The organism is Streptomyces sp. NPDC001868 (genome assembly GCF_040297125.1).
Classification (GTDB): domain Bacteria; phylum Actinomycetota; class Actinomycetes; order Streptomycetales; family Streptomycetaceae; genus Streptomyces.
This window is the reverse complement of the sequence record NZ_JBEOYO010000069.1, coordinates 1-44,391: the sequence shown is the minus strand read 5'-3', so window position 1 is coordinate 44,391 and position 44,391 is coordinate 1. Positions and strand designations below refer to the sequence as shown.

The 44,391-nt window shown below is 70.9% G+C and carries 37 protein-coding genes; 17 read left to right on the top strand and 20 right to left on the bottom strand.

Features of this window, described 5'->3' with window-relative positions:
- Window positions 1–508 precede the first annotated feature (508 nt).
- A complete protein-coding gene (gene trpS / locus ABT147_RS42100; RefSeq protein WP_351416657.1) occupies window positions 509–1,504 on the top strand; it encodes a tryptophan--tRNA ligase in 996 nt (331 codons plus the stop codon).
- Between the two features lie 47 nt (window positions 1,505–1,551).
- On the opposite strand, the gene proC is transcribed toward trpS, so the two are convergent.
- From proC to ABT147_RS42085, 3 genes are all read right to left on the bottom strand, one after another.
- Entirely contained in the window at window positions 1,552–2,361 is an 810-nt protein-coding gene (gene proC / locus ABT147_RS42095; RefSeq protein WP_351416654.1) for a pyrroline-5-carboxylate reductase, read from the bottom strand.
- Window positions 2,362–2,524: 163 nt separating this feature from the next.
- Window positions 2,525–3,352, bottom strand: coding sequence for an ABC transporter permease (locus ABT147_RS42090; RefSeq protein WP_351416652.1), 828 nt, complete (start codon window positions 3,350–3,352; stop codon window positions 2,525–2,527).
- Entirely contained in the window at window positions 3,349–4,200 is an 852-nt protein-coding gene (locus ABT147_RS42085) for an ABC transporter ATP-binding protein (protein ID WP_351416649.1), read from the bottom strand. The genes ABT147_RS42090 and ABT147_RS42085 overlap by 4 nt, the downstream gene beginning before the upstream one ends.
- Window positions 4,201–4,765: 565 nt before the next feature.
- Here ABT147_RS42085 and ABT147_RS42080 point away from each other — a divergent pair.
- Complete coding sequence (locus ABT147_RS42080) at window positions 4,766–6,331, top strand: SulP family inorganic anion transporter (RefSeq protein WP_351416647.1); 1,566 nt, start codon at window positions 4,766–4,768, stop codon at window positions 6,329–6,331.
- Here ABT147_RS42080 and ABT147_RS42075 read toward each other — a convergent pair.
- The 3 genes from ABT147_RS42075 to ABT147_RS42065 form a co-directional block, all read right to left on the bottom strand.
- Window positions 6,295–7,083 carry a class I SAM-dependent methyltransferase gene (locus tag ABT147_RS42075; protein WP_351416645.1) on the bottom strand — a complete coding sequence of 263 codons (789 nt, stop codon included), beginning with the start codon at window positions 7,081–7,083 and terminating at the stop codon, window positions 6,295–6,297. The two genes, ABT147_RS42080 and ABT147_RS42075, sit on opposite strands and share 37 nt — an antisense overlap.
- A gap of 207 nt (window positions 7,084–7,290) precedes the next feature.
- Window positions 7,291–7,806, bottom strand: coding sequence for an EamA/RhaT family transporter (locus ABT147_RS42070; protein WP_351416668.1), 516 nt, complete (start codon window positions 7,804–7,806; stop codon window positions 7,291–7,293).
- A gap of 363 nt (window positions 7,807–8,169) precedes the next feature.
- A complete protein-coding gene (locus ABT147_RS42065) occupies window positions 8,170–8,499 on the bottom strand; it encodes an SH3 domain-containing protein (RefSeq protein WP_351416643.1) in 330 nt (109 codons plus the stop codon).
- 196 nt (window positions 8,500–8,695) lie between these two features.
- Between ABT147_RS42065 and ABT147_RS42060 the strand changes: the two genes are divergently transcribed.
- Entirely contained in the window at window positions 8,696–11,008 is a 2,313-nt protein-coding gene (locus ABT147_RS42060) for a serine/threonine-protein kinase (protein ID WP_351416641.1), read from the top strand.
- 152 nt (window positions 11,009–11,160) lie between these two features.
- Here the strand turns inward: ABT147_RS42060 and ilvD are convergent, their stop codons facing one another.
- The 4 genes from ilvD to ABT147_RS42040 form a co-directional block, all read right to left on the bottom strand.
- Entirely contained in the window at window positions 11,161–13,014 is a 1,854-nt protein-coding gene (gene ilvD / locus ABT147_RS42055) for a dihydroxy-acid dehydratase (protein WP_351416639.1), read from the bottom strand.
- 155 nt (window positions 13,015–13,169) lie between these two features.
- Window positions 13,170–13,790: a TetR/AcrR family transcriptional regulator gene (locus ABT147_RS42050; RefSeq protein WP_351416637.1), complete on the bottom strand. Its 621-nt coding sequence runs from the start codon at window positions 13,788–13,790 to the stop codon at window positions 13,170–13,172.
- Complete coding sequence (locus ABT147_RS42045; protein WP_351416665.1) at window positions 13,787–14,596, bottom strand: sugar phosphate isomerase/epimerase family protein; 810 nt, start codon at window positions 14,594–14,596, stop codon at window positions 13,787–13,789. The genes ABT147_RS42050 and ABT147_RS42045 overlap by 4 nt, the downstream gene beginning before the upstream one ends.
- A gap of 299 nt (window positions 14,597–14,895) precedes the next feature.
- A complete protein-coding gene (locus ABT147_RS42040) occupies window positions 14,896–15,828 on the bottom strand; it encodes a Ppx/GppA family phosphatase (RefSeq protein WP_351416635.1) in 933 nt (310 codons plus the stop codon).
- 71 nt (window positions 15,829–15,899) lie between these two features.
- Here ABT147_RS42040 and ABT147_RS42035 point away from each other — a divergent pair, with 71 nt between their 5' ends.
- On the top strand, window positions 15,900–16,802 hold the full coding sequence (locus ABT147_RS42035) for a DUF3109 family protein (RefSeq protein ID WP_351416633.1): 903 nt from the start codon (window positions 15,900–15,902) through the stop codon (window positions 16,800–16,802).
- A 60-nt stretch (window positions 16,803–16,862) separates the two neighbouring features.
- On the opposite strand, the gene ABT147_RS42030 is transcribed toward ABT147_RS42035, so the two are convergent.
- The gene (locus tag ABT147_RS42030) at window positions 16,863–18,602 is read right to left on the bottom strand and encodes a BACON domain-containing protein (RefSeq protein WP_351416632.1); all 1,740 of its coding nucleotides are present in this window, start codon (window positions 18,600–18,602) and stop codon (window positions 16,863–16,865) included.
- A 215-nt stretch (window positions 18,603–18,817) separates the two neighbouring features.
- Between ABT147_RS42030 and ABT147_RS42025 the strand changes: the two genes are divergently transcribed.
- The 3 genes from ABT147_RS42025 (at window position 18,818) to disA (ending at window position 23,098) form a co-directional block, all read left to right on the top strand.
- The gene (locus tag ABT147_RS42025) at window positions 18,818–20,203 is read left to right on the top strand and encodes a DUF6351 family protein (RefSeq protein WP_351416630.1); all 1,386 of its coding nucleotides are present in this window, start codon (window positions 18,818–18,820) and stop codon (window positions 20,201–20,203) included.
- A 279-nt stretch (window positions 20,204–20,482) separates the two neighbouring features.
- Window positions 20,483–21,892 (top strand): DNA repair protein RadA, encoded by a 1,410-nt coding sequence (radA, locus tag ABT147_RS42020; protein WP_351416628.1) that lies wholly within the window; start codon window positions 20,483–20,485, stop codon window positions 21,890–21,892.
- Between the two features lie 81 nt (window positions 21,893–21,973).
- A complete protein-coding gene (gene disA / locus ABT147_RS42015; protein ID WP_351416626.1) occupies window positions 21,974–23,098 on the top strand; it encodes a DNA integrity scanning diadenylate cyclase DisA in 1,125 nt (374 codons plus the stop codon).
- A 233-nt stretch (window positions 23,099–23,331) separates the two neighbouring features.
- Here the strand turns inward: disA and ABT147_RS42010 are convergent, their stop codons facing one another.
- Entirely contained in the window at window positions 23,332–24,171 is an 840-nt protein-coding gene (locus ABT147_RS42010) for a hypothetical protein (RefSeq protein ID WP_351416624.1), read from the bottom strand.
- Window positions 24,172–24,507: 336 nt separating this feature from the next.
- Here ABT147_RS42010 and ABT147_RS42005 point away from each other — a divergent pair, with 336 nt between their 5' ends.
- The 6 genes from ABT147_RS42005 (at window position 24,508) to cseC (ending at window position 30,557) form a co-directional block, all read left to right on the top strand.
- Window positions 24,508–25,563, top strand: coding sequence for an LLM class flavin-dependent oxidoreductase (locus ABT147_RS42005; RefSeq protein WP_351416622.1), 1,056 nt, complete (start codon window positions 24,508–24,510; stop codon window positions 25,561–25,563).
- Between the two features lie 280 nt (window positions 25,564–25,843).
- Complete coding sequence (locus ABT147_RS42000; protein ID WP_351416620.1) at window positions 25,844–26,761, top strand: HhH-GPD family protein; 918 nt, start codon at window positions 25,844–25,846, stop codon at window positions 26,759–26,761.
- 325 nt (window positions 26,762–27,086) lie between these two features.
- Window positions 27,087–27,638, top strand: coding sequence for a SigE family RNA polymerase sigma factor (locus tag ABT147_RS41995; protein WP_351416618.1), 552 nt, complete (start codon window positions 27,087–27,089; stop codon window positions 27,636–27,638).
- A complete protein-coding gene (locus ABT147_RS41990) occupies window positions 27,626–28,333 on the top strand; it encodes a hypothetical protein (protein WP_351416616.1) in 708 nt (235 codons plus the stop codon). Before ABT147_RS41995 ends, ABT147_RS41990 begins: the two co-directional genes overlap by 13 nt.
- 49 nt (window positions 28,334–28,382) lie before the next feature.
- Complete coding sequence (gene cseB / locus ABT147_RS41985; protein ID WP_351416614.1) at window positions 28,383–29,090, top strand: two-component system response regulator CseB; 708 nt, start codon at window positions 28,383–28,385, stop codon at window positions 29,088–29,090.
- Between the two features lie 15 nt (window positions 29,091–29,105).
- Entirely contained in the window at window positions 29,106–30,557 is a 1,452-nt protein-coding gene (gene cseC, locus ABT147_RS41980) for a two-component system sensor histidine kinase CseC (RefSeq protein ID WP_351416612.1), read from the top strand.
- 312 nt (window positions 30,558–30,869) lie between these two features.
- On the opposite strand, the gene ABT147_RS41975 is transcribed toward cseC, so the two are convergent.
- Complete coding sequence (locus tag ABT147_RS41975) at window positions 30,870–32,489, bottom strand: MDR family MFS transporter (protein WP_351416663.1); 1,620 nt, start codon at window positions 32,487–32,489, stop codon at window positions 30,870–30,872.
- A gap of 190 nt (window positions 32,490–32,679) precedes the next feature.
- On the opposite strand from ABT147_RS41975, the gene ABT147_RS41970 reads away from it, so the two are divergent.
- Both ABT147_RS41970 and ABT147_RS41965 read left to right on the top strand, forming a co-directional pair.
- Window positions 32,680–33,318 carry a TetR/AcrR family transcriptional regulator gene (locus ABT147_RS41970; protein ID WP_351416610.1) on the top strand — a complete coding sequence of 213 codons (639 nt, stop codon included), beginning with the start codon at window positions 32,680–32,682 and terminating at the stop codon, window positions 33,316–33,318.
- A 183-nt stretch (window positions 33,319–33,501) separates the two neighbouring features.
- Complete coding sequence (locus tag ABT147_RS41965; RefSeq protein ID WP_351416608.1) at window positions 33,502–33,690, top strand: hypothetical protein; 189 nt, start codon at window positions 33,502–33,504, stop codon at window positions 33,688–33,690.
- A 16-nt stretch (window positions 33,691–33,706) separates the two neighbouring features.
- On the opposite strand, the gene ABT147_RS41960 is transcribed toward ABT147_RS41965, so the two are convergent.
- Window positions 33,707–34,321 carry a M23 family metallopeptidase gene (locus ABT147_RS41960; RefSeq protein ID WP_351416606.1) on the bottom strand — a complete coding sequence of 205 codons (615 nt, stop codon included), beginning with the start codon at window positions 34,319–34,321 and terminating at the stop codon, window positions 33,707–33,709.
- Between the two features lie 428 nt (window positions 34,322–34,749).
- Between ABT147_RS41960 and ABT147_RS41955 the strand changes: the two genes are divergently transcribed.
- The gene (locus ABT147_RS41955; protein WP_351416604.1) at window positions 34,750–37,830 is read left to right on the top strand and encodes an NACHT domain-containing protein; all 3,081 of its coding nucleotides are present in this window, start codon (window positions 34,750–34,752) and stop codon (window positions 37,828–37,830) included.
- 80 nt (window positions 37,831–37,910) lie between these two features.
- Here ABT147_RS41955 and ABT147_RS41950 read toward each other — a convergent pair whose 3' ends face one another.
- Window positions 37,911–40,436 carry an ATP-dependent Clp protease ATP-binding subunit gene (locus tag ABT147_RS41950; protein ID WP_351416603.1) on the bottom strand — a complete coding sequence of 842 codons (2,526 nt, stop codon included), beginning with the start codon at window positions 40,434–40,436 and terminating at the stop codon, window positions 37,911–37,913.
- A gap of 430 nt (window positions 40,437–40,866) precedes the next feature.
- On the opposite strand from ABT147_RS41950, the gene ABT147_RS41945 reads away from it, so the two are divergent.
- Entirely contained in the window at window positions 40,867–41,535 is a 669-nt protein-coding gene (locus tag ABT147_RS41945; protein WP_351416601.1) for an SCO3374 family protein, read from the top strand.
- On the opposite strand, the gene ABT147_RS41940 is transcribed toward ABT147_RS41945, so the two are convergent.
- The 5 genes from ABT147_RS41940 to ABT147_RS41920 all read right to left on the bottom strand — a co-directional run bounded on the left by ABT147_RS41940 (window position 41,514) and on the right by ABT147_RS41920 (window position 44,181).
- Window positions 41,514–41,849 carry a histone-like nucleoid-structuring protein Lsr2 gene (locus ABT147_RS41940; protein WP_033524724.1) on the bottom strand — a complete coding sequence of 112 codons (336 nt, stop codon included), beginning with the start codon at window positions 41,847–41,849 and terminating at the stop codon, window positions 41,514–41,516. The two genes, ABT147_RS41945 and ABT147_RS41940, sit on opposite strands and share 22 nt — an antisense overlap.
- Before the next feature lie 272 nt (window positions 41,850–42,121).
- Entirely contained in the window at window positions 42,122–42,655 is a 534-nt protein-coding gene (locus tag ABT147_RS41935; RefSeq protein ID WP_351416598.1) for an amino-acid N-acetyltransferase, read from the bottom strand.
- Window positions 42,656–42,664: 9 nt separating this feature from the next.
- On the bottom strand, window positions 42,665–43,141 hold the full coding sequence (locus tag ABT147_RS41930; protein ID WP_502983257.1) for a BlaI/MecI/CopY family transcriptional regulator: 477 nt from the start codon (window positions 43,139–43,141) through the stop codon (window positions 42,665–42,667).
- 133 nt (window positions 43,142–43,274) lie between these two features.
- A complete protein-coding gene (locus tag ABT147_RS41925) occupies window positions 43,275–43,466 on the bottom strand; it encodes a hypothetical protein (protein ID WP_351416596.1) in 192 nt (63 codons plus the stop codon).
- A gap of 19 nt (window positions 43,467–43,485) precedes the next feature.
- Window positions 43,486–44,181 carry a hypothetical protein gene (locus ABT147_RS41920; protein ID WP_351416659.1) on the bottom strand — a complete coding sequence of 232 codons (696 nt, stop codon included), beginning with the start codon at window positions 44,179–44,181 and terminating at the stop codon, window positions 43,486–43,488.
- Window positions 44,182–44,391: the final 210 nt, after the last annotated feature.

The following is a 44,391-nucleotide window of genomic DNA, read 5'->3' as shown; positions in this document are numbered from 1 at the left end:
TTTCCCTTTCCGGCGGTTCCGACTCTATCAGATCCTTTCGGGCCTGATTCCCAGTCAGCGGGGCTTGTCTTTGCGGCTGTTGGGCCGTTCCGACGAGTGAGACTTTAGCGGATTCCCGGCTCCCGAGCTAATCGGGGGCCGTGTCCTTTCGAACGCGGATTCCTCATTCGCAAATACACATGCCAAGGGCACGACGACAGGTCGTCGATTGTTGGTGGTTACCTGCGGAATGGCTGTCCGGGGACCGACCGGAGTCGGCGCTCACGTCGGACAACCCGGAGAACACTACGTACGGGCTCGGGGTGTGTCAACTCGCTGTCGGCCGACCCCCTGGAGTCGTAGCCTGACCCCCATGACTACGCGTACGTGTCACCAGCAGTGGTGGGCCGCCTGAAGGCGGCCGTACTCACGTATGTACACAACGGCCGCCGCCTCGGCGGCCGTTCTCGTTTCTCCCTCCTGAGGGTCGGCCGGCCGGTGGCGGCGGCTCTGATCAGGAGGTGGAGAGATGACACGGGTCTTCAGCGGGGTCAAGCCGACCGGGCATCTGACGCTGGGGAACTACCTGGGAGCCGTGCGCCGGTGGGCCGAGGTCGACCAGCACCGGACCGATGCGTTGTTCTGCGTCGTGGATCTGCACGCGCTGACCGTGGACCACGATCCCGCGCGGGTGCGCAGGCTCACTCGGCAGGCGGCGAGCCTGTTGCTGGCGTCGGGGCTCGATCCGGAGCTGTGCACGCTCTTCGTACAGAGTCATGTGGATGAGCACGCGCGGTTGTCGTACCTGCTGGAGTGCGTGGCCACGGACGGCGAGATGCGGCGGATGATCCAGTACAAGGAGAAGGCGGCGCGGGAGCGGGAGCGGGGTGGGAGCGTCCGGCTGTCGCTGCTGACGTATCCCGTGCTGATGGCGGCGGACATCCTGGCCTACGGGACCGACGAGGTTCCGGTGGGGGACGACCAGACGCAGCATGTGGAGCTGACCCGGGATCTGGCGGTGCGGTTCAACCAGCGGTACGGGCACACGTTCGTGGTGCCTCGGGCCACCTCTGCGAAGGTCGGGGCCCGGGTGATGAACCTGCAGGAGCCGACTTCGAAGATGGGGAAGACGGACGACGTCGGGCCGGGGATCGTCTATCTGCTGGACGAACCGGATGTGGTGCGGAAGAAGGTCATGCGGGCCGTGACCGACAGCGGGCGGGACGTCGTCTACGACCGGGACGAGCGGCCGGGGCTCGCGAATCTGCTGGAGATCCTCGCGGCGTGTGAGGGTGGGAACCCCGAGGACCTGAGCGGTGTATATGAATCGTACGGAGCACTGAAGAAGGACACCGCAGAGGCCGTGGTCGAGCTCCTCAGGCCCGTACAGGAGAGGCACAAGGAGTTGTGCGCGGATCCTGCGTATGTGGAGGGGGTGCTGCGGTTGGGTGCGGAGAAGGCCAGACGGATGGCTCGGCCGAGGGTGGATGAGGCGTATCGGGCAATCGGCCTGCTGGCCGGCTGACCGCGAGCTGCGTCGGTAACGGCGTCAGTAGCGGTGTCCTAGCGGCGTCAGCTGTTGCCTGACGCCAGGGCGCGGCTGCGGTCGCGGGCGGCCTCCAGTGCGGCGATCAGTGCGGCGCGTACTCCGTGGTTCTCAAGTTCGCGGATGGCGCTGATCGTCGTGCCGGCGGGCGAGGTGACGTTCTCGCGGAGCTTGACGGGGTGTTCGCCGCTGTCGCGGAGCATCGTGGCCGCGCCGATGGCGGACTGGACGATCAGGTCGTGGGCCTTGTCCCGGGGCAGGCCGAGGAGGATGCCCGCGTCGGTCATGGCTTCGACCAGGTAGAAGAAGTACGCCGGGCCGGAGCCGGAGAGGGCGGTGCAGGCGTCCTGCTGGGACTCGGGGACGCGGAGTGTCTTGCCGACGGCGCCGAAGATCTCCTCGGCGTGCGCGAGGTCGGCCTCGCTCGCGTGGCTGCCGGCGGAGATGACGGACATGGCCTCGTCGACGAGGGCGGGGGTGTTCGTCATGACACGGACGACGGGGGTGCCTGCGGCCAGGCGCTCCTCGAAGAAGGAGGTGGGGATGCCCGCCGCGCCGCTGACGACCAGGCGGTCGGCGGGGGTGTGCGGGGCGAGTTCGTCGAGGAGGGTGGCCATGTCCTGAGGCTTGACCGTGAGGATGAGCGTGTCGGCGGTCTTCGCGGCCTCGGCGTTGGTGACCGGGGTGACGCCGTAACGGGTGCGGAGCTCTTCGGCGCGTTCGGGGCGGCGGGCGGTGACCAGGAGGTCCGCGGGCTCCCAGCCGGCTCGGATCATGCCGCTGAGCAGGGCCTCGCCGATCTTGCCGGTGCCGAGGACTGCGACTTTCTGGCTCATGGTGCGGGTGCCTCCGGGGGGTGCGTCGTCCTGGGGTCATCCTCGCACCGGGGGTGGGGGTTCGGCTGGCGTGTCCGGTGGGCGGGACGTCCGGTGGACGGGTATCGGAGGGGGACGGGCGCCCGGGGGGGCGGGTGCCAGGTGGGTGGCTGTCCGGTGGGCGTTATGTGGTCCGGCGCCTCAGGGTGGCCGCTCCCAGGGTCAGGACCAGGAGGGCGCAGCCGGCGACGACCGCGATGTCGCGTACGAAGTCGGCGGTCATATCGGTGTGGAGGAGGACCTCGTTCATGCCGTCGACCGCGTAGGACATGGGGAGGACGTTGGAGATGGCTTCCAGGGCGGGGTGCATGTCGGGGCGCGGGGTGAACAGACCGCAGAGGAGGAGCTGGGGGAAGATCACGGCCGGCATGAACTGGACGGCCTGGTACTCGGAGGAGGCGAAGGCCGAGACGAAGAGGCCGAGGGCGGTGCCCAGCAGGGCGTCGAGGAGGGCGACGATCAGCAGGAGCCAGGGGGAGCCGGTGACATCCAGGTCGAGGAACCAGACGGCCAGACCCGTGGCGAGGGCGGACTGGATGATCGCCAGGGTGCCGAAGGCCAGGGCGTAGCCGGCGATGAGGTCCCCCTTGCCGAGGGGCATGGAGAGCAGGCGTTCCAGGGTGCCGGAGGTGCGCTCGCGCAGGGTCGCGATCGAGGTCACCAGGAACATCGTGATCAGCGGGAAGATGCCGAGGAGTGAGGCGCCGATGGAGTCGAAGACGCGTGGGTTGCCGTCGAAGACATAGCGCAGCAGGAACAGCATCACGCACGGGATGAGGAGCAGCAGGGCGATCGTGCGGGGGTCGTGGCCGAGTTGGCGGAGGACTCGGGCGGCTGTGGCGGTCGTACGGGAGTAGTTGAGTGCCCTGGGGCGGGCGGCCGTGGGGGCGGTGCGGGCAGCGGGCGCGGTCGTGTTCGTGTTCGTCTTCGCGTCGGTGTTCGTGGTGGTCATCGCGCCGGCTCCTTCTGGTGTGCGTCGGCTCCGGTCGGGGCTGCGGTCGTGGTCGCGGTGGCTTCGTCGACCAGGCGGAGGAAGGCGGCTTCGACGGTGTCCGAGTGGGTGCTGGTGCGGAGGGCCTCGGGGGTGTCGTCGGCGAGGATCTCGCCCGCGCGCATGAGGAGGAGGCGGTGGCAGCGCTCGGCCTCGTCCATGACATGGGAGGAGATGAGGAGGGTGGCCCTGCGCTCGGCGGCGATGGTGTGGAAGAGGGTCCAGAGTTCGCGGCGGAGGACGGGGTCCAGGCCGACGGTGGGTTCGTCGAGGACCAGGAGTTCGGGGGTGCCGAGGAGGGCCACGGCCAGGGAGACGCGGCTGCGCTGGCCGCCGGAGAGGTTGCCGGCGAGGGCGTCGGCGTGGGTGGTGAGGTCGACGTCGGCGATGGCCCGGGTGACGTTCTCGTGGCGGCGGTCGGCTGCGGCGCGGCCGGGGTCGAGGATCGCGGCGAAGTAGGCGAGGTTCTGGCGGACCGTCAGGTCGTCGTAGACGGAGGGGGCCTGGGTCACGTAGCCGATGCGGGAGCGGAGGCTCGCGTCGCCTGCGGGGTGGCCGAGGACGTTCAGGGTGCCGGTGACCTTGGCCTGGGTTCCGACGATCGCTCGCATCAGGGTGGATTTTCCGCAGCCGGAGGGGCCGAGGAGACCGGTGATCTGGCCCTGGGGGACGGCGAAGCCCAGGTCGCGGAGGACCGTGCGGGGGCCTCGGGTGACGGTGAGGTCCTGGGCGTGGACGGCGGGGAGCGGCGTGGCGGCCACGGGGGTGGGGGGTTGGGGTGGGGACCCGCTCGGAGAATAATTCATCATGTGATGAATATTGCGCAGGGTGGGTGGGACGTCAAGGGAGGGGGGCCGCGCGGGTTCGGTGCGGTTCCGCGTTGCGGGTTCGGCGCGGGGCGGTGTCTTGGGTTCGGTGCGGGGAGGCGCGAGGGGCGCGTGAAGGGCGGGAGTGGAGTGCGAAAGAGCGGGGGCGGAGCGTGAAGGGGCGCGGGCGCTCGGTGGGGTGATCGGAGGTGGGGATTCCGGGGGTGTGCGCTTCTGCTGCGGGCGGTGATCACCGGGAGGGGGTGTGGCGGTTGCTCGCTTTGGGTGACAATTGGTTGCGGAGCGTGGTCACTCGAAAGGTCTTGGGCCGCGCTATGTCGCCCGGGTGATGTGTGCGGTCTCCCCGTTGTGAGTTCTCGTGATCACCGTCGGGTTCGTCCCCTGGCCCGGGACCGCGCCTCTCCGGGACCGCGCATCTTCCGTCGGGCACTCCTGTTGAACGTCGACTGCCGGAGGTCTGTCTCTCGTGCGTAATGGCTCAGAACCATGTCGAACTCGATCTCGCTCCCTCCTTCGAGGGCCGGGGGCCGCTGTGTGGCGGGGGGAGTTGGCTGCCTCGGTCGTGGTGTTCCTGGCGGCGCTGCCTCTGTGTGTCGGGGTCGCGGTGGCCTCGGGGGTGCCGGCGGAGCTGGGGCTGGTCACCGGGATCGTCGGTGGGCTGGTGGTCGGGTTCCTGCCGGGGAGCCGTCTGCGGGTGAGCGGGCCGGCGGCGGGGCTGACCGTGTTGGTGTACGAGGCCGTGCGGGCGTACGGGTTATCGGCGCTGGGGGTGCTGGTGGTCGGGGCCGGAGTGGTGCAGCTGGGGTTGGGGGCGTTGCGGCTGGGGCGGTGGTTCCGGGCCGTGTCGGTGGCCGTGGTGCAGGGGATGCTCGCCGGGATCGGGCTGGTGCTGGTGGCGGGGCAGGTGTACGCCATGGGGGATGTGACGGCGCCCGATGGTGGGGGGATCGGGAAGCTTTCGGGGCTGGGGGCGTTGCCCGGCGCCGTCGATCCGGTGGCGCTCGCGATCGGGGGTGCCACCGTCGTCGTCCTGGTGGTGTGGCCTCGGTGGCGGTGGGGGGCACGTTGGGTGCCGGCGCCCTTGGTGGCCGTGGGGGGTGCGGCTCTGGTGACCGGGGTGTTCGACCTGGGGGTGCGGCGGGTCGAGGTGCGGGGGCTGGTGGAGGCCGTGCGGGTGCCGTCGGTCGATGACCTGGGGGAGCTCACGGAGGCGGGGGTGGTCGGGACCGTTCTCGCCTTCGCGCTGATCGCTTCCGCCCAGTCGTTGTGCGGTGCGACGGCCGTGGACCGGCTGCGGAACGGACCGAGGATCGACTACGACCGGGAGCTGGTCGCCCAGGGGGCCGGGAACGTGGTGTGCGGGGCGCTCGGGGCACTGCCCATGACGGCGGTGTTCGGGCGGGGCGCGGCCGGGGGTGCCTTCTGCGGGGGAAGGCGGGCCGGAGGACGGACCAAGGTCTCGCCGGTGCTGTACGGGGTGTGGCTGCTGGGGTTCGCCGCCCTGCTGCCCTGGGTGCTCGGTGCGATTCCCGTCGCGGCGCTGGCCGGGCTGCTGGTGCACGCGGGGTGCGGGCTCGTCCCCGTACGGGAGTTGGGGGTGCTGTGGCGGGGGCGGGATCGCGGGGAGGCGGTGGTGCTGGGGGTGACGGCGCTGGCGATCGTGGCCTGGGATCTGTTCGAGGGCGTGTTGGTGGGGCTCGCGCTGGCCGTGGCCAAGTCGGCGTGGGACATCAGCCACGTGCGGGTGGAGGTCGAGGACCTGGGGGACGCGGGGGTTGTGGTGCGGGTGTGCGGGAACGCCACGTTCTTGCGGTTGCCGAAGTTGCTGGACGCGTTGGAGAAGGTGCCTCGGGAGCGGGGTGTGCGGCTGGAGTTGAGCGGGCTGTGGCATGTGGACCATGCCTGTGCGGTGGCTTTGGAGGCCTGGGAGGCAGGGGCGAGGGTGGTTGTGGGGCGGGAGGACGAGCGGGAGGGGCGGGGCGGGAGACAGGAGGGGGTGGCTCCAGAGGGGCTGGATCAGGAGGGGGCACCTCCGGAGGGGGCGGCTCCGGAGGGGGCGACTCAGGGGCGGGCGGCTCAGGGGCGGATGGCCAGTAGTAGGTCTACGTCGTAGGTCTCTTCGATGGTTTCGGTGGGGAAGAGCTTGCGGAGGTGGGCTCGTTCCTCGGTGAGGAACTCGGTGGTGGCGTCTTCGCCGAGGACCAGGAACGCGGAGTGGCTGGCGATGTTGGCCAGGTGGGTGTCGAGGGAGACCTTGCGGCTCCAGCGGATCTGGCGGCGGGTGAAGTCCAGGTGGCCTGCGGTGTCGGTGAGCGCGGCGGAGGCGCCGGAGGCGCTCTTCTCGATCGGGGTGTGGGGGTCGACGCCGAGGAAGTGGTGGATGCGGGTGATGGCGTCGGCGATCCAGGGGACGTCGACGGCGTCGGTGTTCCACCAGAGGGCCAGTGCGCCGCCGGGGCGGAGTACCCGGAGGGCCTCCGGGACCGAGCGGGTGGGGTCGGTCCAGTGCCAGGACTGGGCGTAGGTCAGGAAGTCGGTGGAGGCGGTGGCCAGGGGGAGGGCGTTGCCGTCGCCGCGGATCAGGGGGATGTGGGGGTGGGTGCGGCGGAACTGGGTGGCCATGCCTGCGCCGGGTTCCACGGCGAGGACGTGGGCGCCGCGGGTGTGGAGGAGTGTGGTGGATATGCCGGTGCCGGCGCCTACGTCGACGGTGCGTGCGCCGGGGAGGGGGTGGGGGGCTAAGGCTTCGATGGTGTCGAAGAGGGTGGGTGGGTAGGAGGGGCGGTTTGCGGCGTACTGGGCTGCGGCGGTGTTGAAGGAGTGGGCTCGGGTGGTGTGGGAGGGGTCCGGGTGTGAAGTGGTCATGGGGCCATGGTGGCTGGGTGGGGGGTCGGTGGGGAGGGGTTTGTTCGCCCCCGCCGCCCCTACCCGTCCCATCCTCAAGGGGCTGCGCCCCTTTGACCCCCTGGGAGGGAGGGGTGGGTCGTTCGTCTGCGGGTGAGTGGGGGTTCTCGCGCCGTTCCCCGCGCCCCTTGAGGGCAGGGGCTGCGCCCCTGCGATCCGGCTCGAAGGCTAGGGGCGGGGGCGCCGCTTCGCTGGGTTTCTTGTGCGCTTGGCTGTGCGGCGGTCGTACTGGTGGCGGGCCGTGGTGTATTCCTCGCGGTGGAGGGACTCGCCCGGGGCTTCCTTCAGGGAGCGGAGGAAGTAGGCGGCCAGGGAGCCCAGGAAGCCGATGGTCAGCAGGCCTCGCAGGGAGGACTGGCGGGCCGGGTCGGGGCGTTTGGTGTAGGCACCCCATGTGTGGCCGAAGGCCAGGGCGCTGCAGACGGCGAACATGACGACGACCAGGATGCTGACGAAACCGCCCACCGCGGCCAGTTGCAGGCCCTCGTAGGCCAGGCGCAGCAGCAGGCAGGAGGCGACCAGGGCGGCGAGCGAGCCGGCGGTGACGGCCGCGCGGCGTGTCGTGTAACTGCCGTCGTGGTTCAGCCAGGTCGTCCCGAAGAAGCGGATGGGTTCGGGCTGAGGGCCCGTGGGGGTCACCTGGGGTGCCTGGGATGGCGGTGACGTTTGGGGCGCTTGGTGCACCTGGGGCTCCTGCGGTGCTTGCGGCTTCTGCCCCCGCCCCTGGTCCTGCCCTTGACCCCGCCCCTGGTCGGGCTGGGTGTTCTTCGGTTCGTCGCTCACGGGTCGATTATGGCTCCGGCGCGGGAGCGGCTTCGCGGCGGCACCGGGGGTCCGGCGGCGACATCAGGGCGACGTCAGACAGTCTCCGGCGAGACCTGGCGGCACCCCCGGCGGCCTCTCGCGGTGCCGCCCAACGCGACGACGTCAGGCGGCCTCGCGGCGTGACCCTACGCCGACGCCCGACGCCCGACGTACGGGACTAAGGCGGTGGCTTCCGTCTCCCTCGCCGCGGTACCCGTGCGGTACCGCGGCGCGTCGCTCGGGTCAGCCGCAGCGGCCGGCCACGTAGCCGTCGCTGCCGGTGTAGACGTAGGCGTCGGAGATGTACTGGCCGTCGTCGATGTTGTCCCAGACGTTGGTGGTGCCGTAAGGGCCGGAGATGGTCTGGCCCGGGGTCTGGCAGTAGATCGGCACTCGGGCGCCCTCGGGGAGGACGCGGACGACGCCGTAGCTGGTGCTCGGGCCGCTGCGGACGTTGAGGCGGATGCCCGGCGCGACCGAGTAGTAGCGGACGGCTGCCGTGACCGCCGCCGCGGTGGCGATCTGGTCCCCCTCGCCGTCCCCCGCGATCTCTTCGACATGGTCGACAGACATGGCTGAACTCCCCCCGTTTGAAACCCCGTTTAGTCCCCACGCAAGCCATGGGGACCCTTTGATACCCCTGAATCAGGACACACACACCTGTGCGTTTTTCGCACGTGGAGGCCAGCAAGCCGCCTCTGTCCCGTACGTGTCATCGACTAGGCTCCGAGCGTCGCGCGAGCGGCCGAAACAGCACGGGGGTGGACCCATGGCACCGTATCGGGGCACCGGGTCGGGAGCGGAAGCGGAACTTCCCGAGTACGCCGGTCAGTACCGTCTGGAGTCGTGTCTGGGTTCCGGTGGCATGGGCGTCGTCCATCTCGCCACCTCGACCTCGGGGCTACGGCTCGCGGTGAAGGTCGTGCACGCCGAGTTCGCCAAGGACCCCGAGTTCAGAGGACGGTTCCGGCAGGAGGTCGCGGCCGCCCGGCAGGTCAGCGGTGCCTTCACCGCGCCGGTCGTCGACGCCGACACCGACAGCCCCCGGCCCTGGATGGCCACCCTTTTCATCCCCGGCCCGACCCTCGCCGAGTACGTCAAGCGGAACGGGCCCATGCCCCCGGGGCAGTTGCGGCGGCTCATGGCCGGGCTCGCGGAGGCCCTGCGCGACATCCATCGCGCCGGTGTGGTGCACCGGGATCTCAAGCCCAGCAACGTCCTCCTCGCCGAGGACGGGCCCAAGGTCATCGACTTCGGTATCTCCCGGCCGAAGGACAGTGAACTGCGCACCGAGACAGGGAAGTTGATCGGCACGCCGCCGTTCATGGCGCCCGAGCAGTTCCGGCGGCCCCGGGAGGTCGGGCCCGCCGCCGACATCTTCGCCCTCGGCTCGGTGACCGTACACGCGGCCACCGGGCGCGGGCCCTTCGACTCCGACAGCCCCTACGTCGTCGCCTACCAGGTCGTCCACGACGAGCCGGACCTCACCGCCGTACCCGAGAACCTCGCGCCGCTCGTCCGCGCCTGCCTCGCCAAGGAGCCCGAGGACCGGCCCACGGCGGACGAGCTGATGCGCGAACTCCGGTCCGTGGCCGCCTCGTACGACACCCAGAGCTTCATACCGACCCAGCGGGAGGGGGAGAGAGCGGGGTGGGCGGTCTCCGCCGGCCGAGCCTCCGACAAGGGCACGGGCGAGGACACGGGCGGGGGCAAGAGCCCCGGTGCGAGTACGGGTGCGGGTCCGAATACGGATACGGGTGCGGGTACAGAAGCGGGCGGCGGCACGGGAGCGGGCCAGGACACAGGCACGGGCACGGGCGCCGGCGCCGGCGCCGGCGGGCGGAGTGACACCGAGCGTGCGGGCCGGTACGGCGGCCGGGCCGGGAAGCGGGCCGTGCTGGTCGCCGCCTCGTTGGTGCTCGTCGCCGGGGGTGGGTTCGCCTCGGTGCGGGCGCTCGGGGGCGACGGTGCGTCGGGGGACGGGGGTACGGCCACGCCGCGGGCCAGTGGTGCCGCGGCCGCCGCGCCTGCCCTTGAAGCCTGGGCGACGAAGCCGGCGGCGAAGAACAAGAGCGCGCCGCAGTGCTCGTACGGGGCGGGGAAGCTGTTGTGTCTGCAGCCGGGGCTGGTCTCCGCGCTGGATCCGGCGGACGGCAAGGTGCTGTGGCGGCACACCGTCGACGGGGTGGGTGCGATCGGCGCGGGTGATCCGCCCGTCGAGTCGGGCGGGCTGGTGCACGTGCTGACGGACCAGAACCGGCGGGTGCAGGCGCTCGACGCGGACACCGGCGAGGTGCGGTGGGAGCGGGACGTCTCGTCGTACAGCGGCAGGCGGTATGTGGGCGGCATGCTGCTGCTGACCGCCGCCGACGGGACGGTGACGGGCCTGGACAGTGCCACCGGTGACACGAAGTGGAGCCGTCGGATCCCGGGGCAGCCGGAGGCGTATTTCACGGCGTTCGACGGCGACCGGTCGGCGTACGTGGCGAGCGTCACGGGCCAGGGCGCGGGGGCGCGGACGCGGATCACCGCGGTGGACCCGGACACGGGCGACGTGCGGTGGGACGCCCGGCTCGACGGGCAGCTGAAGCCGGTGGGGGCCCAGGGCGGCGCCCTCTACCTCGCCGAGATCGGCGGCACCTATCCCGACACGGTCGGCGTGGTCCGGTACGACCCCGAGAGCGGGAAGACGGTCCGGGTCGCGCTGCCCGTGCGGCTCGAACAGGCCCGCGCGGTCGTGCGGGGTGAGGTCGTGTACCTGACGAGCAGCTCGGGGGGTTCGCTCGCGGCCGTCGACATGGCGGCCCGCAAGCAGTTGTGGCGGACCGAGACGGGGGTCGCACGGAGTTCGGCGCCGGTGGCCGACGACCGGCATGTGTACTTCACCTCGTCCGACGGGCGGCTGCTCGCGGTGGACGTACGGAAGGGCCGGATCAGCGGGGACACGCCGTCGCGGCTCGGGGACTCGGACGTGATCACCGCCTCACTGCCCGAGCCCGTGGTCATCGACGGCCGCGTCTGCGCGGGCGCGCTCGACGGGACCGTGCTCGGGCTGGACGGGAGCGATCCGGCGAGCTGGTGACATGGCGCGCGCGACCACGGCACGCGATCGGCCGACCGCACCGCGCAGCACCGCACGACTGAGGGCCGCGCCCAGGGGAACGGCCCTCTACGATCGTCGGCCCTCCGGCCTCGGCCCTCGACCCTTAGACGCCTCAGCGCCCCTTAGACGCCTCAGCCCAGCTTGCTGACGTCGCGCACCGCGCCCTTGTCGGCGCTGGTGGCCATCGCGGCGTAGGCGCGCAGCGCGGCGGACACCTTGCGTTCCCGGTTCTTCGGGGCGTAGACGCCGTTGAGGGCGGCCTCGCGGCGGGCCAGTTCGGCGTCGTCGACCAGCAGCTCGATCGAACGGTTCGGGATGTCGATACGGATGCGGTCGCCGTCCTCGACGAGGGCGATCGTGCCGCCGGCGGCCGCCTCGGGCGAGGCGTGGCCGATGGACAGGCCGGAGGTGCCGCCGGAGAAGCGGCCGTCGGTGATCAGCGCGCAGGTCTTGCCCAGGCCACGGCCCTTGAGGTACGAGGTCGGGTAGAGCATCTCCTGCATACCGGGGCCGCCCTTGGGGCCCTCGTAGCGGATGACGACGACGTCGCCGTCGGTGATCTCCTTCATGAGGATCTTCTGGACGGCCTCCTCCTGCGACTCGCAGACGACCGCCGGGCCCTCGAACGTCCAGATCGACTCGTCGACACCGGCCGTCTTCACCACACAGCCGTCGACCGCGAGATTGCCCTTCAGCACCGCGAGGCCGCCGTCCTTGGAGTAGGCGTGCTCGGCGGAGCGGATGCAGCCGCCCTCGGCGTCCTCGTCCAGGGCCTCCCAGCGCTCGGAGGTGGAGAAGGCCTCGGCGGAGCGGACGCAGCCGGGCGCCGCGTGCCACAGCTCGACGGCCTTCGGGGACGGGGAGCCGCCGCGCACGTCCCAGGTCTTCAGCCAGTCGGCGAGGGACGGGCTGTGGACGGAGTACACGTCCTCGTTCAGCAGACCCGCACGGTGCAGCTCGCCCAGCAGGGCCGGGATACCGCCCGCGCGGTGCACGTCCTCCATGTAGTACGTGCGGTCCTTGGCGACGTTCGGCGCGACCTTCGCCAGGCACGGCACCCGGCGCGAGACCGCGTTGATCTCGTCGAGGCCGAAGGGGACGCCCGCCTCCTGGGCCGCGGCCAGCAGGTGCAGGATCGTGTTGGTGGAACCGCCCATGGCGATGTCCAGGGCCATGGCGTTCTCGAACGCCGCGAACGAGGCGACGGCACGCGGCAGGACCGTCTCGTCGTCCTGCTCGTAGTAACGGCGGGTGATGTCCATGACCGTGCGGGCCGCGTCCTCGTACAGCGCCTTGCGGGCGGTGTGGGTGGCGAGGGTCGAGCCGTTGCCCGGCAGGGACAGGCCGATCGCCTCGGTCAGACAGTTCATCGAGTTGGCGGTGAACATCCCCGAACAGGAACCGCAGGTCGGACAGGCGTTCTCCTCGATCCGGAGGATGTCCTCGTCCGAGATCTTGTCGTTCACCGCGTCGGAGATCGCGTCGACCAGGTCGAGCGTGCGGACCGTGCCGTCGACCAGCGTGGCCCGGCCGGACTCCATCGGGCCACCGGAGACGAACACCGTCGGGATGTTCAGCCGCAGGGCCGCGTTCAGCATGCCCGGAGTGATCTTGTCGCAGTTGGAGATACAGATCAGGGCGTCCGCGCAGTGCGCCTCGACCATGTACTCCACACTGTCCGCGATCAGGTCGCGGGACGGCAGGCTGTACAGCATGCCGCCATGGCCCATCGCGATGCCGTCGTCGACGGCGATCGTGTTGAACTCACGCGGGATGCCGCCGGCCTCACGGATCGCCTCACTGACGATCCGGCCCACCGGCTGGAGGTGGGTGTGACCCGGCACGAACTCGGTGAAGCTGTTCGCCACCGCGATGATCGGCTTGCGGCCGATGTCCGCGCCCGGTACACCGGAGGCCCGCATAAGGGCGCGGGCGCCCGCCATGTTGCGGCCGTGGGTGACTGTGCGGGACCTCAGCTCGGGCATCGCGGGCGCTCCTTCAGAGACTGCGATCAGAGACTTGTGACTGAGTCGAGCGTACGCCCGTTGCGCCAAGGGTTGGACAGGTTGTCCGGAATGCGGGATGACTGTCTCGGTTTTCGGCTGCGGGTCGGTGGGGCTTGTCGCGCAGTTCCCCGCCCCTAAAGACCAGGCCCGGTGAGGTGGGCCTGCACCACGGGGGCCACCCTCTCGATGATTCGCTCCGGGTCCGCCGACGCCAACGGCTCGACCTTGATGACGTACCGCAGCATCGCGATGCCCACCAGTTGCGCCGCCGCCAGCTCGGCGCGCAGCTCCGCGTCCGGGACCTCCAGGCGGTCGGCGATGCGGCGGAGGACCTGGGTGGCGATGATGCGGCGGAAGACGGCGGCGGCGGCCTCGTTGTTCACGGCGGAGCGGACGATCGCGAGCAGGGGCGTACGGGTCGCCGGGTTCTCCCAGATGCCGAAGACGAACCGGGTGAGCCGCTCCCCGACGCCGTCGAGGGGGCCTTCCTCGACCGTCCGGGGAGCCTCCATGGCCGGGGCGAAGGAGAGGGTGACGGCCGCTTCGAACACCTGCTCCTTCGTCCCGAAGTAGTGGTGCACGAGCGCCGAGTCCACTCCGGCGGCCTTGGCGATGCCGCGTACGGACGTCTTGTCGTAGCCCCGCTCGGAGAACTCCTCGCGGGCCGCGGTGAGGATGCGGTCGCGGGTGGCGGGGGTGTCGGCCGATTCCGTACGGGAGGGCCGGCCCCGGCGGCGGGGGGTGGCCGAGGTCACGGCCGGGGGACCCGCACGGGGGAGGCGAGGTGCAGCCGGGTGAAGGCGAGGGCCTCCGCCAGGTCGGCCTCGCGCTCGGCGGCGGACATGGCGCGGCGGGTGTTGACCTCGATCACGACGTGGCCGTCGAAACCGGTCCGGGCGAGACGTTCCAGCAGTTCGGCGCAGGGCTGGCTGCCGCGGCCCGGGACGAGGTGCTCGTCCTTGGCGGAGCCCTTGCCGTCCGCCATGTGCACATGCCCGAGGCGGTCGCCCATGCGGTCGACCATCTCCAGGGCGTCGGTGCGGGAGGTCGCGGAGTGGCTGAGGTCGATCGTGAAGTGCCGGTAGTCGTCCTTCGTCACGTCCCAGTCGGGGGCGTAGGCGAGCATCTCGCGGTCGCGGTAGCGCCAGGGGTACATGTTCTCGACGGCGAACCGGACGTCCGTCTCGTTCGCCATCCGCCAGATCCCGGTGACGAAGTCGCGCGCGTACTGGCGCTGCCAGCGGAACGGGGGGTGGACGACGACCGTGCTCGCGCCGAGCTTCTCGGCGGCGGCCTGGGCGCGCTGGAGCTTGACCCAGGGGTCGGTGGACCACACCCGCTGGGTGATCAGCAGGCAGGGGGCGTGTACGGCGAGGATCGGGATCTGGTGGTAGTCGGAGAGGCGGCGCAGGGCCTCCAGGTCCTGACTGACCGGGTCGGTCCAGACCATGACCTCCACACCGTCGTAGCCCAGGCGCGCGGCGATCTCGAAGGCCGTGGCCGTCGACTCCGGGTACACGGAGGCCGTGGACAGGGCGACCTTCGCATCCGGGATCCGCACGACGTCTGCCACGCGGGACAGCCTAACGGGGTGGGCCGGGTGGGGTGGGCCGGGGGGCGGGAGTCGGCCGGGGGTGGGGGGCGGATTGCCCAGGCGCCGTCGGGGTGCCTGTGCGTCGGCGGGCGCGGGTGCGTGGGGGCTGGTCGCGCAGTTCCCCGCGCCCCTGAAAAGCAAAGCAGGGCCTGCGGCCCGCTTCGCTTTTCGGCCCGAAAGGGCCGTAGGCCCTTAGGGGCGCGGGGAACTGCGCGAGAAGCCCCACCGGAGCCGCGCCCGACAACACACCCCTCCCGGCCTACGCCCTACGCCGTCCCCATGTGATCCAGCCGCCGCAGGATCACGCCCTCCCGAAGGGCCCAGGGGCAGATCTCCAGCGTCTCCACCTGGAACAGATCCATCGCCGCCTCGGCGACCAACGCCCCGGCGAGAAGCTGGTTGGCGCGGCCCTCGGAGACGCCGGGGAGCGCGGCACGCTGGGCCGTGGTCATGCCGGCGAGCTTGGGGACCCACGTTTCGAGCGCGCCGCGCTTGAGGTCGCGCTGGACGTAGAGCCCCTCCGCGGAGCGGGCGGCGCCGCCGATACGGGCGAGCTGCCGGAAGGTCTTGGAGGTGGCGACGACATGGTCGGGCGCCCCGAACCGGCTGAACTCCCCGACCGTACGGGCGATCTGGGCCCGGACATGGCGGCGCAGGGCTCGGATGTCGTCGGGGGTGGGCGGATCGCCGGGGAGCCAGCCGGCGGTGAGGCGCCCGGCGCCCAGCGGCAGCGAGGCGGCGGCGTCGGGCTCCTCGTCTATGCCGTAGGCGATCTCCAGGGAGCCGCCGCCGATGTCGAGGACGAGGAGCTTGCCGGCGGACCAGCCGAACCAGCGGCGGACGGCGAGGAAGGTCAGCCGGGCCTCCTCCGCGCCGGTGAGGACCTGCAGCTCGACGCCGGTCTCGTCCTTGACACGCGCGAGGACGTCGTCGGCGTTGCTGGCCTCGCGCACTGCGGAGGTGGCGAACGGGAGCAGTTCCTCGACGCCCTTGTCCTCGGCGGCCTGGAGCGCCTCGTGGACGACGGCTATGAGTTTGTCGACCCCTTCGGAGTCGATGGCCCCGGCCTCGTCGAGGAGTTGGGCAAGGCGTAGTTCCACCTTGTGCGAGTGCGCGGGCAGGGGGCGCGCGCCCGGGTGTGCGTCCACCACCAGCAGATGCACCGTGTTCGATCCCACGTCGAGGACACCGAGTCTCATGGGCGGAACGCTACTGCCAGCGGAGCCGTGCACCGTCCTCGATGTCGTCTCGGGCGCCGTACCCTGGACGGGTGCCCAAGACGAAAAAGGCAAAGGCTGACAAGTCGGCAGCGGGAGCGGCCCCGGCCGGCGGCTCTTCGCGTGTGAAGGCGGCGGCCAAGCCGCCCAAGTCGACGAAGAATGAATCGGCGAAGTCCACCGCGCCGGACGAGAAAGGTCTCGATTTCGCGCGCGCGTGGGTGGAGTTCCCTGATCCGGCGGACGACGAGCAGGTCTTCCGCTGCGATCTGACCTGGCTGACCTCGCGCTGGAACTGCGTCTTCGGCAGCGGCTGCCAGGGCATCCAGGCGGGCCGCGCGGCCGACGGGTGCTGCAGTCTGGGCGCCCACTTCTCCGACGAGGACGACGAGAAGCGCGTCGCCGGACATGTGGCGAGGCTCACGCCGGAAATCTGGCAGTTCCACGATGTGGGCACTCAGACCGGCTGGGTCTCCAAGGACGAGGACGGCGACCGCCAGACCCGCCCCTACCAGGGCTCGTGCATCTTCCAGAACCGTCCGGGCTTCTCGGGCGGCGCGGGCTGCTCGCTGCACATCCTGGCGCTCCAGGAGGGCCGCGAGCCGCTGGAGACGAAGCCGGACGTCTGCTGGCAGCTGCCGATCCGGCGCACGTACGACTGGATCGACCGGCCCGACGACACTCGGGTGCTCCAGGTGTCGATCGGTGAGTACGACCGCCGCGGCTGGGGTCCGGGCGGCCACGACCTGCACTGGTGGTGCACCTCGGCGACCTCGGCGCACGGCGCGGGCGACCCGGTGTACGTCTCGTACCGGCCGGAGCTGATCGAGCTGATGGGCAAGGCGGGGTACGACCGGCTGGTCGAGGTGTGCGAGCAGCGGCTGGCGTCCCGGCTGCCGCTGGTGGCTCCGCATCCGGCGGATCCGGTGGATCCGGCCGAGCAGGTGCGCCCGTAGAGGTGCGCCCGTAGACGAACCGAAGGTTTCCCGGTTTTCCCGATTCCCTCCCCGCCGTGTCTACGAGGCCGGCGGGGGGTCTCCTCCGCCGTCGCTCGGTGGTGGGGTCGGGCCGCCGGGTGGGTCCGTGGGGGCCTGGTCGGTGGGGGTCGGGGTCGGCTCGGGCTGGGCCGGGCCGGTGGGTGTGGGGTCCGGGTCGGGTGCCGGGGGCGGGGCGGTGGGTCTCGGCGGTCCCGGGTCCGGGGCCGGTGGGGTCGGCCCTGAGTCGACCGGGGGCGCCGGCACCGGTCCGTGGCCCTCGATGGTCACCACGGCGCCCGAGGGGGCGAGCGACACCTGTGCCGTCCAGTACCCGGCGGGTTCGCTCAGCTGGTCGACGTACACCTTGATCGTCAGGGACTCGCCGGGTTCCAGGGTGCCCGAGGACTGGCTGAGGTAGAGCCAGTCGGCGCCGGTTCGGGCGGTCCAGCGGACGGGTGAGTCGCCGGTGGCCCTCAGGGTGATGAGGGTGGTGTCGCCGTCGTTCGCGGCCGAGACGGAGAGCGCGTCCCGCCCCTTGCCCTGGGTGACCTCCACGGACACGTCGTCCGCCGCGTGCTTGCCCCGGCCGGGGCGTGCGCCGGGCCTGGTCCGGGCGTTGCCCGCGTTCTCGTACGCGTCGCCACTGCCGACGCCCACGGTCCCGTCGCCGTCGCCCTGTTCCTCGCCCGCGCTGACCGAACGGCCGTCGCCGCCTTCGCCGATGAGGGGGGCGCCACGGTAGGCGGCCCAGAGGGCGAAGACGGGCGCGGCGACCACGGTGGCCACGACGGTCGTCGTGACGGCACGCGCGCGCAGCCGGTCCCGGCGGGCCGCGCGGTCCCTCGGGTCCATGGGGAAGCCCCGCCGGTCGAAGCGCGGGGCGCGGCCACGCGCGCGTGTGAGGTGCGCCATCGCCGGCCCCAGGGCGGCGCGCGGGGCTTCGAGTACCGGGAGCGCGGCGGGGGTGACGGTGGTGCCGGGCCAGCGGCCGGGGACGGCGCGCTCGGCGGCGCGGCGGCAGACGGGGCAGTCGTCCACGTGCCGGACGAGTTCGCGGCGGAGGGTGGCGCTCAGGACGAACTGATGATCACCGGCGAGCAGGGCGACGCTCGGACAGGCGCCGGTCTCGACGACGGCGAGGGCCGCCCGGGTGCGCTCCACCTCGCAGGCGGCGGAGGCGAGCAACTCCCGCGCGGCGGCCGGGTCCAGCCCCAGGACGTCGGCGACCTCGTGGGCGGTGAGCTGGTGGCGCACGGCCAGCTCCAGCGCCTCGCGCTGCTCGGGCGTGGTGCCGGCGGCCTCCGGCCAGGCGAGCAGGGCGAGTTCGTGGCCGCGCCGCCGCTCCTCGTCCTCGGGGAGGGCGGTGGATCTGACTGTGGTCTTCGCGGCGCGCGGTTTGTCGGTCCCCCCGCCGTGCGCGGGCGGGCGCCCGGGGGCGTGCGTGCCCGGCCGTTTCTCCGGACGCTTCTGCCGGACCTCGGCGAGCTTGCGCAGACAGGACCACCGCGCCAGCGCGTACAGCCAGGCCCGGCGGTCGTCGGCGGCGTCCGGTCCCCGGCGACGCTCGGCGAGCGCGAGTACGTCGGCGAGCGCGGCGGTGGCCGCGTCGTGGTCGCACAGCACGGACATGCAGTAGGTGAACAGGCCGTCCAGGTAGGGCTCGTAGCGAGCCGGCGGGCGCTGCGCCACCGCGCGCGCCGCCGCCCGATCGCGCGCCTCGCGGTGCGCCCGGTGTGCGCCGGTGGTGCGGGTCGAGGTTTCCGGACTGATGCTCATCATTCATGGACGGTAGGCGCCCGGAAGCGGCACCTTCTCGCCCCTTCGGCACATTTACTCCGTACGGGTGAAACGATCCCTCATAAGGGGACAGGAATCCCGGCCTCCGGCGCCTCTCGGCCAATGTTGTGCACTTTATTGACCACGGCCACGGATCCGCCTACATTCCCAGGAGTCCAAGTTACCTTCAGGTACGCCGAGTCAGGAGCCCCACTCTCATGACCGCACGCACCCGCCGCCCGTCCCCCGCCCGCGCGCTCTCCGCCCTGGCCGCCGCCGTCGTCCTCTCGCTGACCGGCGCCTCCGTCCCGACGGCCACCGCGCAGACGGCCGCGCCCTCCGTCGAACGCCTCACCGGCATCCTCCCGGACGGGGCCGCCTGGATCGCGGACGTCCCGGAGAACTGGAACGGCACCCTGATCGTCTTCAGCCACGGCTTCGGCGGCACCGCACCCCAGAACGCCCCCCGCGAGGCCGTACGCCTGCGGCTCCTCGAAGAGGGCTACGCGCTCACCGGCTCCTCCTACGACGTGAGCGAGACCCTCTGGGCCCTGGAGAGCGCCGCGCGCGACCAGGTCGCCACCATCGCGGCGGTCACCGAGAAGATCGGCGAACCCACCCGCACCCTCGCCATGGGCCAGTCCATGGGCGGGCTCGTCAACGCTCAGCTCGCCCGCTCCGGCGCCGGCGGGATCGACGGCGCCCTGGGCCTGTGCGGTCTCGTGGCCGGCGCCAACGACCTGCACACCTACCAGCTCGACGCCGAATACACGATCGCCCGGCTCCTGCTCCCGGACACGCCGGTGAAGCTGGTGGACTTCGCCTCCGAGGCCGAGGGCGCCGCGACCGGCCGGCAGCTCACCGACGCCGTCGTCGCCGCGCAGCAGACCCCCGAGGGCCGCGCCCGTATCGCCCTCGCCGCCGCCTACCTCAACCTGCCCACCTGGGCACCCGGCAAGGACCGCCCCGCCGACGGGGACTGGGAGGCGCAGCAGGCCCAGCAGTACGCGTGGCTCGCGCAGGGTGTCCTCAACCGCGTCGAGCCCGCCCGCTACCACGTCGAGAAGGCCCTCGGCGGCAACAACTCCGGGAACAAGGGCGTCGACTACGCGCGCGTGCTCGCGAACTCGCAGCACGCGCCCGTGGTCAAGGCTTTGTACAAGAAGGCCGGCCTGAACCTGCGCGCCGATCTGCGGAACCTGACCTCCCACGCCGACATCGCCGCCGACCCGGCCGCCGTCGCGGCCGGCGAGCGCACCTCCTCCGCCGGACAGGGCCTCGCGGTCCCGCTCCTGGACATCCACACCGTCGCCGACGACCTCGTCCCCGTCGAACAGGAGTCCCGCTTCGCCGCCCGCGTGCGCGCCTCCGGCGACGCCGCCCTCCTGCGCCAGGCCTACGTCGAACGCCAGGGCCACTGCACCTTCACCACCGCCGAGACGGTCGCCGCCCTCCACGCCGTGGAGTCCCGCCTCGACACGGGCCACTGGGGCGCCTCCGCGACCCCGGGCGCCCTCCAGACCGCCGCCGTCGCCCTCGGCCTCGACGGCGCGGCGTACATCCCGTACCGCCCGGCGGAACTGACGATCGGGCGCCGACTGTAGGGCACCGTCCGCCGGGGGCGGGGCCGGGTTCCGCGGCTCGGCGGTTGCGATGCCGCCCCTAGTGGCACGACCGCCCGCAGTCGGGGAGGCGGGGGCAGGGCGCGACCGCGCCCCGTCAGGGGCGCGGGGAACTGCGCGATCAGCCACAGCGGACAGGACCCCGCCCACGTCACAGCACCCCCACGGTGAACAGGCGCCCACCTCCCCCGAAGCCCCGGTCGCGCACTCGAACCCGGCCAACCGCCGGAGGCTGTCGGTGGGCTCCGTTACGGTTCGTGCATGGCCACCCGTACGAAGACCGCGAAGGACCGCCCGTCCTACCGCTGCACAGAGTGCGGCTGGCAGACGGCCAAGTGGCTCGGCCGCTGCCCCGAATGCCAGGCATGGGGCACGGTCGAGGAGTACGGCACGCCCGCCGTCCGTACGACGGCCCCGGGCCGGGTCACCACCAGCGCCGTCCCCATCGGCCAGGTCGACGGCCGCCAGGCCACCGCCCGCACCACCGGCGTCCCGGAGCTCGACCGGGTCCTCGGCGGCGGCCTGGTCCCCGGCGCCGTGGTCCTCCTCGCGGGCGAGCCGGGCGTCGGCAAGTCCACCCTCCTCCTCGACGCCGCCGCCAAGTCCGCGAGCGCCGAGCACCCGACCCTCTACGTCACGGGTGAGGAGTCCGCCAGCCAGGTCCGGCTGCGCGCCGACCGCATCAACGCCCTCCACGACCACCTCTACCTGGCCGCCGAGACCGACCTCGCCGCCGTCCTCGGCCACTTGGACGCGGTCAAGCCGGGCCTCCTGATCCTCGACTCGGTCCAGACCGTCGCCTCCCCCGAGATCGACGGTGCCCCCGGCGGCATGGCCCAGGTCCGCGAGGTCGCCGGCGCCCTGATCCGCGCGTCCAAGGAACGCGGCATGTCGACCCTCCTCGTGGGACATGTCACCAAGGACGGCGCCATCGCGGGCCCCCGCCTCCTCGAACACCTCGTCGACGTGGTGCTGCACTTCGAGGGCGACCGCCACGCCCGCCTCCGCCTGGTCCGGGGCGTCAAGAACCGCTACGGCGCCACGGACGAGGTCGGCTGCTTCGAGCTGCACGACGAGGGCATCACCGGCCTCACGGACCCCAGCGGCCTCTTCCTCACCCGCCGCGACGAACCGGTCCCCGGCACCTGCCTGACCGTGACCCTGGAGGGCCGCCGCCCCCTGGTCGCGGAAGTGCAGTCGCTCACAGTCGACTCGCAGCTCCCCTCCCCCCGCCGCACCACGTCCGGCCTGGAGACCTCCCGGGTCTCGATGATGCTCGCGGTCCTGGAGCAGCGCGGCCGGATCAGCGCCCTCGGCAAGCGGGACATCTACTCGGCGACGGTCGGCGGGGTAAAGCTCTCGGAACCCGCCGCGGACCTCGCGATCGCCCTGGCCCTGGCCTCCGCGGCGACCGACACCCCCCTGCCCAAGAACCTCGTGGCGATCGGCGAAGTGGGCCTCGCGGGCGAGGTCAGAAGGGTCACCGGAGTCCAGCGCCGGCTGTCCGAAGCACACCGTCTGGGCTTCACGCACGCGCTCGTTCCGTCCGACCCCGGCAAGGTTCCGCCCGGTATGAAGGTCCTGGAAGTGGCCGATATGGGAGACGCCCTCCGGGTACTGCCGCGATCCCGTCGGCGAGAGGCCCCACGGGACGAGGAGGACCGCCGGTAGACTTTGCCCAGGTCTCGCCCGTCCGTACGAACCACGTGTGCGAAACGGGAGCGCCCCAGATCCTGCGACCCGAGGAGTGCAGTGGCAGCCAACGACCGGGCAGCAGCTCCCGGAAAGTCCGGCGGGAGCTCCGGTGCCGATGGCCTGATGCGCGCCTCACTGAGCGCCGTGGCCCCAGGCACGGCCCTGCGCGACGGGCTTGAACGGATTCTCCGCGGCAACACCGGCGGACTCATCGTGCTGGGCTCCGACAAAACCGTCGAAGCCATGTGTACGGGCGGTTTCGTCCTGGATGTCGAGTTCACGGACACGCGCCTGCGTGAACTGTGCAAGCTGGACGGCGGCATCGTGCTGTCCTCGGACCTGTCCAAGATCCTCCGGGCGGGCGTCCAGCTGGTCCCCGACCCGACGATCCCCACCGAGGAGACGGGCACCCGCCACCGCACCGCCGACCGCGTCAGCAAACAGGTCGGCTTCCCGGTCGTCTCCGTCTCCCAGTCGATGCGCCTGATCGCGCTGTACGTCGACGGACAGCGGCGCGTCCTGGAGGACTCGGCGGCGATCCTGTCCCGCGCGAACCAGGCCCTGGCGACCCTGGAGCGGTACAAGCTCCGCCTGGACGAGGTCGCGGGCACGCTCTCCGCGCTGGAGATCGAGGACCTGGTGACGGTCCGGGACGTCTCGGCGGTCGCCCAGCGACTGGAGATGGTCCGGCGCATCGCCACCGAAATCGCCGAATACGTGGTCGAACTGGGCACGGACGGCCGTCTACTGGCCCTCCAGCTCGACGAGCTGATCGCCGGCGTCGAACCGGAACGCGAGCTGGTGGTCAGGGACTACGTCCCGGAACCCACGGCCAAGCGCTCCCGGACGGTCGACCAAGCCCTCCACGAACTCGACGCCCTCACCCACGCCGAGCTCCTCGAACTCCCCACGGTCGCCCGCGCCCTCGGCTACACCGGCTCCCCCGAAGGCATGGACTCCGCGGTCTCCCCCCGCGGCTTCCGCCTCCTCGCCAAGGTCCCCCGTCTCCCCGGCGCCATCATCGACCGCCTCGTCGAACACTTCGGCGGCCTCCAGAAACTCCTCGCCGCCAGCGTCGACGACCTCCAGACGGTCGACGGAGTCGGCGAGGCCCGCGCCCGAAGCGTCCGCGAGGGCCTGTCCCGCTTGGCGGAGTCGTCGATCCTGGAGCGCTACGTCTAGCTCCGCTCCGGCATTCTCAGCCCGTCCGGCGTTCGAGGTCGACCTCAGGCACTTTCAGCCCGTCCGGCGTTTGAGGACGAGGCCGTTCAGGCCGAAGGGAGTCTGGGGGCGCAGCCCCCAGAAACGGGCCCCAGGGCCGACCGGGGCCGACCGGGGTCGAAGGGGCAGCGCCCCTGGGGATGGGACGGGTAGGGGCGGCGGGGGCGAAGAACCCCCCGATCGAACCCCGCCCGTCAGTCCTTCTCCAGCACGAACGACGTCCGCGCCGTGGCCAGCCCCGGCGCCTCCGCCTCCACGAGATACGTCCCAGCAACGGCCGAACCCGCCGACGGCGTCGCACAGTTGGGCGCACTGGGATCCCGGTTCCACTCCACGGTGTAGGTGACCCGATCCCCCGCCGGCACCTTGAACACCAGGCTGCCCGCGGTCTCATGGCAGTCCTCGGACGACCAGAACGCGTCATCCGCATCGGCCGCCGTGATCGTCACCACCGTGTTGTCCGGCCCGAGATCGAGCTTGCAGTCCCCACCGGAGGAGTTGCGCGCGATGAGTTCGAACGTGGGGTTCACCCCGGGCTCGTAGGCGTTACGGACACTGCGCACGGTCAACTTCACGGCCCCGGCGGTGCAGTTGGGCAGGCTGGACCCGGCCGGAACCTGCTCACCGGAACTGCTCCCGTTCTTGCCGCCGTCGTCCGACGTACCGCCTCCCGCGGCACCGGCCCCGCCACCGGCGGCCCCGGACTCGGCGTCAGAGCCGGAACCCGAACCAGAACCCGAGCTGGAACCGGATCCCGAACCGTCGCCCCCGGCGCTCGACTCGTCGCCCGACTCGTCCCGCCCGCCCGGCGCTTCACTGATCGCGGGACCCGAACCGGACGGCCCGGGCGTGATCGAGGTCGCGGGGTTCTTTCCGTCGGGCTCGCCCGCGTTGTTCCCGCTGTTCCCGCCCCCGCCGGTGACGACCCATACGACCAGGACCGCGAGCAGACCGACGACGGTCAGCAGAATGGCCCTCCGTCGCCAGTAGATGGTGGAGGGAAGCGGCCCGATCGGATTGCGCAGAGATCCCACGGCGCAAACTGTACGAGAGATCCGGCACTTCGCTGGCCCCACCCGCCGCCCGAAACCTCAACTTTTCCGGATCATCATCCCGGTCGTTCCCACCACGGCCCCGACCGGGCGACTCATGATCGCGGTACGTGAGCGTAGGCGCCGGACGAACACGATCCGTGACCGGAGCGAGGCCACGCGAGCGAACCGAACTCTCAGGCTCCATATGTCCGTTCACGAAATCTACGCAGGAGCTCAGCCCGCATCCGCACCGCCCGACTCCGCTCGCCGTCTCCCCGCCCCCACCTGCCACAATTTCCCCACCACCGAAGCACGTCGGAGGACTTGGAGAAGACGATGGACGGATCCGTGGAAACCGGCACCACCGCAGCCGCGTCGAGGCCGTTGCGGAAGCTGGGGTTTCTGACCATCGGGCTGTTCGACGAGGCCGATCCGCGCCAGGGCCACGAGTCGACGTTGGAGATCATCGAGCTGGGTGAGCGGCTCGGCTTCGACAGCGCGTGGCTCCGCCACCGTCATCTGCAGTACGGCATCTCCTCCCCCGTGGCGGTCCTGGCGGCGGCCTCGCAGCGCACGCGCCGTATCGAACTGGGCACCGCCGTCATCCCGTTGGGCTGGGAGAACCCGCTGCGGCTGGCCGAGGACCTGGCCACGGTCGACCTGCTCTCCGGCGGCCGGCTCAACCCGGGGATCAGCGTCGGCCCGCCTATGCACTACGACACCGTCAAGGCCGCGCTCTACCCCGACACGGCCGACGCGGAGGACTTCAGCTTCGAACGGGTCCGGCGGCTCCTCGGCTTCGTACGGGGCGAGGCGGCCACGGACTTCAGCGGCACCGAGGGTTTCGAGGTCTTCTCCGACCGGGTGCAGCCGTACTCCCCCGGGCTGGGCGGCCGTATGTGGTACGGCGGCGGCAGCCTCCGGTCGGCGCGGTGGGCCGGTGAGAACGGCATGAACTTCCTGACGAGCAGCGTGGTGAAGGCGGAGGGGGCGGAGGAGACGGACTTCGCCCGGGTCCAGCTCTCCCACATCCGGGAGTTCCGGGCGCATCACCCCGACCGGGAGCGGGCCCGGGTCTCGCAGGGGCTCGTCGTCATCCCCACGGACTCGGCGACCTCGGAGCAGCGCGCCAAGTACGAGGCGTACGCGGCGGCGCGGCTGCCCCGGACGGGTGCGCCGCAGGGGCCGGCCCGGCTGCTGTTCGCGCCGGACCTGGTGGGTACGGCCGCGGAGATCGCCGAACAGTTGCACGCGCACGTCGCGTTCCGCGAGGTCGACGAGGTGGCCTTCGCGCTGCCCTTCACTTTCGACCACGGGGATTACGTCCAGATCCTCACGGACGTCGCGACGAAGCTGGGGCCGGAACTCGGGTGGCGCCCGGCTGTGGCCTGAGCCTGTACGCGGGAGAGCTCGGGGGTGCGGGTTCATTGGCGGGTGCGGCTCCGGTGGGGCTTCTCGCGCAGTTCCCCGCGCCCCTAAAAGATCAGGCCCCTGCGGGCCTGAAAGACCACGGGGCTGCGGGCCTGAAAAGCACGGGGCGCAGCCCCTGCTTTTCAGGGGCGCGGGGAACTGTGCGACCGGCCACGACGGACCCGCACCCGACAACCCACCCCAGACACCCCCCACCAGAACCGGCCCCCACCCACCCCCGCATGGCAGGATCGACCGTGCCATGACTGCACCCACGAAGCCCCAGAACAGCCCTGCCGACGCAACCCCCACCGCACTGCACACCCCGGTGATCGCCTGGTTCGAGACGCACGCCCGTGATCTGCCCTGGCGGCGGGCCGAGGCCGGCCCGTGGGGGGTGATGGTCAGCGAGTTCATGCTCCAGCAGACCCCGGTCAACCGCGTACTGCCCGTCTACGAACAGTGGTTGGCCCGCTGGCCCCGCCCCGCGGACCTCGCCAAGGAGCCCCCCGGCGAGGCGGTGCGCGCATGGGGCCGGCTCGGCTATCCACGCCGCGCGCTACGGCTGCACGGCGCGGCGGTGGCCATAACGGAACGGCACGGCGGGGACGTACCCCGGGATCACGCGCAGTTGCTCGCGCTGCCGGGCATCGGCGAGTACACGGCCGCGGCGGTGGCGTCGTTCGCCTACGGGCAACGGCACGCCGTGCTCGACACGAACGTGCGGCGGGTCTTCGCCCGCGCGGTCAGCGGCACGCAGTACCCGCCGAACGCGACCACGGCCGCCGAACGCAAACTGGCCCGCGCCCTGCTGCCCGAGGACGACGGGACGGCGTCCCGCTGGGCCGCCGCGTCGATGGAGCTGGGCGCGCTGGTGTGCACGGCGAAGAACGAGACGTGCGGGCGGTGCCCGATCGCCGGGCAGTGCGCCTGGCGGCTGGCCGGGAAGCCCGCGCACGAGGGTCCGGCGCGGCGCGGTCAGACGTACGCCGGGACCGACCGGCAGGTCCGCGGCAAGCTCCTCGCCGTCCTGCGGGAGGCGATCGCGCCCGTGCCGCAGGCGGTGCTCGACCGGGTGTGGGACGAGCCGGTGCAGCGTGCCCGCGCCCTCGACGGACTGGTCTCCGACGGTCTGGTGGAACCCCTCCCGGGCGGCCTCTACCGCCTCCCTCTCACCTGACGTCACACAGCCCGCGCATCGCCGAGGCATCACCGCAACACAGACCCCGACGCCGTCCGGCTGGGTGAACCACCCCATCTCCACCCCAAAGCACGCCCGGCTTTACCCCGTTCCTACTTCCGTTACACAACCGACGGACAGCCGAGCGTTCTCCGCAGGCTGCTTCGGACGTCCCCGTGACAACCCCTCCGTAGCTTCATTGGCGTACCGCAGGAACCCGCGAAACGAACCAGCGGATCCGGTGGGACGAGCGACTGAAGCGGCGGACAACCGACGGAGCGCGTGGGGCGCGGGCGTCGGAAACGGGGAACGGAGGCGGTTGATCATGGCGCACGGCGAGGTGCTCGAATTCGAGGAGTACGTCCGCACTCGGCAGGACGCGCTGCTGCGCAGTGCCCGCCGGCTCGTCCCGGACCCGGTGGACGCCCAGGACCTGCTGCAGACGGCACTGGCGCGGACGTACGGCCGCTGGGACGGCATCGCGGACAAGCGGCTGGCGGACGCCTATCTGCGCCGGGTCATGATCAACACGCGGACGGAGTGGTGGCGGGCCCGGAAGCTGGAGGAGGTCCCGACCGAGCAGCTGCCGGACGCCTGCATCGACGACTCCACCGAGCAGCACGCGGACCGCGCCCTCCTCATGGACATCATGAAGGTGTTGGCTCCCAAGCAGCGCAGTGTCGTGGTGCTGCGACACTGGGAGCAGATGTCCACGGAGGAGACGGCCGCCGCCCTCGGCATGTCGGCCGGCACGGTCAAGAGCACGCTGCACCGCGCGCTGGCCCGGCTCCGCGAGGAGCTGGAGTCGCGGGACATCGAAGAGCGTGCCGCCCGCGCGCTCGAAGCGAGCGAGGAGCAGGAGCGTTGCGCGGCCTGAGCACAGCGGCCGGCCCGGGTCCAGGGATCCGGCGGGCCTCGAAGGCGGTGATCACGGCGGTGGCCGTGCTCGCCGCCCTCGGTCTTTCCCTGACCGCCTGCGGCACGGGCGGCACCGGCGCCCGTGACGAGGGACCGGCCGACAACGACTCCCTCGCGGCGGGCGCGGCCTCACCGTCCGTCTCCGCGTCGGTCGACGGCGAGGAAGACAGAGACAGCGACGGGGGCGGCGCCGGGGATCATCCGAGTGTCGACGAGGTCGTCCGTATGGTCCGCGCGGACCCCGAGGTCAGCAAGACCGTGAAGAGCGATCTGAAGCCCTGCGTGGCCGACGAGTACCCGGTGGACGTGACCTACGGGAATCTGACCGGGGGTTCGGGCGACGACCTCGTGGTCAATGTGATGACCTGCACGGACGCCGTCGGTGTGGCCTCGTACGTGTACCGCTCGGAGAAGGGGCGCTACCGGAGCGTCTTCCTCTCCGAACAGCCCCCCGTCTACGCGGAGATCGACCGGGGCGACCTCCTGGTCACCCGGCAGCTGTACGAGAATGGCGATCCGTCGTCGTACCCGTCCAGCGAGGAAGTGACCACGTATCGCTGGATCAAGGACGGCTTCGTCGAGCGTTCCAGTACGCGCACCGAGTACAGCACCGCGGTGGGTGGCGCGGAATCGGCCACCCCCGAACCGAGCTGACGACCACGTCCACCGACGCACCCCGAGCGAGAGCGAGCGAGATCACCGGATGGCAGAGCAGACCCATGTCCTGTTCGTCGAGGACGACGACGTCATCCGCGAGGCCACCCAGCTCGCCCTGGAGCGGGACGGCTTCGCGGTCACGGCCATGCCCGACGGGCTGTCGGGGCTGGAGGCGTTCCGCGCGGACCGTCCCGACATCGCGCTTCTCGACGTCATGGTCCCGGGCCTGGACGGGGTCTCCCTGTGCCGCCGTATCCGTGACGAGTCGACCGTCCCCGTGATCATGCTCTCCGCGCGCGCCGACTCCATCGACGTGGTGCTGGGCCTGGAGGCGGGCGCCGACGACTATGTGACCAAGCCGTTCGACGGTGCCGTCCTGGTCGCCCGGATCCGCGCGGTGCTGCGCCGCTTCGGACACGCGAGCGGCGGCGACGCCAAGGCCGAGGAGGCAGGGGCGGCGAACACCGGCGGAGTGCTCACCTTCGGCGAACTGGTGATCGACACCGAGGGCATGGAGGTACGGAAGTCGGGGGCGCCGGTGGCCCTGACGCCGACCGAGATGCGGCTGCTGCTGGAGTTCTCGTCCGCCCCCGGCACGGTGCTCTCCCGCGACAAGCTGCTCGAACGCGTGTGGGACTACGGCTGGGGCGGCGACACCCGGGTCGTCGACGTCCATGTCCAGCGGCTGCGCGCGAAGATCGGCCAGGACCGGATCGAGACGGTCCGCGGCTTCGGCTACAAGCTCAAGGCCTGAGCGGGGCGGGGCGACATGAACCTCAGGGGGATACGAAGAGGGCGGCAGCCGGAGCCGTCCGTCACCGTCGGCCTCGGTACGACCGGCACGCGCACCGCCGTGGACCGCCGGTCCGGTACGCGAACCGCCGCCGGGCGCCGGTCCGGTACGGGGCTCGCCTCGGGCATCCGCACCGGTCTGCGATGGCAGCTGAGCGCGGCGATCGCGCTGGTCGGCGCGCTGGTGGCGGTCGCGCTGAGCCTGGTCGTGCACAACGCGGCGCGCGTGTCGATGCTCGACAACTCCCGCGACCTCGCCGACGAGCGCATCCAGGTCGCCCAGCGCATGTACGAGTCGGGCCGCCCGCTGAAGTCCGGCGCCTTCGGGGTGAAGCTCGACGACCCCGACATCCCGAAGGACCTGCTGGCCAAGGTCGGGGAGGGCCGCCGGGCCACCTACGTCTCGGAGGGCGAGAACGGGGTGCCCGACATCTGGGCGGCGGTCCCGCTGAAGGACAAGCGCGTCCTCTCCCTGCACACCGACTTCACCGACCACAGCTCCGCGGTGCTGCGGGACCTCGACCAGGCCCTGCTCATCGGCTCGATCGCGGTCGTCTTCGGCGGCTCGGCCCTCGGTGTGCTCATCGGCGGCCAGATGTCCCGCCGGCTGCGCAAGGCGGCGGCGGCCGCGCACGAGGTGGCCAAGGGCGAGTCGGACGTACGGGTGCAGGACGCGATCGGCGGTGTCGTACGCGACGAGACCGCCGAGCTGGCACGGGCCGTGGACGCCATGGCCGACACGCTGCGGCAGCGCATCGAGGCGGAGCGCCGGGTGACGGCGGACATCGCGCACGAACTGCGTACGCCGGTCACCGGTCTGCTGACGGCGGCGGAGCTGCTGCCGCCGGGCCGCCCCTCCGAACTGGTCCGCGACCGGGCCCAGGCGATGCGCACGCTCGTCGAGGACGTCCTGGAGGTGGCCCGCCTCGACGGGGCCTCCGAGCGGGCCGAGTTGCAGGACATCATGCTGGGCGAGTTCGTGGCCCGGCGGGTGGCGGCGAAGGACGCGGGGGTGCGGGTACAGGTCGTGCACGAGTCGGCGGTGACGACGGATCCCCGCCGCCTCGAACGCGTTCTGCTGAACCTGCTGGCCAACGCGGCGAAGCACGGCAAGCCGCCGATCGAGGTCTCCGTGGAGGGCCGCGTCATCCGGGTGCGCGACCATGGTCCCGGGTTCCCCGAGGACCTGCTCGCCGACGGGCCGCGCCGCTTCCGCACCGGCGCGTCCGACCGGGCCGGCCAGGGGCACGGCCTCGGCCTCACCATCGCCGCCGGCCAGGCCCGTGTCCTGGGCGCCCGCCTCACCTTCCGCAACGTCCGCCCGCCCGGAGCCCCGGACGACGTACCGGCCGAGGGCGCGGTCGCCGTCCTCTGGCTCCCGGAACACGCCCCGACGAACACGGGCAGCTATCCGATGCTGCCGATGTGACGCCGGGGGCGGGGGATGCGTGGGGTCGTGGGGGCCGTGGGATGCGTGGGGTCGTGGGGGCCGTGGGATGCGTGGGGTCGTGGGGGTCGTGGGTCATCTGCGGGTGAGTGGGGGCTGGTCGCGCAGTTCCCCGCGCCCCTAAAGGATTCAGGCCCCTGCGGGCCTGAAAGGCGACGGGGCTGGGGCCTGAAAGCCGACGGGCCTGCGGGCCTGAAAAGCACGGGGCGCAGCCCCTGCATTTAAGGGGCGCGGGGAACTGCGCGAGAAGCCCCACGCACCCGCACCCGCCGACGCACCCGCACCCCCACCCCCTCAGGCGCGCGCCACCGCCCCCTCGGCCCCGGCCTCCCCGGCGGAGCCATCCGCCACAGACCCCCCGGCCCCCCGCAACGGCACCTCCCTCACAAACACCGCAGCCACCAACGCCACCACAGAAACCACCGCCCCCAGCAAAAACGCCGAATGCGTCCCGGAGGACACCGCGTACTGATACGCCTCCCGCGCCGCCACCGGCAACTTCGCCAGACTCGCCGCATCCAGCTGCGCCGACCGCTCGGTCACCTGCGACCCCAGCTCCCCGGCCCGCTCGGCCATCACATCCTGCACGCGGCTGTTGAAGAGCGCCCCCATGACGGCGACCCCGAAGGACGACCCGAGCGTCCGGGCCAGCGTGGTCGTGGACGACGCGACCCCCATGTCCTTCATCTCGACGCTGTTCTGCGCGACCAGCATGGTGATCTGCATGAGACACCCCATACCGGCACCCAGCACCGCCATGAACACCCCGGACGTCACCCGGCTCGTACCGGTGTCCATCTGCGCCAGCAGAAACAGCCCCACGATCATCAGAACGCTCCCGACGACCGGGAAGACCTTGTAACGACCGCTCCCCGTGGTCACCCGCCCGGCCACCATCGACACCGCGAGCATCGCCCCCAGCATCGGCAGCAGAAGCAGCCCGGAGTTCGTCGCGGACGCGCCCTGCACGGACTGCTGGTACAGCGGCAGGAACAGCACCGCGCCGAACATCACGAACCCGGTGAAGAACCCGATCACGGACATCAGCGTGAAGTTCCGGCTGCGGAAGATGTGCAGCGGTATCACCGGCTCCGCCACCCGCTTCTGCACGAACAGGAACCCGACCAGCGAGGCCACCCCGAGCGCGATCAGCTCCATGACGACGGCCGACCCCCAGGCGTACTCGGTCCCGCCCCACGTCGTGACCAGCACGATCGCCGTGATGCCGACGGTCAGCAGCGCCGCGCCCAGATAGTCGATGTCCCGCGCCGACCGCCCGTCCCGCGACGGCTTCGGCAGATGCAGTACGGCACTGACGGCGATCAGCGCCACGACCCCGAGCGGCAGGTTGATGTAGAAGGACCAGCGCCAGCCCCAGTGGTCGGTGATGGACCCGCCCACCAGCGGCCCGGCGATCATGGCGAGGGCCATGACACCGGCCATCATCCCCTGGTACTTGCCCCGCTCCCGCGGCGGTATCAGATCGCCGATGATCGCCATGACGCCGACCATCAGTCCACCGGCGCCGAGTCCCTGCACCGCGCGGAACCCGATCAGCTGGCCCATGTCCTGGGCCATCCCGCTCAGCGCCGACCCGATCAGGAAGATCACGATCGAGGTCATGAAGACCCGCTTGCGGCCGTAGAGGTCGCCCAGCTTGCCCCAGATCGGAGTGGAGGCGGCGGTCGCGAGCGTGTACGCGGTGACGACCCACGACAGATGTTCGAGCCCGCCCAGCTCACCCACGATCGTCGGCATCGCGGTACCGATGATCATGTTGTCGAGCATCGCCAGCAGCATGGCGATCATGAGCGCGAGCAGCACCACCCGCACACTGCGCGGCTGCGCCCCGTCCACCCCGGCGCCACCGCCCACAGTCTCCTTCTCCGTTCCCTCCTCCACTGCCTTCTTCATTTCCTTCTTCGTCTCCGCACCCATCGCGGTCCTCCACTCCCCCCGGAGCTCCGTGCACTTACTTGCCGACCGGCTAGTTGTCTACACTTAGGGAAGCTAGGTCTCTAACTAGCCGGGCGTCAAGTAAGTTCAGCGGGCTTGGCCGAGCCTTGACCGGCCCCGGCCATCCGTGACGGCGAGGAGTACGAGGATGAGCGGCACGACAGAGGACGCGGCGGACGCGGCCGGGGCGACGGACTCGGCGGGCGCGACACCGAAGCGGCAGCGTCGCGGCGACACCCGCCAGCGCATCCAGGACGTCGCCCTCGAACTCTTCGCCGAACAGGGATACGAGAAGACCTCGCTGCGGGAGATCGCCGAACGCCTCGACGTCACGAAGGCGGCGCTCTACTACCACTTCAAGACCAAGGAAGACATCCTCATCGGCCTCTTCCAGGACCTGCGGCGCCCGATCGACGAGCTGATCGAATGGGCCGGCACCCAGCCGCGCACCCTCGACACCAAGCGGGAGATCCTGCGCCGCTACAGCGTGGCCCTGGCCGACGTCGCCCCCCTGTTCCGCTTCATGCAGGAGAACCAGGCGACGGTACGCGAGCTGAGCGTCGGCGAGACGTTCAAGGACCGCATGATCCAGCTGATCGACACCATCAAGGAACCGGACGCCGCCCTGACCGACCAGGTCCGCTGCATGAGCGCCCTGTTCACCATGCACGCCGGCATGTTCGTGCTCCGGGACGTCGAAGGCGACCCCGAGGAGAAGCGCGAGGCGGTCCTGGAGATCGCGATCGACCTGGTGACACAGGCGCACGCGGGCACCCAAGGCACCTGAAAGCCCCCCGACGCCCCCCGAGCCCTCCGAAGCCCTTCACGAACTCGTCGGAAGCTCTTCCACTGCCCTTCCGCAACCCCCGAAGCCCCCGAAATCACCCGCAAAGCTCTTGAAAGCCTCCGTATCCGGGTAAACCCTCAGAGCTTTCGGGAACCTCCCGGGCACCCGCACGAGGAGGCTCCCGTGGACGCCGACGAATACGCCCGTATGACCGAGGAGGAACGCGCCGAGTTCGCCCGCGACCGCCACGTCGTCGCCCTCGCCGTCACGGCGGCCGTGACGGTGGTGATGTTCCTGGTCATGCTCGTCCTCATCGACCACTACAGCGACACCCCGATGTGCGGCACGGGCCAGGACCACGGCCCGTGCTGACCTCGACGGGTGTGACTCAGATGGTGATGCCCTTGGTCCGGAGGAAGGCGACCGGGTCGACGGCGGAGCCGTAGTTGGCGGTCGTACGGATCTCGAAGTGCAGGTGCGGCCCGCTGGAGTTACCGGTGTTGCCGGAGAAGGCGATGCGCTGCCCGGTCTTCACGACCTGACCGATCTTGACGCCGACCTTCGAGAGGTGCGCGTACTGCGAGAAGGTGCCGTTGCCGTGCTTGATGACGACGGCGTTGCCGTACGCGGGGCCGTCACCGGCGCCGTTGCCGCCGGCCTTCACGACGGTACCGCCGTGCGTGGCGACGACCGCCGTACCGCTCTTGACGGCGAAGTCCTGCCCGCTGTGCTTGGCGGACCACATGTTGCCGGCCTGCGCGAAGCTGGCGCTCAGCTTGTAGCCCTTGACCGGGCTGATCCAGGAGGCCGCCTTCTTGGCGGCGGCCTCCTTGGCGGCGGCCTGGACGGTGGCGGTGCCGGTGCTCGCGGCCTCGGCCCCACCGGCGGCGGCCGCGACCCCGGCGCCCAGCACACCCGAGACCCCCATCCCGACGGCCATCACGGCGGCGCGGACACGGAGCTGGGACGTACGGGTGCGGGGAGTGCGAACACGCTGCGACATGGGGTACCTCACGGGGGACGGAGACAAGGACTGTGCCCTCGACGGACACGAATCCCACCCGGCGCATCTCTGCGACCCGCCGAATGGGACACCCCTTGGTACCCCCCGGTCCCGAACCACCTCAAATGTGTGACCTACGACGAAACCTCGTACTCCACCCGAAACAATCCCCCTCCTTGACACTCACCCCCAAACCCTCCCCCACCTGCGCAACACCCCCTCAATCCCTCACCCACAGCCCTAAAAGTCCGTTTTGCCCGCCAACCGCAACCCACTATTCCTCCTAGTACCGGACAAATGACCTGTGCGGCACGTCACCGCCCCCTTGAAGAGAAGCCCCACGAATGTGACGCCGACTACGAGGCGCGCATCACTCGGAACACGCTGGAAAGGCTCCCCTCCCGACCACCACGCCCCGGGGGAGAGCAGTGGAAGCATCAGCGATAGGCATCCGCCTGGCATCGAGCGCGGTGACACCGCTGATCAAGAAGCTGTTCGTGAACGAGGGAGCGGGAGCGGGACTGGTCGACAGGCCGGTGCGGATAGCCGGGCTCGTGTCGTTCAAGGGCGAGAAGCGGACGCTCGACGGGCGGGACGTCGACAAGATCGCCGCCGAGCTGGTGCGACGCGCCCTGCGGACCGGCGAGCGTCCCTTCCCCGCGCACGAGGAACAGGCGGTCGTCACCTCCCTCACCCAGACGCTGTACGCCCTCGGCGACCTCACCATGACCGACGTGCAGGCGGTGGAACTCGGCCACGAGGCGCTCGCGCTCCAGCTCCGCTCGCACAGCCGGACCGTGACGCACCACCTGTCGTTCGACACGACCCTCTTCTACGAGCGCATGCTCACCACCGCCTGCCTCCACATCCTGCACTTCTTCACCCAGCGCTCCACCTTCGTGGCCCGCACCCTCGTCGCACAGTCCCGCCGCCAGGCCGAGCTGATCGCCAAGGTCGACCAGCTGATCGCCCGCACCCCCATGACCGGCGGCACCGACCCCGCCTTCGAACACCGCTACCTCGCCCACATCGCCACCAGGCACAGCCACCTCACGATCTACGGCATCGACCTGGTCGACTCCCCGGAACGCTGGCCCCTGGACGCCGCCTACCTCAGCCTCCAGGCGCTGCGCCCCGCCGAGGACGACGAGACGAACGGCCCGGACGGCGCACGCGTCGCGTCGGCCGGCGGCGCGCTCCCCGCCGAGCGAGCCCTCGCCGACCACGACCGGGTGCTGCTGCGCGGCGTCGCCGGCTCCGGCAAGACAACCCTCGTGCAGTGGCTGGCGGTGACGGCGGCCCGGGGCGAACGCGAGGACCGCATCCCCTTCGTCCTCCCCCTGCGTACGCTGATCCGCCACCCCGGCGGTCTCCCCGCCCCCGACGCCTTCCTGGCCGCCGTACGCGTCCCCTTCCACGCCACGCAGCCCACCGCCTGGGCCGACCGCGTGCTCACCGCCCGCCGGGGTCTGCTCCTCGTCGACGGCGTCGACGAGATCCCAGAACGGGAGCGGGAACGCACCCGCCGCTGGCTGCGGGACCTGCTGGAGGTGTATCCCGGCAACCAGTGGCTGGTGACCTCCCGCCCCTCCGCCGTACGGGAGAACTGGCTCGCCGGCGAAGGCTTCGCCGAACTCGCCCTCGCCCCGATGAGCCGGGACGACGTGGCCGCGTTCGTCGCCCGCTGGCACACGGCGGCCCGTCTCGACGCGCGGGACACGGAACAGGACCGGCTCACCGCCTACGAGCGCTCCCTCCTCGACGCCGTCCGCACCAAACCCGACCTCGGCCGCCTCGCCACCAATCCGCTGATGTGCGGCCTGATCTGCGCTCTCCACCGCGACCGGCGCGGCTACCTCCCGCACGGCGGAGGGGCGGGAGGTCACCAGCCACTGGTTGCCGGGATACACCTCCAGCAGGTCCAGCTGCTGCAACGCCTCGCGTACTGGCTCATCCGCAACAGCCAGTCCGAGATGGACCGCGACCGCGCGGTCCGTATCGTCGCCGATGTTCTCCCCTCCCTCCCGGCCGCCGCCGGACAGGGCGACGCCGAGCGCATCCTCCGGCATCTCCTCGTCCGCAGCGGCCTCCTGCGCGAACCCACCGTCGGCACCGTGGAGTTCGTCCACCGCACCTTCCAGGACTACCTGGGCGCCAAGGCCGCCGTGGAGGACGGCGACTTCGGCCTGCTCGTCCGTAACGCGGTGGACGAGCAGTGGGCCGACGTCATCCGCATGGCCGTGGCCCACGCCCGGCCACGCGAGCGGGCCGACCTGTTACGGGACCTGACCGACTCGGCGGACCGGCTCCCCGACACCGCCCACGCCACCCGCGTACGGCTCCTCGCGCTGGCCTGTCTGGAACACGCCACGCAGCTCGACCCCGCCGTCCGGGCCGCCGTGGAGCGGAACGCGGCCCCGCTGATCCCGCCGCACACCACGGAGGAGTCCCGCCGGCTCGCCTCGTGCGGCCCCCTCGCCCTGGAGCTCCTCCCCGGCCCGGACGGCCTCACGGACGCCGAGGCCAGAGCCGTCGTCCTCACCGCCTCCCTGATCGGCACCGACGCCGCCGTCCCGGTCCTCGCCCGCTTCCGCGCCCACCCGGCCCTGGGGGTCCGCGCCCAGCTCGCCTGGTCCTGGCACCGGTTCGGCACCCGGCGGTACGCCGAGGAGGTCATCGGCCACCTCCGGGAAGAGGGCCTGTACTTCACCGCCCACTCGACCGAGCAGCTGCGTGTGCTGCGGGAGCTGGGCGGCAGGGCGAAACTCCAGATCGTCGGCGATCTCGGTGCCGCCGAACTCGGCGCGGCGCTCCAGCCGGGCGGGCTGCGGAATCTCGTCATTCGCGGCAACCGGGTTCTCGGCGGTCTGGACTTCCTCTCGGGGCAGGACAGGCTCACGCATCTGGACATCAGCGGTGGCACCCCGCATCTGAAGGACCTGTCCCCGCTCGTCGAAGTCCCGCTCACCTGGCTGGCATTGGACTCCCTGCCCGGTCTGGAGAATCCGGGCGCCCTGCATTCGCTCGCGGCTTCCACCACCTTGGAGGCGCTCGACCTGGGTTTCCCGCTGCACGCCGATTCCCTCGACGAAGCCCTTCCCCGGGGTCTGCCACTGGACTATCTGCGATTCACCAAGGGGGCGTTGCGGTTCACCGGACTACGGGGACTCGGCCGTATGGACTCGGTGAAGCAGCTCAGCCTCGCCAAGCTCCCGGAAAGGCTCACCCCCGAGGACTTCGCGGAGATCTCCCGGATGCCCTCGCTCACGGAATTACGTGTCAACTGGGGCGCGACCGGTTGGGAAGCCGCACCGGTACTGCCGGGTATCACCGGTTTCCGGCTCAACAACTTCTCCGGCACCGAAGACATCGCGAAACTCCCCGACCTCCTTCCGGACCTGCGCCGGCTCACCATTCATCTCGCCCCCGAGGTCACCGCCATACCCGAACACGTCCTCGAACTCCTCCCGATGACTCCTGTCATCGAGAAGACCGACACCGTTCTCTGAACCCGGCCCGAACCACAAAAGGGGCTGCCCCGGGACCGAAGTCCCGGGGCAGCCCCTTTCGCTCAAGCCGAGCGCGGCGGTTACGCGTCCTTGCTCAGGTTCGGCCCCGCACCGCCGGCCGCCTGCTCGATCGGCGGGACGTCCGGCAGCGCCGACTTCTCCTCACCCCGGAAGGTGAAGGTGGCCGTCTCGCCCTCGCCCTCGGTGTCCACGACCACGATGTGGCCGGGGCGCAGCTCGCCGAAGAGGATCTTCTCGGAGAGGGTGTCCTCGATCTCGCGCTGGATGGTGCGACGCAGCGGACGCGCGCCCAGCACGGGGTCGTAGCCCTTCTTGGAGAGCAGTTCCTTGGCGGACGAGGAGAGCTCGATGCCCATGTCCCGGTCCTTCAGGCGCTCGTCGACCTTGCCGACCATCAGGTCGACGATCCGCAGGATGTCCTCCTGCGTGAGCTGCGGGAAGACGACGACGTCGTCGACACGGTTGAGGAACTCGGGCCGGAAGTGCTGCTTGAGCTCGTCCGAGACCTTGTTCTTCATGCGCTCGTAGTTGGTCTTCTTGTCGCCCGAGGCCGCGAAGCCCAGGTTGAAGCCCTTGGAGATGTCCCGGGTGCCGAGGTTGGTCGTCATGATGATGACCGTGTTCTTGAAGTCCACGACCCGGCCCTGGGAGTCGGTCAGGCGACCGTCCTCCAGGATCTGCAGCAGCGAGTTGAAGATGTCCGGGTGGGCCTTCTCGACCTCGTCGAAGAGGACGACGGAGAACGGCTTGCGGCGGACCTTCTCGGTCAGCTGACCGCCCTCTTCGTAGCCCACGTAACCGGGGGGCGAACCGAAGAGACGCGAGACCGTGTGCTTCTCGCTGAACTCCGACATGTCGAGGGAGATCAGCGCGTCCTCGTCACCGAAGAGGAACTCGGCGAGCGCCTTGGACAGCTCGGTCTTACCGACACCGGACGGGCCGGCGAAGATGAACGAACCACCGGGACGCTTCGGGTCCTTCAGACCGGCACGCGTACGACGGATCGCCTTCGACAGCGCCTTGACGGCGTCGACCTGGCCGATGACCCGCTTGTGGAGCTCGTCCTCCATGCGCAGCAGACGCGAGGACTCCTCCTCGGTCAGCTTGAAGACCGGGATGCCGGTGGCGGTCGCGAGGACCTCGGCGATCAGCTCGCCGTCGACCTCGGCGACGACGTCCATGTCGCCGGCCTTCCACTCCTTCTCCCGCTTGGCCTTCGCGGCGAGGAGCTGCTTCTCCTTGTCACGCAGGGAGGCGGCCTTCTCGAAGTCCTGCGAGTCGATCGCGGACTCCTTGTCCCGGCGGACACCGGCGATCTTCTCGTCGAACTCGCGGAGGTCCGGCGGCGCGGTCATCCGGCGGATGCGCATCCTCGATCCGGCCTCGTCGATCAGGTCGATCGCCTTGTCGGGGAGGAAGCGGTCCGAGATGTACCGGTCGGCGAGCGTCGCCGCCTGCACCAGGGCCTCGTCCGTGATCGAGACGCGGTGGTGCGCCTCGTACCGGTCACGGAGACCCTTGAGGATCTCGATGGTGTGCGGGAGCGAGGGCTCGGCGACCTGGATGGGCTGGAAGCGGCGCTCCAGGGCCGCGTCCTTCTCCAGGTGCTTGCGGTACTCGTCCAGCGTGGTGGCACCGATGGTCTGCAGCTCACCGCGGGCCAGCATCGGCTTCAGGATCGAAGCGGCGTCGATGGCGCCCTCGGCGGCACCCGCACCGACCAGCGTGTGCAGCTCGTCGATGAACAGGATGATGTCGCCGCGGGTGCGGATCTCCTTGAGGACCTTCTTCAGGCGCTCCTCGAAGTCACCGCGGTAGCGGGAGCCGGCGACCAGCGCGCCGAGGTCGAGGGTGTAGAGGTGCTTGTCCTTGAGGGTCTCGGGCACCTCGCCCTTGACGATGGCCTGGGCGAGACCCTCGACGACGGCGGTCTTGCCGACGCCGGGCTCACCGATCAAGACCGGGTTGTTCTTGGTACGGCGGGACAGCACCTGCATGACCCGCTCGATCTCCTTCTCGCGCCCGATGACCGGGTCGAGCTTGGACTCACGAGCGGCCTGGGTGAGGTTCCGGCCGAACTGGTCGAGGACCAGGGACGTCGAGGGGGTGCCCTCGGCGGGGCCGCCGGCGGTGGCGGTCTCCTTGCCCTGGTAACCGGAGAGCAGCTGGATGACCTGCTGCCGCACCCGGTTGAGATCTGCGCCCAGCTTGACCAGGACCTGGGCGGCGACGCCCTCGCCCTCACGGATCAGGCCGAGCAGGATGTGCTCCGTGCCGATGTAGTTGTGGCCCAGCTGAAGGGCCTCGCGGAGCGACAGCTCCAGGACCTTCTTGGCACGGGGGGTGAAGGGGATGTGCCCGGACGGGGCCTGCTGCCCCTGCCCGATGATCTCCTCCACCTGCTGACGGACCGCCTCGAGCGAAATCCCGAGGCTCTCCAGGGCCTTAGCGGCGACACCCTCACCCTCGTGGATCAGGCCCAGGAGGATGTGCTCGGTGCCGATGTAGTTGTGGTTGAGCATCCGGGCTTCTTCCTGAGCCAGGACGACAACCCGCCGCGCGCGGTCGGTGAACCTCTCGAACATCGTTAATCGCTCCTCAGAGCGGTCAGGCAGTGAGGGGACGCTCCCCTCGCTGTCCTTCCGCAGCTTAGTCCCGCAAGCGGGGACCGCTCATTCCAACTGCCGACACCGTCCTTGGCCTCCTGACCCCGAACGCCGACATCTGCTCCAACCCGATGGTGCGAGACGATGTTCCCGCAGGCCAGGCAGTTACCCCCACCATCAGTACGCCGATGGCGAACGTGAGACGGCCTTTCCTGCGTGTCGCCCCCTCCCACTAGGGATGTCTTACCCGTAGGCACTGACACTCCATGCCGGATGCACCGGTTCCCTCCGCTAAGGGCGAACATCCTTGCGTCCTCCCGCATCACGGAACGCCCCCTTTCCCGGCACCCTTCGCATCCGCTCCGATACCCAGCGTAACTCCGGGGTCCTTCGCACGGTTGCTCCTGACATGGCCATCGTCCCCCTTCCCCGCCGACCGCTCGACCCGAGCGTCATCCCGGGCGCCGTACCTGGTGAGATTCCGGGCGACGACGCGTGGGACGGCTCGTGCGAAGCGGTGCGCCAGTGGTACGAGAACGATCTGGGCTGGGCGACCGTGCCCGGGACGCCCGTACATCTCCTTACGGGTCTGCGCTTCGATGTGCTCGACGTACCGGCGGAAGCGGGGGTCGCGGCGCTCAGGCATCTGGGTCCGGTGCCCGGTCCGGGCTCGCCGGTGGCGCTGCGCGGCGGGCGGATGCTGCTGCTGGTCGCGGCGGGCGGCGCGGAGGAACTGCCGGGTCTGCTGGAGTGGCTGGACTGGGGCGGCCTCGACCTGGACCTCACTGCCGTCGGAACGGGCGGTCACATGGTGGCGCCGACGCCTCCGGGAGCGGCCGGAAGGCTCGGGGGCGTACGCCGGGGGGCCGGTTCACAGGGGGCCGCCGACTGGCTGCGGCCCCCCGAGCCGGGGTGCGAGGTGGAAGCCTCGCTGCCGAGCATGTCGGCGTTGGGGGGCGTTGGGGGCGCCCCCGACCTCGTGCGAGTGGTGGACACGGTGGCGACGCACTGCCACCGCGTCCGGCTGCGGCGCGTGAGCACCGGGCCGTCGGAATCTCAGCCGTTGGCCTTCTCGTAGGCCTCGCGGATGGAGGCGGGGACGCGACCGCGGTCGTTGACCTCGTAGCCGTTCTCCTTCGCCCAGGCGCGGATGGCCGCGGTGTCCTGGCTGCCGCCGGAAGCGGCACGGGCCTTGCCACGCCCGCCCGCGGCACGGCCTCCGGTACGCCGGCCACCCTTGACGTAAGGGTCGAGAAGGCCGCGAAGCTTGTCCGCGTTGGCGGTCGTGAGGTCGATCTCGTACGTCTTGCCGTCCAGCGCGAACGTCACGGTCTCGTCCGCCTCGCCGCCGTCGAGGTCGTCGACAAGAAGGACCTGAACCTTCTGTGCCACCGGATTTCCTTTCATCGATAACTTCAGGGCCGAGGACCTGCGGCGAGCGCCGCTGTTTCAACGTCCCCTGTTATATGCAGTACTGCAGTACGTCGGAAAGCAAACCGCTTTTCCAGGAAAAACACAAACCCCTGGGAGAGACCGGGGAGAGGCTGCGGAGAGGACGAGGAGCCCGGGGAAGACCGGAAACGTGCGCGTTTCGGACATAGGGCACCCGGGCAAGGCGACCCTCGCCGGAAGAGAGCGCACCCGGAATACGTCTCCGCCGGCGATCACAGATGCAGAAGCATCCGGCTGTTGCCCAAGGTGTTCGGTTTCACCCGTTCGAGACCGAGGAACTCCGCGACGCCCTCGTCATAGGAACGCAGCAGCTCCGCGTAGACATCGGTGTCGACGGGAGTCTCACCGATCTCCACGAAGCCGTGCTTCGCGAAGAACTCCACTTCGAAGGTCAGACAGAAAACCCGGCGAACACCCAGCCAGCGAGCGGTGTGGAGCAACTTCTCCAGCAACTGGTGACCGACGCCGAGACCCCTGGCGTCCGGGTTCACCGCGAGAGTGCGGACTTCGGCGAGGTCTTCCCACATGACGTGCAGCGCGCCGCACCCGACCACCTCGGCGTTGTCGTCCCGTTCCGCGACCCAGAACTCCTGGATGTCCTCGTAAAGCGTGACCGTCGCTTTGTCGAGCAGGATGCGGCGCTGGACGAACGAGTCGAGGAGGCGGCGCACGTGCGGGACATCGCTGGTCCGAGCCCGCCTGACGGTGATGGCTTTTGCGGTGACTTCAGGACTCGTTGCTGGCATGAGCGGACGCTATCGCCCGGGGAGATCGGGGGATTCGCCGGGGGTCCCCTGTGTTTCGCCGGACGATTCGACGGATTCGCCGGCGGTTTCAACAGGGGTTTCGACGGCCGGGGCGGCGGGCGCGGCCGGTTCGGGTTTGCCCGGGGCGGGTTCGACCGGGTCAGGGCCCTGCACCATGCGTACGGCGTCGGTGAGGGCCCGGCGCTGTTCCTCGCTCATCATCCCGAAGAAGGCGACGAGAGCGGCGGCGGGGTTGTCGCTCTGCGACCAGGCTTCGTTCATCAGTGCGGCCGAGTAGGCGGCGCGGGTGGAGACGGCCTCATATCGATAGGCCCGGCCTTCCGCCTCCCGGCGCACCCAGCCCTTCTGATGGAGATTGTCCAGAACGGTCATCACCGTGGTGTACGCGATGGTCCGTTCCCGCTGAAGATCTTCCAGGACTTCCCGAACGGTCACCGGGCGGTTCCACTTCCACACCCGCGTCATGACCGCGTCTTCGAGTTCTCCCAATGGGCGAGGCACAGTTCCGCACGATATCCGAAGAAATCCCAGATAACTGAACAAAAAGGGCGTACGACTCGAAAAACACACGAGTCGTACGCCGATGGGGCGCGTCGCGTCAGACGCCGGTGCCCTTGGGGCGGGTGCCGTCGGCCTGGCGGGCGTTCTCCGCGCGGGCGAGGGCCGCGTCGACGACCGCGTCCTCCTTGGCCTTGTTGGGGCCGCCCTGGGTCTTCACGATCACCCTGATGACAGCGATGAACAGCACGGCCATCACGAAGGGGGGCAGCAGCGCGGAGACGTAGTCCATGGGTCCAGGGTAGCCAGGGCTAGACGGCGGCCAGTTGCTGGGGCGGGTTCGCGGGCGGGGCGGCCGGTTTCCGCTTGGGCGGGAAGACCTCGCCGGGGGTGGGGATGGGGCGGCGGGCCGGGCTCGGGGCGTCGGGTCGCGGGACGGGGCCCGGCTTCTCGGCGGGCCGGGCGGGACGGGAGGGCCGGGCGGGCTTCGGTTCGGCGGGCTCCCCGGCGGCAGCGCGCGCGTGCGTGCCCTGGTCCGACAGGCCGCCGGGGAGGGCGGTCAGCCGGAGCCGGGAGCGGGCGCCGGAGCCTGAACCGGAGCGGGAGGCCGGGACGACCACCGCCGAGGTGGCCGCGCGCCCCGCGAAGCGGGCGCGCACGTCCTGGTCGGCGAGCGGACGGCAGCGTTCCAGGAGGGCCGCGGCGGCGGGGTTGCCGCGCAGCGCGCGCAGGGCGGTGAGGTCGTCCGGGTGGGGGCGGTACCCGGCGTCCAGGGCCTGGGCGAGGAGCGCCGCGTAGCCCGTGACCGTACCGGGGAGCGCGGCGCGGTAGCGGGCGAGGTCGGCCAGCAGGAAGGCCCTCAGACGGGCGTCCTCGCGGGTCGCCTCGTCGACGGACTCGGCGAGCCGGAGGCAGTCCTGCACCTCCTGGGCCGAGGCGGGACTGGGGTTGAGGGCGAGGGCGAGGGCACGGCGGAGCACGCGAAGCTCCTCGGCGCCGAACGCCATGCCGCCGCGGGTTCCGTGGGGCGTGGGCATGCGGCGACGATACGCGCTAATCAGACAAAAGAGATGCCCCACCCGCGCGTGGCGCCGGGGTTCCACCCACGTGGACGGTTTTCCCCCGTCAAAGATTCGGGGCTCCGCCCCGGACCCCGTTCGCGCCGTTCCCCGCGCCCCTAGAGGGCCGCAGGCCCCTCTCAGGGGCGCGGGGAACGG

What these genes read in the sequence shown, in the direction of transcription:
- trpS (WP_351416657.1), top strand. Translation starts at nt 509, where the DNA reads ATGACACGGGTCTTCAGCGGGGTCAAGCCGACCGGGCATCTGACGCTG.
- proC (WP_351416654.1), bottom strand. Translation starts at nt 2,361, where the DNA reads ATGAGCCAGAAAGTCGCAGTCCTCGGCACCGGCAAGATCGGCGAGGCC.
- ABT147_RS42090 (WP_351416652.1), bottom strand. Translation starts at nt 3,352, where the DNA reads ATGACCACCACGAACACCGACGCGAAGACGAACACGAACACGACCGCG.
- ABT147_RS42085 (WP_351416649.1), bottom strand. Translation starts at nt 4,200, where the DNA reads ATGATGAATTATTCTCCGAGCGGGTCCCCACCCCAACCCCCCACCCCC.
- ABT147_RS42075 (WP_351416645.1), bottom strand. Translation starts at nt 7,083, where the DNA reads ATGACCACTTCACACCCGGACCCCTCCCACACCACCCGAGCCCACTCC.
- ABT147_RS42065 (WP_351416643.1), bottom strand. Translation starts at nt 8,499, where the DNA reads ATGTCTGTCGACCATGTCGAAGAGATCGCGGGGGACGGCGAGGGGGAC.
- ABT147_RS42060 (WP_351416641.1), top strand. Translation starts at nt 8,696, where the DNA reads ATGGCACCGTATCGGGGCACCGGGTCGGGAGCGGAAGCGGAACTTCCC.
- ilvD (WP_351416639.1), bottom strand. Translation starts at nt 13,014, where the DNA reads ATGCCCGAGCTGAGGTCCCGCACAGTCACCCACGGCCGCAACATGGCG.
- ABT147_RS42040 (WP_351416635.1), bottom strand. Translation starts at nt 15,828, where the DNA reads ATGAGACTCGGTGTCCTCGACGTGGGATCGAACACGGTGCATCTGCTG.
- ABT147_RS42030 (WP_351416632.1), bottom strand. Translation starts at nt 18,602, where the DNA reads ATGATGAGCATCAGTCCGGAAACCTCGACCCGCACCACCGGCGCACAC.
- ABT147_RS42025 (WP_351416630.1), top strand. Translation starts at nt 18,818, where the DNA reads ATGACCGCACGCACCCGCCGCCCGTCCCCCGCCCGCGCGCTCTCCGCC.
- radA (WP_351416628.1), top strand. Translation starts at nt 20,483, where the DNA reads ATGGCCACCCGTACGAAGACCGCGAAGGACCGCCCGTCCTACCGCTGC.
- ABT147_RS42005 (WP_351416622.1), top strand. Translation starts at nt 24,508, where the DNA reads ATGGACGGATCCGTGGAAACCGGCACCACCGCAGCCGCGTCGAGGCCG.
- ABT147_RS42000 (WP_351416620.1), top strand. Translation starts at nt 25,844, where the DNA reads ATGACTGCACCCACGAAGCCCCAGAACAGCCCTGCCGACGCAACCCCC.
- ABT147_RS41995 (WP_351416618.1), top strand. Translation starts at nt 27,087, where the DNA reads ATGGCGCACGGCGAGGTGCTCGAATTCGAGGAGTACGTCCGCACTCGG.
- cseB (WP_351416614.1), top strand. Translation starts at nt 28,383, where the DNA reads ATGGCAGAGCAGACCCATGTCCTGTTCGTCGAGGACGACGACGTCATC.
- cseC (WP_351416612.1), top strand. Translation starts at nt 29,106, where the DNA reads ATGAACCTCAGGGGGATACGAAGAGGGCGGCAGCCGGAGCCGTCCGTC.
- ABT147_RS41975 (WP_351416663.1), bottom strand. Translation starts at nt 32,489, where the DNA reads ATGAAGAAGGCAGTGGAGGAGGGAACGGAGAAGGAGACTGTGGGCGGT.
- ABT147_RS41970 (WP_351416610.1), top strand. Translation starts at nt 32,680, where the DNA reads ATGAGCGGCACGACAGAGGACGCGGCGGACGCGGCCGGGGCGACGGAC.
- ABT147_RS41960 (WP_351416606.1), bottom strand. Translation starts at nt 34,321, where the DNA reads ATGTCGCAGCGTGTTCGCACTCCCCGCACCCGTACGTCCCAGCTCCGT.
- ABT147_RS41950 (WP_351416603.1), bottom strand. Translation starts at nt 40,436, where the DNA reads ATGTTCGAGAGGTTCACCGACCGCGCGCGGCGGGTTGTCGTCCTGGCT.
- ABT147_RS41945 (WP_351416601.1), top strand. Translation starts at nt 40,867, where the DNA reads ATGGCCATCGTCCCCCTTCCCCGCCGACCGCTCGACCCGAGCGTCATC.
- ABT147_RS41935 (WP_351416598.1), bottom strand. Translation starts at nt 42,655, where the DNA reads ATGCCAGCAACGAGTCCTGAAGTCACCGCAAAAGCCATCACCGTCAGG.
- ABT147_RS41930 (WP_502983257.1), bottom strand. Translation starts at nt 43,141, where the DNA reads ATGACGCGGGTGTGGAAGTGGAACCGCCCGGTGACCGTTCGGGAAGTC.
- ABT147_RS41925 (WP_351416596.1), bottom strand. Translation starts at nt 43,466, where the DNA reads ATGGACTACGTCTCCGCGCTGCTGCCCCCCTTCGTGATGGCCGTGCTG.
- ABT147_RS41920 (WP_351416659.1), bottom strand. Translation starts at nt 44,181, where the DNA reads ATGGCGTTCGGCGCCGAGGAGCTTCGCGTGCTCCGCCGTGCCCTCGCC.